The sequence below is a fragment of the Candidatus Cybelea sp. genome (assembly GCA_036489315.1).
Lineage (GTDB): Bacteria > Vulcanimicrobiota > Vulcanimicrobiia > Vulcanimicrobiales > Vulcanimicrobiaceae > Cybelea.
This window is the reverse complement of sequence record DASXFZ010000010.1, coordinates 1-57054: the sequence shown is the minus strand read 5'-3', so window position 1 is coordinate 57054 and position 57054 is coordinate 1. Positions and strand designations below refer to the sequence as shown.

General features: G+C 64.9%; 60 protein-coding genes. 36 read left to right on the top strand and 24 right to left on the bottom strand.

What is annotated here, in order from left to right; translation table 11 throughout:
* The first annotated feature begins 79 nt into the window (after positions 1-79).
* Positions 80-517 carry a hypothetical protein gene (locus tag VGG51_01940; protein HEY1881787.1) on the top strand — a complete coding sequence of 146 codons (438 nt, stop codon included), beginning with the start codon at positions 80-82 and terminating at the stop codon, positions 515-517.
* Between the two features lie 52 nt (positions 518-569).
* Here the strand turns inward: VGG51_01940 and VGG51_01935 are convergent, their stop codons facing one another.
* Both VGG51_01935 and VGG51_01930 read right to left on the bottom strand, forming a co-directional pair.
* Positions 570-974: a hypothetical protein gene (locus VGG51_01935; GenBank protein ID HEY1881786.1), complete on the bottom strand. Its 405-nt coding sequence runs from the start codon at positions 972-974 to the stop codon at positions 570-572.
* Between the two features lie 56 nt (positions 975-1030).
* Positions 1031-1519, bottom strand: a complete 489-nt coding sequence (locus VGG51_01930) for an OsmC family protein (protein ID HEY1881785.1) — start codon at positions 1517-1519, stop codon at positions 1031-1033.
* 41 nt (positions 1520-1560) lie between these two features.
* On the opposite strand from VGG51_01930, the gene VGG51_01925 reads away from it, so the two are divergent.
* Positions 1561-2343: an exodeoxyribonuclease III gene (locus VGG51_01925; protein ID HEY1881784.1), complete on the top strand. Its 783-nt coding sequence runs from the start codon at positions 1561-1563 to the stop codon at positions 2341-2343.
* A gap of 3 nt (positions 2344-2346) precedes the next feature.
* Here the strand turns inward: VGG51_01925 and VGG51_01920 are convergent, their stop codons facing one another.
* Complete coding sequence (locus VGG51_01920; protein HEY1881783.1) at positions 2347-2838, bottom strand: histidine phosphatase family protein; 492 nt, start codon at positions 2836-2838, stop codon at positions 2347-2349.
* Positions 2835-4274: an alkaline phosphatase family protein gene (locus VGG51_01915; GenBank protein ID HEY1881782.1), complete on the bottom strand. Its 1440-nt coding sequence runs from the start codon at positions 4272-4274 to the stop codon at positions 2835-2837. Before VGG51_01915 ends, VGG51_01920 begins: the two co-directional genes overlap by 4 nt.
* Before the next feature lie 78 nt (positions 4275-4352).
* Here VGG51_01915 and VGG51_01910 point away from each other — a divergent pair, with 78 nt between their 5' ends.
* The 3 genes from VGG51_01910 to VGG51_01900 are packed head-to-tail and all read left to right on the top strand — an operon-like array spanning position 4353 to position 6741.
* Positions 4353-5513 carry a cystathionine beta-lyase gene (locus tag VGG51_01910; protein HEY1881781.1) on the top strand — a complete coding sequence of 387 codons (1161 nt, stop codon included), beginning with the start codon at positions 4353-4355 and terminating at the stop codon, positions 5511-5513.
* Between the two features lie 34 nt (positions 5514-5547).
* Complete coding sequence (locus tag VGG51_01905; GenBank protein ID HEY1881780.1) at positions 5548-6060, top strand: RNA polymerase sigma factor; 513 nt, start codon at positions 5548-5550, stop codon at positions 6058-6060.
* Between the two features lie 15 nt (positions 6061-6075).
* Entirely contained in the window at positions 6076-6741 is a 666-nt protein-coding gene (locus VGG51_01900) for a hypothetical protein (protein ID HEY1881779.1), read from the top strand.
* A 14-nt stretch (positions 6742-6755) separates the two neighbouring features.
* Here the strand turns inward: VGG51_01900 and VGG51_01895 are convergent, their stop codons facing one another.
* Genes VGG51_01895 through VGG51_01885 form a run of 3 tightly spaced genes read right to left on the bottom strand, consistent with a single transcriptional unit; the run spans position 6756 to position 8932 of the window.
* The gene (locus tag VGG51_01895) at positions 6756-7424 is read right to left on the bottom strand and encodes a metallophosphoesterase (protein ID HEY1881778.1); all 669 of its coding nucleotides are present in this window, start codon (positions 7422-7424) and stop codon (positions 6756-6758) included.
* Positions 7425-7556: a hypothetical protein gene (locus VGG51_01890; protein HEY1881777.1), complete on the bottom strand. Its 132-nt coding sequence runs from the start codon at positions 7554-7556 to the stop codon at positions 7425-7427.
* A gap of 23 nt (positions 7557-7579) precedes the next feature.
* Complete coding sequence (locus VGG51_01885) at positions 7580-8932, bottom strand: MFS transporter (GenBank protein ID HEY1881776.1); 1353 nt, start codon at positions 8930-8932, stop codon at positions 7580-7582.
* 73 nt (positions 8933-9005) lie between these two features.
* Here VGG51_01885 and VGG51_01880 point away from each other — a divergent pair, with 73 nt between their 5' ends.
* A complete protein-coding gene (locus tag VGG51_01880) occupies positions 9006-9941 on the top strand; it encodes a proline dehydrogenase family protein (protein ID HEY1881775.1) in 936 nt (311 codons plus the stop codon).
* Positions 9938-10810 (top strand): dihydrodipicolinate synthase family protein, encoded by an 873-nt coding sequence (locus VGG51_01875; GenBank protein HEY1881774.1) that lies wholly within the window; start codon positions 9938-9940, stop codon positions 10808-10810. The genes VGG51_01880 and VGG51_01875 overlap by 4 nt, the downstream gene beginning before the upstream one ends.
* 3 nt (positions 10811-10813) lie before the next feature.
* On the opposite strand, the gene VGG51_01870 is transcribed toward VGG51_01875, so the two are convergent.
* Positions 10814-12232 carry a PQQ-binding-like beta-propeller repeat protein gene (locus VGG51_01870; GenBank protein ID HEY1881773.1) on the bottom strand — a complete coding sequence of 473 codons (1419 nt, stop codon included), beginning with the start codon at positions 12230-12232 and terminating at the stop codon, positions 10814-10816.
* A 59-nt stretch (positions 12233-12291) separates the two neighbouring features.
* On the opposite strand from VGG51_01870, the gene VGG51_01865 reads away from it, so the two are divergent.
* Entirely contained in the window at positions 12292-13113 is an 822-nt protein-coding gene (locus tag VGG51_01865; GenBank protein HEY1881772.1) for a VIT1/CCC1 transporter family protein, read from the top strand.
* A gap of 13 nt (positions 13114-13126) precedes the next feature.
* On the top strand, positions 13127-14221 hold the full coding sequence (locus tag VGG51_01860; GenBank protein ID HEY1881771.1) for a permease: 1095 nt from the start codon (positions 13127-13129) through the stop codon (positions 14219-14221).
* A 33-nt stretch (positions 14222-14254) separates the two neighbouring features.
* Here the strand turns inward: VGG51_01860 and VGG51_01855 are convergent, their stop codons facing one another.
* Positions 14255-15352, bottom strand: coding sequence for a S8 family serine peptidase (locus VGG51_01855; protein HEY1881770.1), 1098 nt, complete (start codon positions 15350-15352; stop codon positions 14255-14257).
* Between the two features lie 18 nt (positions 15353-15370).
* Positions 15371-16321 (bottom strand): hypothetical protein, encoded by a 951-nt coding sequence (locus tag VGG51_01850; protein ID HEY1881769.1) that lies wholly within the window; start codon positions 16319-16321, stop codon positions 15371-15373.
* 132 nt (positions 16322-16453) lie between these two features.
* Between VGG51_01850 and VGG51_01845 the strand changes: the two genes are divergently transcribed.
* Genes VGG51_01845 through VGG51_01835 form a run of 3 tightly spaced genes read left to right on the top strand, consistent with a single transcriptional unit; the run spans position 16454 to position 19222 of the window.
* Positions 16454-17797 carry an alkaline phosphatase family protein gene (locus tag VGG51_01845; protein HEY1881768.1) on the top strand — a complete coding sequence of 448 codons (1344 nt, stop codon included), beginning with the start codon at positions 16454-16456 and terminating at the stop codon, positions 17795-17797.
* Positions 17754-18728, top strand: a complete 975-nt coding sequence (locus tag VGG51_01840; protein ID HEY1881767.1) for a hypothetical protein — start codon at positions 17754-17756, stop codon at positions 18726-18728. The genes VGG51_01845 and VGG51_01840 overlap by 44 nt, the downstream gene beginning before the upstream one ends.
* Complete coding sequence (locus VGG51_01835) at positions 18725-19222, top strand: VOC family protein (protein ID HEY1881766.1); 498 nt, start codon at positions 18725-18727, stop codon at positions 19220-19222. Before VGG51_01840 ends, VGG51_01835 begins: the two co-directional genes overlap by 4 nt.
* Positions 19223-19233: 11 nt before the next feature.
* Here VGG51_01835 and VGG51_01830 read toward each other — a convergent pair whose 3' ends face one another.
* From VGG51_01830 to VGG51_01815, 4 genes are read right to left on the bottom strand one after another with little or no spacing between them, the layout of a single operon-like run.
* A complete protein-coding gene (locus tag VGG51_01830; protein HEY1881765.1) occupies positions 19234-20826 on the bottom strand; it encodes an NAD(P)/FAD-dependent oxidoreductase in 1593 nt (530 codons plus the stop codon).
* Positions 20823-24518: a TonB-dependent receptor gene (locus tag VGG51_01825; protein ID HEY1881764.1), complete on the bottom strand. Its 3696-nt coding sequence runs from the start codon at positions 24516-24518 to the stop codon at positions 20823-20825. Before VGG51_01825 ends, VGG51_01830 begins: the two co-directional genes overlap by 4 nt.
* Positions 24506-27415 carry a hypothetical protein gene (locus VGG51_01820; GenBank protein HEY1881763.1) on the bottom strand — a complete coding sequence of 970 codons (2910 nt, stop codon included), beginning with the start codon at positions 27413-27415 and terminating at the stop codon, positions 24506-24508. The genes VGG51_01825 and VGG51_01820 overlap by 13 nt, the downstream gene beginning before the upstream one ends.
* Positions 27416-27452: 37 nt before the next feature.
* Positions 27453-28568 (bottom strand): aromatic ring-hydroxylating dioxygenase subunit alpha, encoded by a 1116-nt coding sequence (locus VGG51_01815; protein HEY1881762.1) that lies wholly within the window; start codon positions 28566-28568, stop codon positions 27453-27455.
* A gap of 61 nt (positions 28569-28629) precedes the next feature.
* On the opposite strand from VGG51_01815, the gene VGG51_01810 reads away from it, so the two are divergent.
* Both VGG51_01810 and solA read left to right on the top strand, forming a co-directional pair.
* The gene (locus VGG51_01810; protein HEY1881761.1) at positions 28630-29718 is read left to right on the top strand and encodes an aromatic ring-hydroxylating dioxygenase subunit alpha; all 1089 of its coding nucleotides are present in this window, start codon (positions 28630-28632) and stop codon (positions 29716-29718) included.
* 18 nt (positions 29719-29736) lie between these two features.
* Positions 29737-30897, top strand: coding sequence for an N-methyl-L-tryptophan oxidase (solA, locus tag VGG51_01805; GenBank protein ID HEY1881760.1), 1161 nt, complete (start codon positions 29737-29739; stop codon positions 30895-30897).
* 40 nt (positions 30898-30937) lie between these two features.
* Here solA and VGG51_01800 read toward each other — a convergent pair whose 3' ends face one another.
* Positions 30938-31324, bottom strand: a complete 387-nt coding sequence (locus VGG51_01800) for a DUF1648 domain-containing protein (GenBank protein ID HEY1881759.1) — start codon at positions 31322-31324, stop codon at positions 30938-30940.
* An 81-nt stretch (positions 31325-31405) separates the two neighbouring features.
* Between VGG51_01800 and VGG51_01795 the strand changes: the two genes are divergently transcribed.
* Complete coding sequence (locus tag VGG51_01795; GenBank protein ID HEY1881758.1) at positions 31406-31909, top strand: hypothetical protein; 504 nt, start codon at positions 31406-31408, stop codon at positions 31907-31909.
* A 1-nt stretch (position 31910) separates the two neighbouring features.
* Complete coding sequence (locus tag VGG51_01790; GenBank protein HEY1881757.1) at positions 31911-32915, top strand: NHL repeat-containing protein; 1005 nt, start codon at positions 31911-31913, stop codon at positions 32913-32915.
* Here the strand turns inward: VGG51_01790 and VGG51_01785 are convergent.
* A complete protein-coding gene (locus tag VGG51_01785; GenBank protein ID HEY1881756.1) occupies positions 32912-33400 on the bottom strand; it encodes a hypothetical protein in 489 nt (162 codons plus the stop codon). The genes VGG51_01790 and VGG51_01785 overlap by 4 nt on opposite strands.
* 167 nt (positions 33401-33567) lie before the next feature.
* Here VGG51_01785 and VGG51_01780 point away from each other — a divergent pair, with 167 nt between their 5' ends.
* The gene (locus tag VGG51_01780; protein ID HEY1881755.1) at positions 33568-33828 is read left to right on the top strand and encodes a hypothetical protein; all 261 of its coding nucleotides are present in this window, start codon (positions 33568-33570) and stop codon (positions 33826-33828) included.
* 392 nt (positions 33829-34220) lie between these two features.
* Here the strand turns inward: VGG51_01780 and VGG51_01775 are convergent, their stop codons facing one another.
* The 5 genes from VGG51_01775 to VGG51_01755 form a co-directional block, all read right to left on the bottom strand.
* Entirely contained in the window at positions 34221-34856 is a 636-nt protein-coding gene (locus VGG51_01775) for a TMEM175 family protein (protein HEY1881754.1), read from the bottom strand.
* A gap of 33 nt (positions 34857-34889) precedes the next feature.
* Positions 34890-36266, bottom strand: coding sequence for an APC family permease (locus tag VGG51_01770; GenBank protein HEY1881753.1), 1377 nt, complete (start codon positions 36264-36266; stop codon positions 34890-34892).
* Between the two features lie 113 nt (positions 36267-36379).
* Positions 36380-36709: a hypothetical protein gene (locus tag VGG51_01765; protein HEY1881752.1), complete on the bottom strand. Its 330-nt coding sequence runs from the start codon at positions 36707-36709 to the stop codon at positions 36380-36382.
* A 54-nt stretch (positions 36710-36763) separates the two neighbouring features.
* Positions 36764-37177 (bottom strand): CHAD domain-containing protein, encoded by a 414-nt coding sequence (locus VGG51_01760; GenBank protein HEY1881751.1) that lies wholly within the window; start codon positions 37175-37177, stop codon positions 36764-36766.
* Positions 37178-37181: 4 nt separating this feature from the next.
* A complete protein-coding gene (locus tag VGG51_01755; protein HEY1881750.1) occupies positions 37182-37550 on the bottom strand; it encodes a CHAD domain-containing protein in 369 nt (122 codons plus the stop codon).
* Between the two features lie 59 nt (positions 37551-37609).
* On the opposite strand from VGG51_01755, the gene VGG51_01750 reads away from it, so the two are divergent.
* Genes VGG51_01750 through murI form a run of 3 tightly spaced genes read left to right on the top strand, consistent with a single transcriptional unit; the run spans position 37610 to position 40761 of the window.
* The gene (locus VGG51_01750; protein HEY1881749.1) at positions 37610-38131 is read left to right on the top strand and encodes a GerMN domain-containing protein; all 522 of its coding nucleotides are present in this window, start codon (positions 37610-37612) and stop codon (positions 38129-38131) included.
* Entirely contained in the window at positions 38094-40013 is a 1920-nt protein-coding gene (locus tag VGG51_01745; GenBank protein HEY1881748.1) for an N-acetylmuramoyl-L-alanine amidase, read from the top strand. Before VGG51_01750 ends, VGG51_01745 begins: the two co-directional genes overlap by 38 nt.
* 10 nt (positions 40014-40023) lie before the next feature.
* Positions 40024-40761 carry a glutamate racemase gene (gene murI / locus VGG51_01740; protein HEY1881747.1) on the top strand — a complete coding sequence of 246 codons (738 nt, stop codon included), beginning with the start codon at positions 40024-40026 and terminating at the stop codon, positions 40759-40761.
* A 9-nt stretch (positions 40762-40770) separates the two neighbouring features.
* Here murI and VGG51_01735 read toward each other — a convergent pair whose 3' ends face one another.
* Entirely contained in the window at positions 40771-41433 is a 663-nt protein-coding gene (locus tag VGG51_01735) for a phosphatase PAP2 family protein (GenBank protein HEY1881746.1), read from the bottom strand.
* 204 nt (positions 41434-41637) lie between these two features.
* Between VGG51_01735 and secG the strand changes: the two genes are divergently transcribed.
* The 3 genes from secG to VGG51_01720 are packed head-to-tail and all read left to right on the top strand — an operon-like array spanning position 41638 to position 43950.
* Complete coding sequence (secG, locus tag VGG51_01730; protein HEY1881745.1) at positions 41638-41901, top strand: preprotein translocase subunit SecG; 264 nt, start codon at positions 41638-41640, stop codon at positions 41899-41901.
* A gap of 16 nt (positions 41902-41917) precedes the next feature.
* On the top strand, positions 41918-42937 hold the full coding sequence (locus tag VGG51_01725) for an ABC transporter ATP-binding protein (protein ID HEY1881744.1): 1020 nt from the start codon (positions 41918-41920) through the stop codon (positions 42935-42937).
* Entirely contained in the window at positions 42934-43950 is a 1017-nt protein-coding gene (locus VGG51_01720) for a dipeptide ABC transporter ATP-binding protein (GenBank protein HEY1881743.1), read from the top strand. Before VGG51_01725 ends, VGG51_01720 begins: the two co-directional genes overlap by 4 nt.
* Before the next feature lie 71 nt (positions 43951-44021).
* On the opposite strand, the gene VGG51_01715 is transcribed toward VGG51_01720, so the two are convergent.
* Positions 44022-44507, bottom strand: a complete 486-nt coding sequence (locus VGG51_01715; GenBank protein HEY1881742.1) for a hypothetical protein — start codon at positions 44505-44507, stop codon at positions 44022-44024.
* Between the two features lie 194 nt (positions 44508-44701).
* Between VGG51_01715 and topA the strand changes: the two genes are divergently transcribed.
* Genes topA through VGG51_01650 form a run of 13 tightly spaced genes read left to right on the top strand, consistent with a single transcriptional unit; the run spans position 44702 to position 56850 of the window.
* Complete coding sequence (gene topA / locus VGG51_01710) at positions 44702-46789, top strand: type I DNA topoisomerase (GenBank protein ID HEY1881741.1); 2088 nt, start codon at positions 44702-44704, stop codon at positions 46787-46789.
* A gap of 39 nt (positions 46790-46828) precedes the next feature.
* Positions 46829-48166 (top strand): methylenetetrahydrofolate--tRNA-(uracil(54)-C(5))-methyltransferase (FADH(2)-oxidizing) TrmFO, encoded by a 1338-nt coding sequence (trmFO, locus tag VGG51_01705; protein ID HEY1881740.1) that lies wholly within the window; start codon positions 46829-46831, stop codon positions 48164-48166.
* A 9-nt stretch (positions 48167-48175) separates the two neighbouring features.
* Positions 48176-48703 (top strand): ATP-dependent protease subunit HslV, encoded by a 528-nt coding sequence (gene hslV, locus VGG51_01700; GenBank protein HEY1881739.1) that lies wholly within the window; start codon positions 48176-48178, stop codon positions 48701-48703.
* A complete protein-coding gene (gene hslU / locus VGG51_01695) occupies positions 48700-50139 on the top strand; it encodes an ATP-dependent protease ATPase subunit HslU (GenBank protein ID HEY1881738.1) in 1440 nt (479 codons plus the stop codon). Before hslV ends, hslU begins: the two co-directional genes overlap by 4 nt.
* Before the next feature lie 56 nt (positions 50140-50195).
* A complete protein-coding gene (locus tag VGG51_01690; GenBank protein HEY1881737.1) occupies positions 50196-50687 on the top strand; it encodes a hypothetical protein in 492 nt (163 codons plus the stop codon).
* A 60-nt stretch (positions 50688-50747) separates the two neighbouring features.
* Entirely contained in the window at positions 50748-51254 is a 507-nt protein-coding gene (gene def, locus VGG51_01685; protein ID HEY1881736.1) for a peptide deformylase, read from the top strand.
* Positions 51251-52084, top strand: coding sequence for a methionyl-tRNA formyltransferase (gene fmt / locus VGG51_01680; protein HEY1881735.1), 834 nt, complete (start codon positions 51251-51253; stop codon positions 52082-52084). The genes def and fmt overlap by 4 nt, the downstream gene beginning before the upstream one ends.
* A 7-nt stretch (positions 52085-52091) precedes the next feature.
* Entirely contained in the window at positions 52092-53378 is a 1287-nt protein-coding gene (locus tag VGG51_01675) for a transcription antitermination factor NusB (protein ID HEY1881734.1), read from the top strand.
* Positions 53375-54040, top strand: a complete 666-nt coding sequence (locus VGG51_01670; protein HEY1881733.1) for an FhaA domain-containing protein — start codon at positions 53375-53377, stop codon at positions 54038-54040. Before VGG51_01675 ends, VGG51_01670 begins: the two co-directional genes overlap by 4 nt.
* A complete protein-coding gene (locus VGG51_01665; GenBank protein ID HEY1881732.1) occupies positions 54037-54444 on the top strand; it encodes an FHA domain-containing protein in 408 nt (135 codons plus the stop codon). The genes VGG51_01670 and VGG51_01665 overlap by 4 nt, the downstream gene beginning before the upstream one ends.
* Positions 54441-55175 (top strand): hypothetical protein, encoded by a 735-nt coding sequence (locus VGG51_01660; protein ID HEY1881731.1) that lies wholly within the window; start codon positions 54441-54443, stop codon positions 55173-55175. The genes VGG51_01665 and VGG51_01660 overlap by 4 nt, the downstream gene beginning before the upstream one ends.
* Positions 55176-55204: 29 nt before the next feature.
* Positions 55205-56410, top strand: coding sequence for an FtsW/RodA/SpoVE family cell cycle protein (locus tag VGG51_01655; protein ID HEY1881730.1), 1206 nt, complete (start codon positions 55205-55207; stop codon positions 56408-56410).
* Positions 56407-56850: a cytochrome c gene (locus tag VGG51_01650; protein ID HEY1881729.1), complete on the top strand. Its 444-nt coding sequence runs from the start codon at positions 56407-56409 to the stop codon at positions 56848-56850. The genes VGG51_01655 and VGG51_01650 overlap by 4 nt, the downstream gene beginning before the upstream one ends.
* 15 nt (positions 56851-56865) lie before the next feature.
* Here VGG51_01650 and VGG51_01645 read toward each other — a convergent pair.
* A partial coding sequence (locus VGG51_01645) for a hypothetical protein (GenBank protein ID HEY1881728.1) occupies positions 56866-57054 on the bottom strand: 189 nt, incomplete at its 5' end.

Genomic DNA, 57054 nt, shown 5'->3' with positions numbered 1-57054 from the left:
TTGTCTATCCGAAATGCGAAAGCCCCTTTGCCATTCCGGGATAACGTCCGGGACGGAGCTCTGGTAGGATTATGGCGTTATGCCCGTGCGGTACTCCGCTCGCATTGGGGCCACGGCGATCGCCGCCGACGTTCCTTACGAGGAGCTGGCCGGCCGGGTCCTGGAGTTCGTACTTCAGGGCGCGATTGCCGTGGCTGCCGATCAGTTTGAGTGGGAGCACGAGGAGCTTCGGCGCGACGGCCTGACCGCGATCGAGTTCTTTCGCGAGGGAAAAGCGCTCTGGTGGGATCGAGAGTGCTTCGAGGCAGAGCAGGCCGATCCCGAGCGCAACGAACTGGATTCGGCGTTCTTCGATAGGCTCGATCGCGATCTGCGAACCCGGCTCAAGCGAGCCGGCTACGAAGTTCCGTCGCTGATCGCGTGCGCGAAGCCGCTTTACGCCGAGATCGCGGCAGACGTCGCCGATCGTTGCGCCGGCGCGCGTGAGAGCCTGCTCGTCGAGATTCTCGCCAGCTAACGAGCAGCGGCGCCGCTTCGGCGCCGCTGCAGTCGATCGTGCTCTCCTTACGCTAGTGCGAAGAGGGCGCGATCCAGAGCGTCGAATCTTTCCACTTCACCTTGACGGGGACGCACTTCGTGACCTGCTTTCCAGAATACGTCACGTCGTTGTAGAGCGGAAAGTGGTGCTGGATCTCCACACCGGGTGCGAAGTTGCCGTAGTCGGTTACGGTGCGCAAGAAGTTCTGCGCCGAGTTGCGATAACCGACGGCAAAGGTGATCTGTTCGGCGTTTTTCTTGCCGTAGATGATGTAGTCGATCTGCGTTCCCCCCGCCTTATGGCTGAGCGGCTTGGGGGAAACGATGAAGCAATTCTTGACGAGAACGGGTGCAGCCGCGAGCGCCGGCGCCATCGCCACGCCGGCGATCGCCGCACTCAGAGCGATGACGGTACCAATACGGCCGAGGGTCTTCATTGCGGTTTTCGGTCTCCTTTCAGGGAAAGCTCCGCGAGGACACTTTGCTCGTGAGGTTAGGTCTCCAATTCGGGTATCCTGCAACCGAGCGTAATCTCGCCTTTGATCTCGACCGGAAAATTGACGGAGCGGGCGATGAAGCAGAGGCGATGCGCGTCCTCGTGCAGGGCGAGCGCCCGTGCTGCGTCCCCTTCGGGCGCGATCGTTACCGCGGGGCGCAGCTCGACGCGTTCAAACTCGCCGGAACCGTCGGAGTTTTCGCGCATCGTGCCGACAGCGTCGTCCCGATAGGCGAGGACGACGATGCGGTTGGCGGAGCAGAGATGCAGGTATGAAAGCATGTGGCACGATGCGAGGCTGGCGACGAGCAGGTCTTCGGGATTGTAGCGGCTCGGATCACCGCGAAACGCGGGATCGCTGGAACCGGCGATCGCGGCTTTGCCCGGAGAAGCGATCGTGAAGTCGCGCCGATAGCTGCGGTAGTTCGTCGTGCCTTCGCCCTGCGGGGTCCATTGCAGGCACGTAGCGTACGAATGAGTCTTCACGGCGTCATCATAGCACGAGAGAGGCCGGCCACTTCGGAGATTTGAAGAGTTGGCCGATGCGCGTGATCACGTTAAACGCCAACGGAATCCGCTCCGCGGCGCGACGCGGCTTCTTCGCGTGGGCCGCGAGGCGCGATGCCGATGTCATCTGCCTGCAAGAGACGCGCGCGCAAGAGCATCAACTGCCGGCCGAGGCGTCGGCGCTTGCCGGATATACGGGTTACTTCGTCGACGCGCGCCGCCGAGGATACAGCGGGGTCGCGATATATTCGCGTCTCGAACCCGTCGCGCTGCGGCGCACGCTCGGATGGGAGGACATGGACGCCGAGGGGCGCTTCATCCAAGCCGATTTTGGATCGGTCAGCGTCTCTTCGCTGTACGTCCCGTCGGGAATCAGCGGGCCGGCGCGCCAGGCGTTCAAAATGGATTTCCTCGAACGGTTACTCGCCGTGCTGGCGAGCCTCCGTCACTCCGGCCGCAGTCAGATCGTCTGCGGCGATTTCAACATCGCGCACAAGATTGCGGACACCTACAATCCCGCGCGCAACGCTCTGATTACCGGCTTCCTCCCCGAAGAGCGCGCGTGGCTCGACACGCTCGTCGAAAAGGTCGGATGGGTCGATGCGTTTCGGGTCGTCAATCGCGAAGCCAAACAGTACACCTGGTGGTCGAACTGGCCCGCGGCCTGGGAACGCAACCTCGGCTGGCGCATCGACTATCAGCTGATCACGCCCAACTTAGCCGAACTCGTCACGCAGGCTTCCATCTACAAAGACGAACGCTTCAGCGACCATGCGCCTTTGACCGTGGACTACGATCTTTGACGATCATGCCTTGCCGAGGGCGGCCAGCACCTTCGGCGGGATTAGGCAGAAGAGCGTGCCTCGCGTCGACGAGGGGCCGGAGAGTTCGATGCCGGCGAGCGCACCTTTTTTGATTTCGAGGCTGGCCTCACCCGCGAGACGGCCTGCCGTTACGCTAAAGGAGGGCTCGTGCCCGACGAGCATCAGCGCGCGAGCATCTGCGTGATCGGCCACGATCGCCGTGCAGCTGTTGACGTCGAAACCGCCGGCGAGGCGATCGTCGAGAAGGAGCGCCTCACGCAGCTTGAGGCGGCTCGCGACGATCTCGGCGGTTTGGCGCGCGCGCGCAAGCGGACTCGTGACGATCGCGTCGAGGTCGAGCGAAAGCTCGGCGATCGCGCGCGCCTCACGCTCCATTCGTATGATGCCTTCGCGGGTTAGCGGCCGTTCGAAATCGCGGCCGATCCACTCGCTGGGTTCGACCGCAACGCCGTGGCGCAGAAAGTAGAGCCTCATTCGGTGTCGGGAGGCTCACCCGAGTCCCGCTGGTGCAGGAAGAACGAGCGCGAGTACTTCGCGGGAATCTCTTTGTAGGGACGCGGCTTCATGTTCAAGTCGAACGCGTTGACGATGCTGGCCGAATGCGCGTCGTTACGCCCGAGCGTGCCGAGATTCCAGTTGTCTTCGATGAAGCGCAGGATGCTGCCGAACTCGTAGACCGTATGAACGACGTGCGGCTTCACGTACGGCGAGACGATGAGCATCGGAACGCGAAAGCCGGGACCGCCCTGCCAATCGCGCGGCGTCGGCGGCTTGACGTGATCGTAGAATCCGCCCCAATCGTCCCAGAGAACGATGACGGCCGTGGAGTTCCAGTAGGAGCTGTTGCCGATGGCGTTGACGATCGAGGCGACCCACGAGGGGCCCGTGTCCTTGCCGGTCTGCGGATGATCCGAGTTGTCGCCGGTCGGAGTTACCCACGCGATGGCCGGAAGCTGCTTCTTGTTGATGTCACCGAAGATCGCGTTTGGAGTGTGGGAGACGTTCGTGTTCCACTCGGGACTGTTGCGAACCGCTTTGATGGCGTCGAAGGCGCTCCAGATGCCGGCTCCTTGGCACTTCGGGCAGTTCTTATACGAATAGACCCGAACGGCGTAGTACTTCCAGGAAACCTGCGCAGCGTCGAGCAGATCGCGCAGCGTAGTGTAGCTCAGACACGGGAAAGGGCCGCCGTACTCGTAGACTTTTCCTCCGCGCTTGATTACCGCCGTCACGAGCTTTGGTCCACCGTCGCAGCCCCAGGGAAAGTAGGAAGGCGTGTCGATCAGCGCCTCTTCGCTCGAAAGTCCCGTGCCGGCGGCGATCAGGTCCTGGTGGGCGGTGAAACTGCCGCTGGCTTGCGTCTGAAACATGTGATCGGAGAGTACGTACTGCTGCGCCATGTCCCAATACGGCTGGATGTATTTAGGATTGACGTACTGGTAGGGATACGTGCACGCCGGACCGCCGCTGCCGCGCGCCCCGTAACCCTCATTATCGAAGCCGTCCATCTTCTGCTTGTCGAAGTCGATCTGGAAGGTATCGTAGATGTGCCCGAGATCGGCGTTGGTCTGATAACCGTAGGACGACGGGAAGCCGCGGCCCTGAAGGTCGACCTCGGTTAGCGGAATCGTCGTCGGTTGGGTGATCGGCTTCGGGCAGCTCTCGGCGATCGGAGTCGGCATCGGCGCCGCTTTCCCGACCTTCGTCCCGTCGGCTCCGGGGAAGGTCGCAAAAAAGTTATCAAAACTTCGGTTTTCTTGGATCACGATCACGACGTGCTTGATTGGGCTGCTGCCGGCGGCGCGTTGCTGTGGAAACAGGCCGCCGGGAAGTGACGGGGTGCCGGCACCCGCACAGGAGACGCCGCCGGCGAGCAGCGCAAGCAGAATCAAAATGTTAGCAGAACGCATACGCTCGCGTTTCGACGCGAGCGCATGCGCCGCCCTCGGCAGGATGACAACGAACTCCGGTGCGATAATGCGTCGCCCATGACGACTTGGCAAACGCGCTTGCTCCACTCGCGGCCATCCCTTCCCGACGGCTATCGTTCGCTTGCTACGGCGGTCCATCGCGGGTCGACGACGCTCTTCGCCAATGCGGCGAGCGTCACCGACGAGTGGGATCAGCAGCGCGCCGGCTACACGTATGGCCTGTATGGCACGCCGACGTCCCTGGAACTGGCGGCGCGCATCTGCGAGATCGAAGCGGGGTGCAATACGTTGCTCGCGCCGGGCGGTCAAGCGGCGATCTCGCTGATCGATTTCGCGCTGCTCGAGGCGGGCGCTCACGTGCTGGTTCCGCGCAGCGTCTACCGCCCGAACAGACAACTGACGAGTACGCTGCTCGCGCGCTTCGGCGTCAGCGCGACTTTTTACGACCCCGGAATCGGTGCGGAGATCGGAGGGCTCTTTACCGAGCGTACGCGTTTGGTTTGGACGGAGAGCCCGGGATCGGTAACGATGGAGGTGCAGGACGTTCCGGCGATTGCTGCAGCGGCCCACGAACGCGGCGCGCTCGTCGTGCTCGACAACACGTGGGCGGCCGGCGTGCTCTTCGATGCGTTCGCCCACGGAGTCGACGTTACGATGCAGGCGCTCACGAAGTATGCGGGCGGCCACAGCGACGTTTTGCTCGGCTCGATCACGGTGCGCGACGAACGGCTCTACCGCCTCCTTGGTGAGGCGCGCCAAGTGCTGGGCTGTGCCGTCTCGCCGGACGATTGCAGTCTCGTATTGCGCGGTCTGCAGACGCTCGGCGTACGCCTCGAAGCGATCGAACGCTCTGCGCTGACGATTGCCAACTGGCTGGCGGAGCGGCCCGAGGTCGAACGCGTCTTGCATCCGGCGCTGGCGTCGTGTCCGGGGCACGAGTTCTGGGAGCGCGATTTCCTCGGATCCTCAGGGGTCTTCTCCTTCGTCCTGCACCGCGGCCCGAGCGAGCACCAAGTGCAGGCGTTCGTCGACGCACTGAAGCTCTTCGACATCGGTTACAGCTGGGGCGGGACGCACAGCCTTGCGGTGGCGTATCGTGTGGGGGGCTCCGGACGTCCCGCCTACGATCATCGCCTGGTTCGCTTGAGCATCGGGCTGGAGACGACGATGGATCTCATCGCCGACCTCGAGGGGGCCTTCAAAGCGCTGCGGGTGTGATTTTTTGGCCGCCCGGCGCGAAGAACGGGATGAGATGAGCGCGCGCAATGCCCAGCAGACGTTCGTAGAGCGGTTGGATCGTCACCCCGCGATCTTACACAAGATCTCCAGCGCGTATTGCGGCGAGCCGGCCGGCCGCGAGGACCTGCGCCAAGAGATCGTCGTGCAGCTTTGGCGCAGCTACCCTCGCTTCGACGAACGGATGGCGTTCTCGACGTGGATGTACCGGGTCGCGCTCAACGTCGCGATCTCCTACGCCCGGCGGCAACGCCGCACCAACGCCCGGGTCGAGCTTGCAGAACCCGCGATCATCGAAACGCTTTCCGCTTCGCCGGCGGCACCGCAGGACGAGCGGATCGAGCGCGTGTTAGCGTTCGTCAACGAACTCGACGAACTCAACCGTGCCTTGATGCTGCTCTACCTCGACGACTATCCGCATGCCGAGATCGCGACGATCCTCGGGATATCGCAGAGTAACGTCGCGACCAAGATTTCCCGTATCAAAGAGCGGCTCAAACGCGACGTCGCCGCGCGCCCAACTACGTAACGAATGGAGAACGACATGGAACTCGACGAACTCAAGGCCATCTGGACGCGCGATAACCAGCGCCTCGAGCGCAGTCTGCACCTCAACGCCGAGCTGCTGCAGCAGTTGAGCGTGCGCCAAAGCGGCCGGTCACTGCGTCCGCTTTTCGGCGGAACGATCCTCGAACTCGTACTGGATTTCGCCGGCATCCTGCTGATCGGTTCGTTCGCAGCCGATCACTACCGGGAGCCGGCGTTCTTCGTCCCGGCGCTCCTTTTGGGAGCCTATGCAGTTGCCATTTTTGCCGCGGTCTTGAGTCAAGCCGTCGCTTTGGGAACGATCCGTTACGACGAGCCGGTCGTCGCGATCCAGGCTCGTTTAGAGGCGCTGCGCTTGCAACGCATACGGACGACGCAGGGGACGCTGCTCTTTGCGCCGCTGATGTGGCTGCCGCTGACGGTCGTCGCGTTGAAGGGCCTCTTCGGCGTGAACGTCGCGCTAAGCGACCCGTTGTGGCTGGGGGCCAACGCGCTCTTCGGCATCACCGTAATCCTCGCGGCGGTCTTCGTTGCGCGACGCTTCGGCCGGCATCTACGGGAATCGAGCCTCGGTCGCGCCCTCGCGGACGAGATCGCCGGGCGCAGTTTGGCGGCTGCGCTCGACGATCTCGCCGCGATCGGGCGGTTTGCCGCAGACGGCTAGTCGCTTTTTTCGATTCAGGCGCTCAACGTGCGCAGCGGTACCGTTGCGGGCTCTTGCTCGACGCGCATCAGCGTCGTGGTAAGGCCCTGGGCGAAATCGTAGGTATGGAGGAGAAAACCACCCGGTTCCCACGCCAGCCCCGAACGATGCGGAAGGAGGGTGAGCGCCGGCGCGGTACTCGGGGCGCTGACGCCGAGCGTCCCGTACCAGCGCCGCGCGAGGGGCTGGTGAACGTGGCCGCAGATGATGCGTGAGATCTGCGGGTGTACGCGCACGATCTCGGCCAGCTCGTCGCGTCCTTGGAAACGTTGGCGATCGAAGCGGCGCACGCCGGTCGGAAAAGGCGGGTGGTGCATCGCCAGGATCGTCGATGTCAGCGGGCGTTCCCGCAAGCGCCGCTCGAGCCACTGCAGGCCGGCGGAGTCCAAAAATCCATTGCTCTCGGGCTCGTCGCTGGAATCGAGCGCGATGACGCGCAAACGCTCCATCTCGATCGTGAAGAAGACGCCGTGCGGAGACTGCGAGAGGTATCCATGATCCGGAAACGAGCGGCGCAAGGCGTCGCGCCGGTCGTGATTGCCGGGTATCAGGTAGACGGGCAACGCGCAATCGGCGATCAGTTCGCGCAAGCGCGCGTACTCGCCCGGCGTCCCGGACTCGGTCAGGTCACCGGTTGCGACGATTCAGTGCGGCGCCGGGCGCAGATTGGCGATTGCCGCGAGAGTACGCCGAAGGGGCCGCGCGACGTGCGGCATGTGATGCAGCACGTGGCCCCGCCGCTTGACGTGCATGTCGCTGATCTGCGCGACGATCACGGCCCAAGCGTAGCAGCCCCAGATTATCGGCGCGTTAAGGAGAGCGGTTCGAATCCTTTGAACGCAATGCCGGCGGAGAGGAAAGCGAGCAGTGCAGAGGCGATCATCGCTCCGCGAAAACCTTGGAGATAGGACGGCGACGCGGTGACGACGACGCCGAGCACCGCGATGCCGATCAAGCCGGCGGTGCGGGCGACGGCGTTGTTAACGCCCGACGCGACGCCGGCGTGTTGGACCGGAACCGAGTCCATCACGGTCGTCGTCAACGGCGCGACGAAAAGCGCGCCGCCGCAACCCAAGACGACGGCTGCCGGAAAGAAGGTCGTCCAATAGCTTCCGCCGCTGCCGGGCAGCGCGTAGGCGAGGAAGCCGAGTCCGGCGACGATTCCCCCGAGCAGTAACGGCGTGCGCGAACCAATCCTTGCGACGAGGCCGCCCGACCAGCGCGACGCCGCGACCATGATAACGACGAACGGCAGCAACGCGGCGCCCGCGGCCGTCGGCGTGTAATGGTGGAGGTTGATCAGAACGAACGGAACGAAATAGAGGCTGCCGCCGAGCGCCCCGTAGAGGAAGAACGTATAGATGTTGGCCGCGCTGAAATCGCGCGAGGCAAAGAGTTCGCAGCGAACCATTGGGTCGGTCTCGCGACGTTCGACGAAAACGAAGAGCGCCAGCACCGCGCACCCGGCGCAGACGACGATCAGTTCGAACGCCGAAATATGGCCGGCGTTCATCCCGATCAGTCCGTAGACGAGCAGCGCGAGTCCGAGCGTTGCCAGGACCGCTCCGCTGACGTCGATGCGGCGGACCGCCGACTCGTCGCGGCTCTCGCGAACGCCGGCAAAGACGATCAGCAGCACCGCGACCGCAATGGGGATGTTGATCAGGAATACATATCGCCAGGAATAGTGCTGCGTAAGCCAGCCGCCGACGAGGGGGCCGGCCGCCGACGTCAACGCGGAGAAGCCCGACCACAGTCCGATCGCGCGGCCGCGATCCGCCACGCCGTACGCCGCGCTGATCATCGCCAAGCTCCCGGGGGTCAGGAGCGCCCCACCGATCCCTTGGACGCAGCGCGCGGCGATCAGCGTCTCCGGCGTGCCGGCGACGGCGCAAGCGAGCGACGCGAGGGCGAAAATCGCCACGCCGGCTGCAAAGATCAGACGGCGGCCGTAGAGGTCGCCTAGCGAGCCGCCAAGCAGGATGAGCGCCGAGAGAAAGAGCGAGTATCCTTCGATGACCCACTGCGTCTGGGCCGTCGTCGCGTGCAGTTCGCGCTGAAGGACCGGAAGCGAGACGTTGACGGCCGTGCTGTCGATGAAGCTCATCGCCGAGCCGAGGATCGCGGCGATCAAAACCCACTGGACCTTCACCCGGCGGCCTTTCTCCGCCACGCACGCGGCACCCGTAGCGGAGTCGAAGTGCGAGTGCACAAATCTTTGCGCGGTGAGCTCGCTGCTCGATCGGCCGTTACGAACCGCAATCCTTGCCGCGGCGAACAGTTCCCTCGTGCGCAGCGGCGTCTCCCGCTACGGAATGCGCTTGGGTGCGGGGCGTTTTGTCGCGGGCGAGAGCTTCGAGGAGTTCATGCCGGTCGCGCGCGAGACGCAGCGGCGTGGGTTCGCGGTGGCGGCGACGCTCTTGGGAGAGAGCGTCAACGACGTCGCGCAGACGCGCGCCGTCGCTGCGGAGTACTGCAGGCTGCTCGAAGCCTTCGCGCGCGAGAGCCTCGACGCCAACGTCGCCTTTAAGCTGACACACGTCGGCCTCGACATCGATCCGCAGCTCGCGCTGGAAAACGCCGCGACGATCGCCGCCGTCGCGCGCGAGACGGGGAATACGTTTCGCATGGACATGGAACAGTCGCGCTACGTCGACGCGACGCTCGCGATCTACCGTGAGCTGCAGCAGCGGCACGGCTGCGCCGGTTTCGTGCTGCAGTCGTACCTGCATCGCAGCCAAGCAGATCTCCGCGCGATGCTTGCGGCGGCGCCGAACGTGCGCATCGTCAAGGGCGCCTATCTCGAGCCGAACACCGTCGCCTTCGAGCACAAACGCGAGGTCGACGAGAATTATCTCAGGCTTGCCGAGATCGCGTTGAGCGCCGGCGGTTACACCGCGATTGCGACGCACGATCCGGCGATCGTCGCGCACGTCATCAACCTCGTCGCGTCGCGGGGGCTGCCAAAACGCGGACGCTTTGAGTTTCAAATGCTCTACGGAATCGCCGAGCCCCTCGCGGTTTCGCTCGTCGAGCGCGGCTATCGCGTGCGCCTTTCGGTACCATATGGAGATTTTTGGTTTCCGTACTTGATGCGGCGGCTTGCCGAGCGGCCGGCGAATCTCGGTTTCTTCCTCCGCCACGCCTTGAGGCTCCGATGAGGCGGCTGCAAGGAATATGGGCGGCGGTGCTGACGCCGATTGCCGAAGGACTCGAGCCCGATGCGGGGCGCGCGGCGCCGTACTATCACGAGCTGCTGCGCGGGGGCTGCGATGGAATCAACGTGTTGGGCACGACCGGCGAAGCGATGTCCTTCAGCACGGGCCAGCGCATCCGCTACATGGAGGCGCTGGCCTCGGACGGACTGCCGATGGACCGGGCGATGGCGGGAACCGGGGCGTCGTCGCTCGACGATGCCGTGCGGCTGACGCGGGCTGCGCTCGACTGCGGCTTCACGGCTGCGCTCGTGATGCCGCCGTTCTTTCACCGCGACGCGAGCGACGAGGGAGTCGTTGCCTTTTTCGACGCGCTGCTCGCAAGGGTGAACCCCCCGCCGCGCAGCGTGCTGCTCTACAATTTTCCGCGCATGAGCGGCATCACGTTTTCGGCCGAGCTGGTCGACCGGCTCGTCGCTTCGAGCGAAGACCGGATCTTCGGCATGAAGGACAGCTCCAACGACGCACGGCTGCAGAAGGAGATCGCGCTGCGTCATCCCGGGTTCTGCATTTTCCCGGGATCGGAGAGCGATCTGCTCGGCGCGAAGTCGCGCGGCGCAGCCGGGTGCATCTCCGGCAGCGTCGCGCTTTGGGCGCGCTTCGCGAAGAACGTCTTCGAATCCGAGGATGCGGAAAAGGGGCGCGTGCTCGACGGCCTCCGCGCGGCGCTCGACGGCGTGCCGTTCGTCCCGGCGGTGCGCCACCTGACCGCGGCACAGCGCAGCGATCCGCAGTGGGAGCGCGTCATGCCGCCGCAACGGGCGCTCTCGCCGGGAGAGCGGGGCCGGGTCGATGCTCTTTCGAGCCCGGACTAGACGCTACTTCAGCGAGAAGGCCGTCAGGTTTCCGTTTTGGTCCGAGCAATAGACCCAGCCGTTAACGACGATTGGGCTCTGCCAGTGAATGCCGCCGATATTCCGTCCGCCGCCCCGCGCGCTGCTCCAGAGCTGCGCGCCGGTTGCGGCGTTGAGCGCAACGAGCTCGTTGTTGAAGGCGACGAAGAGTATGCCGTTGGCGACCACCGGCGACGAGCCCTCACCGGTGCTGCTTCCGGGGGTCGCCTGCCAGATGCTGTGCAGCATGCTCGCTCCCGAAGAAGTGGACTGCAAGCGATAGGCGGTCACCGAACTGCTGAAGCCGAGAAAGATCCATGGGTTGCTCGAGCCCTTGGCCCAGATTGCCGGCGCAGAAAAGAGTCCGTCGGGAAGATCGACCTCTTGCAGTTCGCCGCCGACGCCGGGAAGCGCAGCGCGGTTGAGCAGCTTGAGGATTGCGTCCTTGCCGCCCTCGACGAGCATGTACGGCGTTTGGCTGGAAGCCTGCGCCGGAAGTATCCCCGGCGAGGAACTTCCTAGATCGGTATCCCCGTTTTCGAGCTGCTGGTAGTTCTTCGGCGTATAGGTCCCGAGCAGATCCGCGAGATCGGCGCTCAGCGCGAGCAGCGTGTCACCGTAGTTCTTGCCCCCCGAGTTGGCGTCGAACTGCCCGTTACCGGTCGCGGCATAGACGCGGCCATTCATCGTCGGATCCGGGTCGACGACGGCCCCCCCGCGTCCCCAAATACCGGAGCGCTGCTGGGAACACGAACTCGCCGTCGGCAGCTTTCGGTCGTTGCTGCAGAGCGAGTTGAAAACGGTTTTCTTCCCGTCGCTGAGCCGCACGGCGACGACGTGCCCGTCGTAGGGCGGAGCATCGCCGAGGTAACCAGAGGTAACGGCGTAGACGTAGCCGTTGGCGAGGTTGAGCGGTGACGCGTCTTTTTCGGTCTGCGGCAGACGCGTGATGCGCGCCGGGAAACCCGGGGCGCGCAGCTCGCGTCCGCGCGCCGCGGAGAGCTTGTGAATCATCCCGTCTACCCCTGGCACGTAGATCGATTTGCCTGACGGATCGGCGGCCGGCGTCGAATCGGTGATCTGCGAACCGTGCGTCGCGAATCGCCACATGATCTTGCCGGTCATCGCGTCGATCCCGAGGGTGACGCCGCTCCTGGTCGTTTGATAGAGCATCGGTAGCGTTGCGCGGCCGACGCGCACGTGCTCGAGCAGAATCGGCGTCGAATCCGCGACCTCCCCGAGCGACGTTTGCCAGCGCTCGTGAAGATGCCTGACGTTGTGCCGGTTTAGCGTGCGTTCCGCCGAGTTGAAACTGCTTCGCGCGGAATCGAATCCGAAGAGCGGCCAATCCGTGGCCGGCGCTGGAAGAAGCGTCGCGAAGAATAGGCCGGCGACAGCGGCCAACGTAACGCTCGGTCTTGCCATGGCGAGGACTTCGGCGAGGGCACCTTCAAGGTCTGCCTATGCCCGATTTGAGTAAGGCGTCCAGTCTGACGCCGCCGGTTCAGAAGGTCATCGTCGACGTCCCCGGCTGGCAGCAAGTCACGCCGCGAATTCCCGATACGCAGCAGCGGCGGACGCTCGAGCGCCGGCGCAGCATCCGCGAGATCGTCTTCGGGGCACAAGACGGCATCCTTACGACGTTGGGTATCATTACCGGCGTGGGCGTCGCCGAGGGCGAACGCGCGGCAGTCTTCATCAGCGGCTTTCTCGCGCTGCTGGCCGGCGCGCTCTCGATGGGCGTCGGCGAGTACCTCGGGCGAAAGGCAGAGCGCGAGGTCGTGCAGGCGACGATCGACATGGAGAAGCGCGAGATGGCGGCCGACCCGCAGGGCGAGTTCACCGAGCAGGTTGCGTACTACAAACTCAAAGGGTTCAGCGCCGAGGAGGCCGAGATGATCGTGCGACGCCTGGCGCAGCATCCGGACATTTATCTTTACGAAATGGTGCGCGACGAGTTCGGGATCGACCCGCGCGAGGCCGAGAGCGCCGGGCTGCGGGCGCCGATGGCGATCGGGTTCTCCTTTGCGGCCGGATCGCTCGTACCGATCGTCGCGTTCGCACTGCCGCTTACCATTGCATCGGCGACCATCGCGGCGTTGGCCTTCGCGCTTGTCGGGCTCTTCGCGGTCGGCTACTACGCCGGAACGCTCAGCGAGCGCAACGCGCTGCGCAAGGGGTTCGAAGTCGCCGCGTATGGCTGCGGCGTCTTCGGGATCTCGTATCTGGCGGGGCATTTCATTCCGCCGCTCTTTGGACACGCGCCCATAGCGGTAGGCGGGTAAGGCGCGGCAGGGGTTGTTTTCGGCGGCGGGCCACGCGCTGGTGGCCGGCATTTCGCAAGCGGCGACGTTCTTTTGGGACAGCCTTTTCGGGCTGATCTTCGGTTTTCTGATCTCGGCGGTCGTTCAAGTGATGCTGACGCCCGCGACGATGGAGCGCTACCTCGGGCCCGGAATGCGCGGGCTGCTCAATGGTGCCGGATTCGGGATCATTTCATCCTCGTGTTCGTACGGCGCCTCGGCCGCAGCGCGGGGATTCTATCGCAGCGGCGCGGATATCCGCTCCGTTCTTTCATTTCTGATCTCGTCGACGAACATGAACGTCGCGATCCTAATCCTCTTCTGGTCGTTGCTGGGGTGGCGCTTCGCCTTTGCGGAGTTCTTCGGCGGGGTCATCATCATCGCGGTCGTGACCATCGGGCTCTCCCTGTTGTTCGGCAGCGGAGAACTCGCGCGGCTGCAGCGCGAGTACAACTCGGCCAACGAAGCGGAGGACGAGGGCTGCGAGCACCACCACGCGGGCGCCGAGCCGGCGGCGCGCAGCTGGAGTACGGTGGCGTCTACCGCAATGGCCGACGTGCGGATGCTGCGCACCGAGCTTATCCTGGGCTATCTGATCGCGGGATTCGCCGCGGCGCTGATTCCGACCGGCCTTCTCGCCGCCGCTCTGCGGGCGGTCGGCTCGGTGCCGTTCATCGGCTACGTGCTGCTGCTGGCGGTCGGACTGCTGATCGCGGTCGCGACCTTCATCTGCTCGATGGGGAACGTGCCTGTCGCGCGTTATCTTGCCAACGCGGGCATACCGCTTGGAGCCAACACCAGCTTCATCTATGGCGATCTGCTGATACTTCCGCTGATCGCGATCTACCGCAAGTCGTTTCCGGCGAAGATCGCGTGGGCGTTCGTCATATTGTTCGCCATCGGCGCGATGCTCGCCGGCGCGATCATGGAGCGGCTGATCGGCAACACGGTCGCCGGGATGTCGGAGGCGGCCATGACGATCAACGATCGCTTTACGCTGATCTCCAACATCGTAGGATTGGCGGCGGTCGTGGCGCTCGCGATTGCCGCGGCGGTTACGCGCGAGCGCAGGGCGAACGCCCGCGAGTAGTCGCCGGCAGCGCGCTGACGGGCGGAGCCGGCGCTAAAACGCCGCGACGCCGTGCGGGGTTCCCCATCCCACGCACGTGTTGTAGCGGCCCATCGCGTATGCGCACGAGCTGCCGCCGTGTTCGACCGGATAGAGATGCTTGTGGTGTGCGGTTTCCCAGAACGTGCGGCCGCCTTTTTGTGCTGCGGCATTTCCTGCCAAGCCAAAAACGCCGGCTAAAAACGGAGCCGCGCCGGCGGTGCCTTCCACGGTGATCCATCCGTTCTGGTCGTAGCTGTCATACTCGGAAAGGTTGGTCGCAACCGACGCGACGTCGTTGGTGAGGCGCCCGCGGCAGTAGGGATCGTGCTGCCAGCTCGGTTTGCGCTCGCTGGTGCAGCCGCCGCTTTCACCTGGCCAGACGCTCTCGCTCCAGCCGCGCTTTCCGCCGCCGCCTTTCGAGAGCACGGTGCCGCCGATTGCGACGACGCTGTCGAAAGCGGACGGATAGCCGGCGCCGAGGCCGCCGTCGCCGGCGCTCGCGAGATATTCGACGCCCTTGGCTCGAAAATATGACTTGTCGACGCAGTCGGAGCCCTCGCAGCCCCAGCTCACCGAAACGACGTGCGCACCGAGTTTGACGGCCTGGGTGAGTGCCGCTTCCAAGTCTTTTGTGCCGTTGGAGTTCGCTTCGACGAGATCGATCGTGCAGTTGGGACAACTCGCTGACAGCATCTCTACGTCGAGATCGATCTCGACGCCCCAGTCGCCGTTGCCCTCGGGGTAGTCACCGGTCTGTCCGTCCTGATTGTATTTCGTAAAGTTTGCCGGAGGCAGCCCGAACGTCGAGCGATAGCTCGCAAGATCCGTCGAGACGTTGGGATTGTCGTACGCATCGACGACGGCGACGATCTGGCCGGTGCCCTTCGACGCCGACGGCAGGTCGTAGGCAGCCTCGAGATTTTCGGGCGACCAGCCCGCCGGCGCATCCGGGGAGAGGCCGCGGCTGCGGACCACGACGTTGGTGTGAATGGTGCCGGATCGTGACCCTGCGTTCGGCGCGGCGGGTGCCGCGGGCGTCGCGGTCGAGCTGCATCCCGCCAAAGCGGCCGCGGGAACGAAGAGAATCGCTAAAAGAAGAATCCGTGGCATGGGGATGCCTCCCTGATATTAGGAGCCGGACACGCTCAATGTAACTCCAAGCAGCGCGCCCGATTTGCTGCCGAAATTCTTCGACATCTTCTTCACCGGCGGGCCGCCGGCGGGGTATTTCCAGTATCCGAGCGACGAAGTCTTCGAGCTGTCGCCGATCTGATAGGGGACGATGATCTGCGAGGTCACGGTGTGAAGCCATGATAGTGCGGGATAGATCGATGCGAGCGAGAGCGTTACCGTACCCGCAAGTTGTGCTTTAAATGTCTTGGGGACGGTCAGCCGAAAGATCTTCAAGGCGTTCGTTTTGCCCACGCCGCTTTCGATCGTGATATAGGTGCCGTCCCACTGGACCTGCCCGGCCGTAGCGTTCATACCGGCTGGGAGCGTCACTTGGTAGAAGTTGCGCTCGGCGTGCGGCTGAACGGCGAACGAGAAGACGTTCGGGTAGGCGTAACCGTCGACGTACAAATCGCCCGTGTTGTCGTACCCGCACTCGCTTGCGGAGAATCCGGAGGAGTACATGACCGCGGGATTCTGTTCCTCATGAAAGACGGCGACATATCCGCCGCTGGTCGCCGCGAGCGTCTGCGTTGTCGGGTCGAAGGAACAGCCGTTGGTCGTGTAGGGGAGCACCAAGTGCGCAATCGGCGTCGTGCCGCCGTGCTTGAACTCGTCCAGACCGTGGTCGCCGGCGATAAAGACGTTGCCCTTCTTATCGGAACAGGCGGCATACCCGTTCTCTTGGATCGTCGACCGCAACTGCCCCGACGGAAAGTCGAGAACGTAGACGCCCTTCTGCCCCACTACGTAAAGCAAGGGACCGATCTTCCCCACGGCACGCTGCGCCGGCGGGACCGCGCTCGCGGGGACGAACGGTACGGATGACGGCGAGCCGCCGCAACCGCAGAGCAGCGCGAAACCCGTGCACGATCCGACAAAAGCACGGACCAGGAATTGGAACCTCAACGGTACCTCCGAAAGGAGCGGACAGACGCTCCCGCTACTAGTACGCGAAGCGGGGACTCGAGCCATGCTTGCGGAAAGCCTGAGCTTCGTTTTTCTTCCTTGAAGGGGAGCCCCCAAGTGCGCTTTCAACCATTGCTATTTGTTCTGGTTTCGTCAGGCCTCGTGCTGACGAGCGCGTGTTCGTCAAGCAACGGCTCGCCGAGCCTCGCGCAGCAGGTTCTTCCAGTTACCGCAGGCCACCACAGTTCCGGTTCGGCCGGCCTCTACATCAAGCACGTCGTCGTCATCATTCAAGAGAACCGGACGTTTGAGAATTTCTTCGCCGGATACCCCGGCGCAAACGCGCCGATGTACGGCTACGGCAAGGACGCGTCGGGGAAGCGCATCAAGATTCCGCTCCGCGCGGTAACGATGGAGAACTCGCCGAACCTGCCGCACTCGTTTGTCGCGGGGCTTCGGATGTGGGACAAGGGCCAGATGGACGGCTTCAGCAAATACGGACGCGCAGGGTACTCGTACGTACAGCGTGGCGAGATCGCACCGTACTGGCAGATGGCGAAGCAGTACGTTCTGGCCGACGACATGTTTCCGACCGAGATCGGACCGAGCTACACCGCGCACCTCACGCTGATCGCCGGGACCGACAACCTCAGTCCGACGAAAGCCGAAGTGGACTTCCCCAGCGCCGCGCCGCAAGATTGCGATTCGAAATCGGGGACGACCAGCTCGTTCGTCGATGAGTATCGGATCGTGCACTGGCGGCTTGGGCCGTTCCCGTGCTTCACGCAGTTCAAGACGATGGCCGATACACTCGATGCGGCCAGCGTCTCGTGGAAGTATTACGTCACCAAACTGATGAACGCCGGAATCTGGGCGCCGTTCGAAGCGATCTACGACGTACGCTACGGCCCGGATTGGACCAAGGATATCGGCGCACCGCCGTACACCGTCCTGGACGACATCAAGAACGGCGACTTGGCGAACGTCGTCTGGGTTACACCGACCAAGATCGACTCGGATCATCCGGGAAGCGCCGGCGACCGAGGGCCGTCGTGGGTCGGTGCGATCGTCAACGCGATCGGGGAGAGCAAGTATTGGAATTCGACGGCGATCGTCGTCGTTTGGGACGACTGGGGCGGCTTGTACGATAACGCGCCGCCGCCGCAGCTGGATTTCCGCGGCTTGGGCATCCGCATTCCCTGTCTCATCGTCTCGCCGTATGCAAAGCAGGGTTACGTTTCGCACACGCAATACGAGTTCGGGAGCATCCTTAAGTTCATCGAGCAGGCCTTCAGCCTGCCGCCGCTTGGGGCGACATCCGACGGCTACACGGACGTGCGCGCCAACAGCATCCTCGACAGCTTCGACTTCCACGCGCCGCCGCGCGCGTTCACTCATATTCCCACGAAATATCACATCAAGGACTATTTGCATGAACCCAAATCCTGGGTCGACGAACCGGTCGACGACGAGTAAGCTCGCCCTCGCGGCGGCGCTCGCGCTCTCCGCCGCTCCAGCGGCCGCTCCGGCGGCCGTCTCCGGACTCGCATGGGATTCCGTGACGAAGATGTCGATAGGCGCGGACCCGTCGTCGCTGCAGCCGGGATCTTTCGACGCGGACTATGCCGCGGCGGCCTCCGGGTCGCCGTCGTCCGGCGGGGGCGGCCTCTTCGGGCACATGGTCCCCGGGGGCATCATGGCGCTGATGCAAAACGGCATGGCCGAGCGGCACTATATCGCCGGCAGCAAGGAACGAACCGACCAGCCGGCGATGGGGACCGCAACGATCCTCGACTGCGGCTCGCGGACGCTCACGACCCTCGATCTCAAGAAGAAGACGTATCGCGTCGTTTCGCTCGACCAGCCGAACTCTTCGCCGGCTCCATCGAAGGGCGGCAACGGCGACGGATCGTTCAAGGGCGACGACACGAAGATCGCGATCGTCATCACGAACCAGTCGCTCGGCTCGCGGGAGATCGACGACCAGCCGACCAACGGCTACCGCTCGCAGATGCAGTTTACGATGACGAAGTCTTCGGGTGAGTCGGAGACACACGACGGAAACCTCATCGCGTACTACGCGGGCTTCGGGATGCCGGCCGTGCAGTGCTCGCCCGGCATGCCGAGCAATTTGGGTAGGATGAACCCCGGCCAGCGGTTCGGCATGATCCCCGGCGTCGCGTCGCAGGTGATGCGGGTGCTGGCCACTGCCGGCCTCGACAAGCGATTCAGCGTGCAGCAGAGCGGCCCGAGCCTGCCGCTGGGCAACTTCGCGATGTACCAGGCGATCTCGTTCGACCAACGCGGGCGCTCGATGACGCTGATTACCGAGCGCGGCAACTCTCGGCCGATCGACGCCGCCGATTCGATTTTCACCATTCCGAGCGATTTCACGAAAGAACAATGAGCAACGACATCACGCCCCTGCTTTGGTTCAACGGAAAAGCCGAAGAAGCGGTAGACTTCTACGTGGCGAGCTTTTCCGACTCGAAGCTCAGCAACGTCAGCCGTTACGGCGCCGAGGGGCCGGGCGACGAGGGCGAGGTCATGATGATCGAGTTTTCGCTCGAGGGTCGGGATTATTTGGCGCTCAACGGCGGGGACGGCGACGAACAGGATAGCGGCTCGGATATCCCGCAGGGCGGCATCGCGCTCTTCGTAACCTGCCAAACGCAGGCGGAGGTCGATCGGCTCTGGGAACGGCTCGGCGAGGGCGGAGAGTATCTGCCTTGCGGCTGGCTGCGCGATAAGTTCGGCTTCGCTTGGAACATCGTGCCAAGCGGGCTGGGAGAGCTGCTCGGTAACCCCGACCGCGAGAAGGCCGGGCGTGCGATGAAGGCGATGATGGAGATGGGCAAGCTCGACATCAACGAGCTGCGGCGCGCCGCCGAGGAAGGGTAGTCGACGAGCGGCTAGCGCCGTCCCTGCGCCAGCATTACGCGAGCCGCGTTCCAGCCGGCCGCGCCCATGACGCCGCCGCCGGGGTGCGCCGCCGCTCCGCAGAGATAAAGCCCGCGGATGGGCGTTGCGTAGCCGGCGAAGCCCGGCACCGGGCGAAACGCGAAGAGCTGATGCAGCGGCATCGCCCCTTGGAAGATGCTTCCGCCGGTTAGGCCGAAGGTCGCTTCAAGATCGACCGGCGTGAGAATCTGACGGTCGATCACCGAGTCTTTGAAGCCGGGTGCGTACCGTTCGACCACGTCGAAGCAGCGGTCGGCGTACTCGTTGCGCAGCGCGTCGGTCCAGGGGCCTTGCGCGAGCTCGTAGGGCGCGTACTGCGTGAACATCGACATCAAGTGTTTGCCCGGCGGCGCGACGGTCGAATCGAGCGAGGACGGCAGCGTGCATTCGACGACCGGCTCCTTCGAGAAGCTGCCGTACTTGGCGTCGTCGTAGGCGCGTTCGATGAAGTCCTGATCGGGGCAGAGATGCACGGTGCCAAAGTGCTGCGGGCCAGGCTCGTGGCCGGGCAGAGCGCTGAAGCTCGGCAGACGCTCGAGCGCGACGTTGATCTTGCACGACGCGCTGCTATACGAGATGCGCGCGACCGCATCGCGAAACTCGTGTGGAAGCTCCGCCGGTTCGAGCAGCTTTTCGAACGTGACGTGGCAATCGACGCCGCTGGCGACGTGCTTGGCGGCGAACTCGTCGCCGCCGGCCAGCGCGACTCCGGTCACGCGGCCGTCCCGCGCGAGAATTCGCGTGACTTCGGCCTCGGTCTTGATCTCGACGCCGAGCGCGAGCGCCGCCGCGGCGAGGGCCTGCGTCAGACCGCCCATGCCGCCGCGCACGTAGCTCCAGACGCCGCGCTTGCCGTTGGTCTCGCCCATCACGTGGTGGAAGAGCACGTAGGCGGTGCCCGGCATCGAGGGCGCCATGAAGGCGCCGATGATCGCATCGGTTGCGATCGTGCCTTTGAGCTCTTCGGATTCGAACCAGCGGTCGAGAAGAGGGCGTGCGGCGCCGGTGAGTACTTCGATCGCTTCGCCCATCGAGGGGCCGAGACGCTGCAGCGCGCGCCCCATCTTTCCGGCTTCGAGCAGCTGCGTCAGCGTCGGACGAATCAGATTGGGCGGAACCCGCGTGAGCGTCGGTTCGACGACCGATGCGACCCGCTCGAGCATCGCTTCGTAGCGCGGATAGCTTGCGGCGTCGTGCGCGCTGAACTTCGCGATCTCTTCAATATCTTTGGCCATGCCCGCACCGAGCATCAGATAACGCCCGTCGAGGAACGGCGAGAACGACGCCGGGTTGCGTTCGATCGCCTCGAAGCCGTACTCGGCCAGCTGCAGATCGCGGATGATCTCAGGGCGGAACAGACTGTTGACGTAGGCTGCCGTCGAGACCTTGAAGCCGGGGAAAACCTCCTCGGTAACGCACGCACCGCCGACGACGTAGCGGCGCTCGAGCACCAGCACCTTCCAGCCCGCCTTTGCCAGATAGCACGCGGTCACGAGCCCGTTGTGGCCGCCGCCGACGACGATCGCGTCGTACTGAGACCTCAAATTTTCACCCTCACGCTGAAGTAGGCGTTGAACGGCGCCATCAACGAGCTGGTCTGATCGTTGTAGGTTCCGAAGTACGGTTCGTAGGGATAGCGCAAAAACGTCTGCACGTTGTCTCCGGGATTGTACGCATTGCCGACCGGCGGCGAACTCGGACCGCCCACGAGATTCGTATACGAACAGACCTGGCTGTTCCAGAGGTACGTGAACCCCGTACGTTGGCCGCCGAAGCAGGTCTGGAGCAGGTTTGCCAGCGTGAGCGAGAGATTGACGCGCGGCGAGACGTCGTAGGCGATCTGCAGGTGGCCCAACAACTGCGCCGGCTCGCGGAAAGCGCCGATGCCGTCGAACTGCCCGGTGTAGGGATCGGGGATTGAAAGCGTCGCCGCGCAGCCGCCTCCATCGGCGTTGTACGGATGGCCGCCGGCGGCGCCGTACGGATAGCGGGGATCGCCGGCGATGCCGGTGGCCAGCGGCTTTCCACACCCCGAGGCCGGATCGATGCCGGGCGTCGTAAGCGGCGCGCCGTAACGATTGCCTGCGACAAACTGGAACGACGGCGTAATCGTAAACTTATCGTGCTTGTAGTTGAGCAGCAGCGTCGCGACGTAGGGATAGTTGAAGGCGTTGACTCCCGAGCCGATCGGACCGGGGAAGATCGAGTACGGCAGATACGACGCGCTCGGATCCAACAGCGAGTACGCGGGTGAGAGCCAGTAGGGATTCGCGACGGCGTTCTGGCCGCCGCAGTTCTGATCGGGGCTGCCGTTGGCATGATAGCAGGGGGCAGCGTACGCACCGCCGGGGGCGTAACTGCAAAGCGCCTGACCGAATTGTTTCTTGCCGTAGGCGCTGCCGCCGGGCGCGCAGGCCTTCGTGTAGGCGTTGTATTGCGCGATGCTCGAGTTGATTGGCGAAAGGACGTTGCTGCCGTTGGGCAGCGTGCTAAAACGCACGGTCGCGTAGGTGTACGCAAAGGAGAGCTGGCCGGCGAAGCCGTTGCGGCTGAAGTCGCCCTTATCGAACTGCAGCTCGAAGCCCGACGACGTCTGGTAGCCGGCGTTGAGCCCCGAGGTAATGCCGGCGGTGTAGTTGATATAGAAGTTTTCGACCTGGTCCTGCGTCTCGCGTAAGAACGGGGTCAGCTTGAACGACATGTCGGTGCCGTGGATATGGTGCTCTAGCGAAAGGTCGCTATTGTACGAAACCGAGGGCGCGACTTGGTGGCCTGGGCCGTTGAAGCCGAGCGAGTAGAACTGCGCGAGCGTATCGGGCAGATTCTGTTCGAGCGAGTTGTACTGTTCGTAGGCGGCGCTGGGCTGTTCGTTATAGCGCCCGTAGCTCGCACGCAGCACGGTGTCGGGGTTGACGGTAAACGTCACGCCGAGCCGCGGCTGCGGAATATTGTAGTCGAAGGCGCCGGGCGTGTTCTGCAGGTACGCGTTGACGTACTGGCTGCCGAATGCCGAGCACGGTTTCTGCGCGTTCGTGCTCCAGTTGTTCTTGCCGAGCAGCGCGCTGCGATCGATCAGGGTAAGCGTCGCGGTATCGTAGCACGTGTCCTGATTGAATGCGTTGAACCAGAAGTTTCGCGCGGGGCCGAAGTTGGTGTTCGCTCCGACGAACGAATAGTTGTCGACGCGCACGCCGAAGTTGACGAAGAGCCGGTCGTTGGGGCGCCACTGATCGTTGAGCGAGTAGCCGGCGAAGTCGGGCGTCACCGTGTTGTTCAGGCCGTATGCCCCGTTCTCGACGACGTAGTAGGCGCACGGGCCGCCGCCGCAGGTCGCGCCGTTAAGATTGCTGCCGGAGCCCGGGTTGCTGAGCTTCAAGAAGCTCGGCAAGAGACCGTAGCTCACGCCGCCGGCTTGTCCGTCGGAGCAGGTCGTCGCGACCGTCTGCGGTGTCTTGTTGGCAGAGAAGCGGTAGCACGTACCGTCGAACGGATCGTTTTGGTTGACGAGCACGGCGAACGCGTTGCCGTAGGAGTGGCCGTACTGGAACATCTGCTCGTTGTAGATGCGCGCGCCGCGAGAGGTCGTGTAGCTGCCCTCGAGCTCGAGCAGATTCTGGGGGTTGAGCTGATCGGTGAAGGAGAGGCTCACGCCGCGGGTGTGGTTGTTGATCTCGTAGTCGCCGGAGTCGTAGTACGCGTAGGGCTGGAGCGACATCATCGGGCCGTTCTCGATCCAGTCCGAGTAGTACGAGTAGCCGTAGACGCGCAGGAAGGCATTGGAGCTGAAGTTCTTCTGGTACTGCAGCTTGACGATGGCCTGCCCGTTGTAGCCGCGGTCGCGCTGATTGTCCGGATCGGGAATCGAGCCGAAGAGTGGGTGCGGCGGCGACGACGGATAGAGATAGGGAACCACCTGCGAGCGATAGTTCGAGGGCAGAAAGGCGCCGGTGGCGCCGCGGTACTGGAACGCGTCGAGGTAGTACGGCGGGAAGACGCCGACCGTATTGATCCAGTTGTTGTAGCCTTCGTCGTTCACCGAACTCAAGAAGGTCGTGAAGATCTCGTCGTTGTCGTAGAGCAGCTGCACGTCGTCGCGCAGCCCGTCGTTACGGTGCGGAATGCCGATGTGGAGGTTGACGACCGTGCTGCGCGTCGCGACGTTGGCAGCGTTGATCGAGCCGAAGCCGATCGGCCCGAGGATCCAGCCCGGCGTTCCGTTCTGCCCGACGTTGGGCGCGCCGTTGGTGAAGCACGAGGGCAGATAGGTCTTGGCAAGCGCGGCCGGGCTGGGGCACGAGCCGAGCTGCTGGCCGAGCTCGTTGGCGTAGGACGCGCCGCCGAACTGGTCGACGTACCGATAATCCTGATTGAATCCGCCGATGCCGACGTAGTAGGAGAACATTCGGTCGGGCGTCGAGCCGCCGAACTCAATGTTGGCGCTGTGATAGAAGGTCGGCGTGCCGGCGCTCAAGTTTGCGGTCGCGTAGCCGGGATAGGTTCCGGTTTTGATGACCTGATTGACGAAGCCGGCGAGACCTTGCGCTTCGGCGTTGGAGGGCGTTGCGCCGGTATAGACCTGCAGCTCAAGCTGACCGAGTGAGGAGAGCGAGCCGGAGGGATAGTTATCGAAGGCGCGGTTGACGGGAATTCCATCGAACTCATAGCCGACCTCTGAGGCGTCGCCGCCGCGCACGTGGACGGCCTGGAGGTAACCGTTTTGGTTTGCCGGCACGTAGGCGCCCGGAACCGAGGCGATCGCCGAATAGGCGCTGTTGAGCGCGCCGCCGCCGCCGAGCACGGCAGTTCGGGACTGCTGCGCGGCGTTGATCGAGTAGACGTCGGCAGTCGTACCGGCGCGCACGAGGCCCGACGAGCTGCGCGCGGTGACGCGGGCAATCGTTTGGATCGCCGCAGACATCTTCAGCGAGAGCGTGCGGTGGGCGTCGGCGAAAACGGCGATGCCGGTGTAGTTGATCGGTTCGTACGCCGCTTTAGTGAGCGATACGGTGTACTCGTCGGGAGCGAGCGAGACGAAGGTGAAGCGCCCTTGGGCGTCGGTCGTCGTGGAAGACGTCTGTGACGGACTCGTCACCGTCACCGCGACGCCGGCGAGCGGGGCCGACGTCTTTTCGTCGACGACGACGCCGCTGATGCCGCCGGTCGTTCCGGCGCGCGCGCAGAGCACGGCGCTCGAGCCGACGAGCAGGGCGAGCGCGAAGGCCGCTATCGTTCGCATGACGCCTCCCCGGGATCGGGCGAGAGGTGACGTGCGGCGAGGAAGGCGCGATACGACTTCATAGCAACCTCGAATTGCGCGCACATGGCGGCGGCTTCCCGCTGCTGCGCTTGCGTTGGCGGACCTTGTGAGAGCGCGATCACGCCCTGCAGAATCGTCAGGCGCTCGCGCAAACGGTCGGGCTCGAGCAGGTCGTCCTCGGAGTTGACCGCGCCTGAGGTGAACAGCCTGCGAACGGCGACGACGCCCGCGAAGCGGTTGAGCGCGCGATCGATCGCGGAGAGCATGTCGTTGAGCGAGCGAACGAAGCGATAGCGCGCGAGGTAGTCGGCGGGCGTCCATGGTGCGCGCGGGTCGGCTTCGACGTCCAGCGACGTTTCGACTGAGCGCGAGCCGGCGTGCAGCACAATCGCGTAACGGCCGGGGAGAACGGCCGCGCCCGAGCCGCCGCGATTCCAGTCGCGCGCGGCGTTCCACGGCACCGGCGCCTCCTCGGTGAGATCCCACGTTGCGCGGTCGACGCCGGCGTCACCGGGGGCGTCGAGCGAGCGAATGCGCCAGCCGCCGGAGTCGAGAACGTCGATCGAGGCTCGCTCCGCCGACGGCAGATAGTAGGTAATCGTTGCGCCGTCCGGCGGATCTTGGCCGGTGTAGGCGCCGGTAATCAAACAACATTCATCCGGATGCGTTCCGTAGTAGCTGGTCCACCAGCGATACCACCTGTAGGCGATCCGCGGCGTAAAGAGGCGCGGCGTGCTGCCGGCGACGGCGGCTTGCAGGCCGGCGATCGCCGTGGCGTCGTCGAGGATCCAGAAGCCGCGACCGTGCGTGGCGACCAGCAGATCGTGGCGCTCCGGCTGCACGCGGATGTCGTGAATCGCTACCGACGGCATGTTCAGCCGCAGGCTCTCCCAGTGCGCGCCGCGATCGAGCGAGACCCAGACGCCTCGCTTGAGCCCGGCGTAGAGCACCTCGGGATTTTGCGGGTCTTCGCGCACGACGTGAACGTATTGATCGGCCGGAAGCCCGGCGACGATGCTCCGCCAACTCGCGCCGGAGTCGTTGGTGACGAGCACGTAGGGGCGCGGATCGCCCATCACGTGCCGGTCGATCGCGACGTAGGCGCGTTGTGCGGATACGTGCGAGGCCTCGACGGTGTCGACGCGTCCCCACGGCGCGACGCCGGGTGGGGTGACGTTGCTCCAGTGCGCGCCGCCGTCGATAGTCAGTTGAACGAGGCCGTCGTCGGTGCCGACCCAGATGCGTCCTAGCTCCAGCGGCGAGGGCGCGATATCGAAGATCGTGTCGTAGAACTCCGCGCCGGAGACGTCGGTGTTGATCGGTCCGCCGGCAACTTGCTGCTTGCTCGGATCGTTTCGCGTGAGATCGCCGCTGATCGGCTTCCAGTCACGCCCGCGATTTTGCGTTTCGAACAGCACGTTGGCTCCGTAAAAAGCGCGATGGTCGATCGGGGAAAAGGCGATCGGTGCCTCCCAGTTCGACCGGTACGGTAACCCTTCCAACGCGCGGCCGTTCGTATCGGTGACGTCCGGCGTAATGTCGTAGTTCTGGCGCGAGCGCAAATCGAAGATGCCCAGCTGGCCGTTGAGCTCGTTGATACCGACGTTCCAGATCGAGCTCGGGTCACCGGGCTGCGGCCAGACCCACGAACCGTCGCCGTCGTTGCCGACCGCGCGCCAGTCGGAGTTCTCGATGCCGAGCGGGCTGAGCGAATCCGACGGGCCGCAGTAGGAGTCGTTGTCTTGTATTCCGCCGCAGACGTGGTAGGGGTTCTCGTCGTCGTAGCCGATGCGGTAGACCTGCGCGAGCACGACGTTGAAGCGCCAGTCCCACGTCTTCCCGCCGTCGATCGAGATCGGCGCCCCGCCGTCGTTGGCCTCGATGATGCGTTTGCCGTTGCCCGAGATCCACAGCCCGTGGTGATCCTGATGAACGGCGCTGCGCACGTCGGCGTAGGTGAGGCCGCCATCATCGGTCTCGATCAGATCCTCGGAGGAGAAGAAGACGTGATTCGGATTCGAAGGATCGATCTCCAGGCGGCTCATGTAAAAGGGACGCTGGTTGACGAGTGTATCGGCCGTCATCAGGCGCCAGTGCGAACCGCCGTCGTCGGAGCGCCAGAGCACGCCGTGCTTCGACTGAATCAGGGCATAGACGCGCCGGCCGGAGACGGCGACGCCGATGCGCCCCATCTCGCCCCCGGGTAAGCCGCTGCCCCGCAAACGGCGCCAGGTCTTGCCGCCGTCGGTCGACTTGAAGAGGCCGTCGAGCCGGCCGCCGCTGCTAAAACTCCAGGGAACGCGGCGGAACTGCCAGATGCCCGCGAAGACGACGCTGGGATTGGAGGGATCGAGCGCGATGTCCGAAGCGCCGCTCGACGGGCCGAGATAGAGCGTCCGCTGCCAGGTGCGGCCGCCGTCAACGGTGCGGTAGACGCCGCGCGCGGTGTCGTCGCGATAGGGATTTCCGACGGCCGCGACCAGCACGTGCCGCGGGTTGCGCGGATCGACCGCGATGCGCGAGATCGCCCACGTGCGGCGCAATCCGACGTTGCGCCAGTGCGCGCCGCCGTCGCGGGTGAGCCAAACGCCGTCGCCGTAGGTGATGTCGTTGCGCAGATTCGGTTCGCCGGTGCCGGCCCATACCGTGCGTTCGTCGTGCGTATCGATGGCCAGCGCGCCGACCGCGCCGGGGGCATCTTGCGGCCACGCGGCACTCCAAGTCAAACCGCCGTTGACCGTCTTCCAGACGCCGCCGTCGGCGCCGCCAAAATAATAGAGGTAGGGGTTACGATCGCTGCCGGCGACGCCCGAGGTACGGCCGCCCGCGACCGCCGGCCCGACGTTGCGCCACGCAAGGCCCGGCAGCGGGGGCAAGGCAACGCCGGCCGCGAGCAGCAGGCCGAGCGTTTCGCTACGCTCCCATTACTTCGAGATAGTAACGGTCGAAAGCACGAAGCAGGCCCTCCGCGTTGGAGTACGGCCCCGGCGAATAGGCACTGGAGCTCAGGCCGAGCTGCGTGAGCTCGTTGACGTGCCAGTCTTGACGGTTCGTCAGATCCCAGAAATCGACGACATCGCTCGGATCGAAACCGGGCTGCGCGATCACCGCCGGATCGAAGAGCCACTCGCAGATGATCTCCGTGCGGTTGGGCGCGAGCGGATTGCAGTAGTGCGCCATCACGTAATCGGGATGGAGGCTCAGCAGCATCGAAGGGAAGATCGTGTAGTAATAGGTGCGATTGAGCTCTTCGCCCGATACGCTTCCCAGGGGCGGGCGCGAGCTGTAACCGCTCATCGTCAGGCTCGTGCCGGGCTTACGCAGCTCCGAATACCCGCCGAGGAACGGTCCTTCGAAGAGGTCGTTCCGGCCGCTGTCCGAGGGCGAGAGCTTATCGAGCTGGGGATGCACGAGCGGGCAGTGGTAGCACTCCGAGTAATTCAGGAAGACCAGTTTCCAGTTGCAGGCGACGTCGTACGTGATGCGATGGGCCGGGTGCAGCCGGCCGATGTCCCAGCTCGAGAAGCGCCCGATCATCGATGCGAATGTCTCTTCGAAGCGGCGGATGCCCGGCGCGATGCCGACGAAGATGAAGCCTTCCCAGAGCGCGACCGGCGCCTCTTTGAGCGGGTAGTCGGCGCGATCGAAGCCGGAAACTTCAGCCATGTTGCGGGCGGCTTTCAGCGCGCCGTCGAGGCCGTACGTCCAGGCGTGGTACGGGCACTGAATCGAGCCTGCAAAATGGCCGGTGGCCGCTTCGCAGAGGCGCGTGCCGCGATGCCGGCAGACGTTAAAGAACGCGTGGACGCGGCCCGCGGTATCGCGCGTGACGATCAGGCTCTCGCCGGCGCGTTCGGCCGTAAAGAAATCGCCGGCGCGCGCGAGCGAGTCCTTGCGCCCGACGCAGAGCCATTCGTGCGCGAAGACCCGTTCGCGTTCGGTCGCAAAGACCTCGGGCGAGGTATACCAGGAGGCCGGCAACGTCTTTGCGCCGGCGCCGACGTGCGGTCGTACGAACGTATCCGTCATGTCCGACACTTTCTTAAGCGCTCTGACGGAATCCGCCCGCACCTATTGAAAGCACGACGTCATGGAGCGGTCGCTGCCGCGCGAGGCATACTGGGACGAGGCTTTTTTCGCCCGCGAACAACGGGCGATTTTTTGGGATCAGTGGGTTTATGCCGGACGCGCCGAAAAGATCGCCCAGCCCGGCGCGTACCGCGTCGTCGATATCGCGGGTGAAAGCATCGTCATCGTCCGTGCCGAGGACGGTCTATTCGCCCATCTCAATTTTTGCCGCCATCGAGGCAGCCGGCTGCTCTGCGGTGAGGGCAACGTGCGCGGCGCAATCCGCTGCCCGTACCACGCGTGGGCGTACGCGCTCGACGGCCGTCTGCTCGCCTCTCCCTTCGTTTCGCAAGACGAGGTGCCGCCCGACGCCCGGCGGCTGCACCGCGTCGCGATCGCGCAGTGGGGGGGCTTCCTCTTCGTGCACCTCGCACCCGAACGTGCGGGTGAGCTGCTCGATCAGCTGGGCAGGATTCCCGAGCGGCTGACGCGGTACCCGCTGCGCGAACTACGCGTCGCGCGTTCGCTGCGCTACGAAGTCGACGCCAACTGGAAGGTCATGCTCGAAAACTACAACGAGTGCTATCACTGTGCCGGCGTCCACCCGGAGTTGTGCCGAGTCGTGCCCGCATTCAAACAAGGCGGCGGCACCGGGCTCGACTGGGATCGCGGCATACCGCACCGCGAAGGTGCGTGGACCTTTACGGCAACCGGCACGACCGAGCGCGCGCCGTTCGCGGCGCTGGACGACGACGAGCGCACGCGGCACAAGGGGGAGCTGATCTACCCCAACTTCATGCTCAGCCTCTCCGCCGATCACGTCGCCGCGTTCGCGCTCTTTCCGAGCGGACCGGCGAAGACGACGATCGTCTGCGACTTCCTCTTCGATCCGGCCGAGATGGCGAAGCCGGGGTTCGATCCAAACGATGCGGTCGACTTCTGGGATCTCGTCAACCAGCAGGATTGGCGGATCTGCGAGAGCGTTCAGGCGGGAATGAGGTCGCGGGCCTTTCGCTACGGATACTACGCGCCGATGGAAGACGCGAGCCTCGACATACGCCGCTACATTGCGTCCTTCGACGTCCTTCGTCCTTCGACAGGCTCAGGATGACACGGGGGGCGACGCGGCATGACTGAATACGACGTCATCGTTTTGGGGCTTGGCGGCATCGGCAGCGCGGCCGCGTATTGGGCGGCGAAGGGTGGCGAGCGCGTGCTGGGCCTCGAGCAGTTTGAGCTCGGGCACGTGCGCGGCGCGTCGCACGATCACTCGCGCATCATCCGGTACTCGTATTTTTCTCCCGCATACGTGCAGCTCGCGAAAGCGGCCTATGCCGCCTGGGAGCAGCTGGAGAGGGACTGCGGGCAGCAAGTCGTCTTCCGAACCGGGGGACTGGACATCCGCCCGCGCGACGGCGCGATTCCGCTCGAGCCGTACGCGGAATCGATGCGCATCTGCGGCGTACCGTTCGAGTGGCTCGACGCACAACAGATCCGCAAACGCTGGCCGGTCTGGCAGATCGACGACTCGGTGCATGGGCTCTTTCAAGCCGACGGCGGCCTCGTCGCCGCGCAGCGTGCGACGGCCGCGCATCAGACGATGGCGCGCGAGTTTGGCGCAACGCTGCGCGATCGCGTCGAGGTAAGCGCCCTGCGCGCCGGAGACGACGGCGTCGACGTCGAGGCCGGCGGCGAGCGTTACCGCGCATCGCGCCTGATCGTTACGGCCGGCGCGTGGAGCGCGCGGGCGCTCGCGCACTTGGGCGCGCGGGTACCGCTCGAAGTGACCAAGGAGCAGGTCATCTACTTCGAATCGCGCGACCTGCCGAGCTTCGAGTTCAATAAATTCCCGATCTGGATCTGGATGGACGACCCGGCGTTTTACGGTTTCCCGGTTTTCGGGGAGGCCGGCTGCGTCAAGATCACTCAAGATGCCGGCGGCAAGCCGGTCGATGCCGAGACACGCGGCTACGAGGAGGACACCGAGATTACGGCGCGCGTCAGCGGATTTCTCGAGCGGTACCTCCCGGGCGCGCTCGGGCCGGTGCGGCTGGTGAAGACGTGCCTCTACACGCTGCCGCCGGATCGTGACTTCGTCATCGACACGCTGCCGGACCATCGCAACGTCAGCGTGGCGATCGGTGCCGGCCACGCCTTCAAGTTCGCCGGCGCGATCGGCCGCATCTTGAGCCGGCTCTCGGTCGAGGGCGCGAGCGCCGATCTCTCGCCGTTCGCAATCACGCGTCCGATATTGCAAATGGAGAATCCACCCAAGACCTACATGGTATAAGGAGCTCCGCCTGTGGCTTCGACGGGCAAACCGACGCCGTTCATCTTCGGCCTACGGCGATAACGCAGCCGGCGATCATCGCCGCTAAGAATATCCAAAAGCCGAGCATGTTCGCGCGGGTTTTGCCGCTGCGCGCGGTGTTGAGGATCAAAAGCTGCGCGGCCAAACAGATGCCGAGGATCGCGTCGCCCGCGGCAACGACTCCGGCATGGCGTGCCATGGCCGACAGCAGGAGGAATTGGACGGCGACCCCGAGCTGCACGAAAACCAGCAGCCACGCCAGGAAGCGCGGCCCGTAGCCGTCGACGTCGCCCATGAGGCCGAAATGGATCGGGATGCGATCCGGCAGTTGCGCGTACCGCCGCGACGTCAGCACGACGGTTACGGCGACGATCGTGCCGCCGAGGAAGAACCAGAAGAGAGCCACTGCGGAGCGATACCGATGCGGCGCAGGCGAGTTTCACCGCCGGAAAGGGCGTGCCACGGCGCCGTCGGGAAGTAGGCGCGCATGCGCATTCCGCTGGCGAGCCTGCTGTTCGCTGCCTCGACCGCGGCGGCGGCCGCTGCGACGAGCCCGCCGGGCTACGCGTCGTCCGACGAAGCGCAGCAGGCAAAGCTGCGCGGTCACGTCGGAACCTGGCAGTGCACGTTCACGCCGGCGACGGCGGGCAAGCCGTTTGCATTTACGGAAGAGCAACGGGGAAACTGGTTCGTCGCGAAGCTGGGCGGAGAGCAGCCTGCAACGGTGTACGAGCGCTGGAGCCACGCCCTGCACGCCTACGTCTCGATCACGATCTTCGATTCCGGAGCGATGAACGTCGCGCAGAGCGCCTCGCTCGATCCCGATAACGGGACTTGGAGCCAGGTCTGGCCCTCGACCGATAACTCGGGGCGCAAGCGCTTCGACGTGCACTATTCGCGAACCGGCGACACGATCACATCGAACAATCAGTTCTTCAACGACAAGGGCGGGATCGGGGCTTTCAGCGCGACCTGCACGAGACAGCCTTAGAGTGCTTTTTCGAGCATTCAAAGCAACTCGCGCCGCGGCCGCCGCGCTTCTTTTTGCCTTCGCGCTTTCGGGCTGCCATACGGCTGCGTCATCGAATCCCTTCGGCCCGTCGCCCTCGCCCGGGACGCCCGTTATTTATATCGCCCAGGGCGGGAGTCCCGGAAGCGTGACCGCTTACGATCCGGAGGGGAACTTACAGACCTTGGGCGGCGCGTGGACGAAGCTTGCGAATCCTCGCGCGATCGCTTACGACGGCGGCAATGGTTTGCTGTACGTTGCCAATCTTACCGGCAACGCGGTGACGGCCTACGATACGACCGGCAATCAGCAGGTGCTAACCGGCACCTTTGCACGCGCCGACGTTCCCAGCGGGATCGCCTACGATTCGAGCAACGGATGGCTCTACGTCGTGAACCAAGGCTCCAACAACGTTACGGCCTACGACGAAAACGGGAGCCTGCAGCGTCTGTCGGGCTCGTGGTCCGGCCTCACCAATCCGATCGGCGTGGCCTTCGACCCCGGCAACGGACTGCTCTACGTGACGAGCGGCGCTCCCAACTATAACGTCGGCGCGTACGACCAGCAGGGCAACAAACAGACGCTTGCGGGCTCGTGGACCGGCCTGTCGTTTCCGACCGGCATTGCCTACGTCTCAAAAAATGGCCGGCTTTACGTCACGAACTCCAACAACACGACGGTGACGGCCTACGACCGCAACGGCAATCAGCAGGCGCTCTCGGGATCGTTCGCCGGCCTGAACGGGCCGTACGGGATCACGTACGACCCGGGAGCGGGGCTGATCTACGTAACGAACATCAAGGGCGGCACTCCGACCGCCTACGATACGAACGGAAACGAAATCTTGCTTTCGGCATCCTGGTCCGCAATCGCCGGAACGCCCTATGGGGTTACCGTCGTGCGGCCCGGTACGGCGGCGGCGTTGGATCGGCGAGGAGGCCGGCGAACCGGCCTCCTCGTGGGCTCCAGCGACGGTGCAATGCGCTAGAGCGCGTTGACGACACGGAGGTTTCCGTTTTCACCGCGATTTCCGTCGCGATTGCGGCGGTTGTCATCGGTGAAGTTCGCGGTGCACGAACCGGATGCGGTTCCGGCCGTTACCGTATAGACGCGGTTGGAATCGCGGGTGAGCGTTGCGATGTGGCGGGATGCGCAGTCATCACTCTCTCTGATCTGCTGCCCCGGCCCGCGACCGCGACCACGATCCCGATCGTTGCCGCCGCCGTTTTCGACGAAGACATCCATCGGGTCCGAGTGATTTGCGTCGAAGCGAATCCGGCACGGGTCCACGTGTAGGTCTCCGTCGTTCCGGCAACCGCCGCCGTTGCGATCCAACGGCTGCGCGAAGACGGCGTGCATTGGGCTCGAAGCAACGGGCATTGTGCCCATGGACGATTGTCCGCCGCCGCAGGCTCCCAGAGCCAGCGACGCTGCGAACGATGCCGCCGCGGCGAGTTTCGAAGTCAAGGTCATTGTGTTCGGGTGCTCCTTTCTCGACGTCCGAGTGCAATGAGGATTACACCAAGTTGTGAAGCAACAATAAACTCGGCAAAGTTTTACTTTCATGAACATAAACGCAGTACGTAACGTACGCGTTGAAGCTCGAACGATGATCGATCAGCCGCGACGCGCCGAGTTCGATGCAGAATCCCGTCGCGATCTTCAACGCCCTCGTCGTCGTATCGTTTCCGGTTCTGTGCATTATCTCGATTGCGGCGGTGTGGGCGCTGTGGTCCGTGCATCGGCGCGCACCGCGGCGCGTGCCGTACGCAAAAATCGCGGCGGCGTCCTTACCGTTGCTGCCGGTTGGTTACATCGTCGCCGCGACGATCGTCGAAACGGCGGGCGTGATCTTTAGCGGGCAGCCGCTGGGACTCCACAGCACGATCATCAAGCACTAGCCGCGCCTTTGCTTACCCAGCGCGTTTAACCAAACGCTAATTTTCGCGCGTGATTCACCGCTCGGTACGGGCACCAAATTAAGCATGTTCATTGTAAAAAGAAAGTGGCTTGCAGGCCTCACCCTCTCATTTGCAGCGATTGCGCTGCTCGGTGCCGCGCCGCCCGGGCACGCGATGCGTTCCGCCGCGGCGCCGGCCAGGCCGATGCCTCCGCCGGTAAGACCGGCTATTCCGATACCTCCGCCGGCAAGACCGGCTATCCCCGTGACGCCTCCGCGCATCACCGCACCGCCCCGCGCAGCGGTGCCGCACGTGCCGGTGGTACAGCCGCCGGTACCGATCAAACCGGTGCCGGTTACGTCGCCGGCTCCGCACTGAGAAAAACTAAAATACTACGACGCGCGCGCGCCGCTTCGGTCTCTTAAAACCAGAGCGGCCCCCGCGCGTCCCAATACGAGGCCAACGACCAGCGAGATCGCGACGACGCTCGACATCAGGTCCGCTGCGCCGTGGGCGCCGATGAAGATTCCCACAACCAGCGCCGGAATCGTCGCCGCGATACGATAGATTCGCGCGACGGCGCGATGCGCGATCTCCGGGGCCAGGAACGCGCGCCGATCTCGCAGGCCGACGAGCAGCAGCAACGCCGTCGCCGCCCAGATTGCCGCGAGGCAGCCCCAATAGAGTTCGTTTGCAACGATGACATCGCGCGCGGTCCCCGTCTCGTAGGACCGCATCAGCACCTGCACCATGAAGACCAGCAGAACCGTTAGCGCCAGCTTCGCGTAGTTCACCACCAGGCAGAACGGCGTCGGAACGAAGACGTAGCGAAAGGTCCAGTAGTGGGAGGCCCACATGATGCAGACCAGCGCGAACGTCCAGACGTAGGCGATAAGCCACGTCTGATGCTCGAGGAGCGCTGCTGCGTGGTCGGGCACGACGAGCGTTAAGCCAAGCAGTGCAAGGCTGAAGCCCATCACGATGTCGCCGAAGGCTTCGAGGCGGCGAACGAAGACTTCGTCGCGCATCTGCAGAGCTTCGATTCGCCCGCCCGGAGGTCCTCAGGCTTGCGCTTTGAGTTGTGCCTTGCGACGGCCGGTTAAGTAAATCGTGACCCCGGCGAGCAGCATTGCGCCCGTCAAGCCGATGACTTTGACGACGGCGAGCGCCTTGTTTGGATCGTCGTCGGCCGGGAAGCCGGCAAAGACCATGGCCGCCAGCGTCGTCGTGAGGCCGACGAGCGCGGCGATGCAGACGGTAACCGGGCCGCCCGGAATGCGAATGTCGACCGGCGTCTTCGCGAGCGCGTGAAACTTCAGCGCCGATGCAAAGAGGAGCACGAACGGGATCATCGTGGTGATGACCGTCGCACTGACCAGCACGTCGTACGCGCCCTTTACGCTCGTGCCTCCCTGACCCAAGAAGATGAAGAGCGAGGCGATTACGGCCATGGTAATCAGCGCCGCGACGGGCGATCCCCAGCGCGGGTGCATGCGCGCAAAGACGGGCGGAAGATAGTGGTCGATCCCTGCAACGTAGGGAATGCGCGCGGTGGTTCCGATCCAGGCACCGGTGCTGCCGAGGCAGCTGACGGCCACGAGCAGAGCGGCGACCGGCGTCAAGATCGCCCAGCCGAAGCGCGAAGCGGTGCGCGAGATGCCGTCCATCACGCCGACCGACGAATTGATGTCGTGCGGGACTGCGGCGACGAGCAGGCTGAGCGTTCCCACGATGTAGATGACGGCGATGGCCGGCGCCGCGATCGCCAGACCGATGGGCACGGATCGGCGCGGATTTTCGATCTCTCCCCCCATGAACGAGGCGGCCTCCGGCCCGGTCCACGCAAAGGCGATCACCGACCAGAAGATCAGATCCTTGAGGCCGAAGCCCAGGCGCAAGCTTTCGGCGGTCAGCGGGGTTGCCGAACCGAAGTGCCACCAGGCCAGCGCACCGAGTCCGATCAGCAGCAGCGTCGCGATCCAGCGCGTAAAGCCGCCGACGTTGGTCAGCCATTTTCCGATACTCAAGCCGTAGAGATTGACGATCGTGGCGAGCGCCAACCCGGCCAAGGCAAACGCGATGAAGTATGGCGGCGACGTGGAGAGCGCGGCACCGCGCGCACCGGCCATGAAGAGTGCATTGCCGGCGGCAAAGTAGAGCAGGGCCGGGAAGTACGGAATGTTGCTCGCCCAGTAGGTCCACCCGGTCATGAACCCGGCGAACGGCCCGAAGGCGCGTTTGCTCCAGACGTACATCCCGCCTTCTTCGGGATAGTGCGAGGCGAGAAAGACGACCGAGATTGCGATCGGCGCGAACATCGTCAGCCCCGCGATCAGCCAAACGACAAGCGAGCTCGCACCGGCGGCCGCGGCCGAGGCGATCCACTGCAAATTCGAACCCGCGACGACGAAAAAAAGTACGACGTCGAAAAGGCGCATAGAGCGCCGGAGCTGCATGGGACTCCGACGTTCAACGCCGGCAACGGCATCGCCCACCGGTGGAAGCAAGCCGGTGGGCGAGAGAGCGTCAGTGAGTTCGTGGGTTTGTGTGTTTAGTAGGGGCGGCCCCAGCGACCGGCGTGCCAGTACCATCCACCCCGTGCGTGTGCCCAGCGTCCGCCGTACCAGACCGCACCGCCGTACGGCCGTGCCGCATAGTACCCGCGGCGCCAGACGTAGCGGTTGCCGCTCCACGTCCAGTATCCGCCGACCCAGTAGTAATTGGGGCCCGGCGAGACGGGAACGGTCTCATAGATCGGTGCCGGAGGTCCGGTCTGTACGTAGACACCACCGTAGACTTGAGCGGCGGCGGGCAACGCGGCCGCGGCGAGAGCTCCCGCGCTCAGCGCGCAGGCGAGTAATACGTTGCGAAGTTTCTTCATGCTTCATCTGTACCACGTGATACGCTTGCGTTCTAACGGAGAATGATTAGAGGCTTATTCGAAAAACATGAGAGCGCAGGCGCGGGCCAGCTCCTGTACCTCTCGCCAGAGCACGCCGGCCCGTTCGACGTAAAGGTCGCGTTCGTTGCGAAGGCTCCGCTCCGTCTGCGGCATCGTCGGCGGAAGCACCGAGAGCAGCACGTCGCGGTCGTGCGCTTCCCCGAGCGCGTCTTGCAAGAGCGTGAGGCGTTCCGCGGTTGCCAGCAGCGGCGACTCGCGATCCGCGAACCGCTCGAGCGCGTAACGCAGACGCTTGCACGCGATCCGAAAGTCGTGCAGGCCCTGCTTGTCGCGGTGCTCGAGACCAGCGGCGAGCCGCTGAACTTCACGCCCGCGCGTCTTGAGGACTCGGCGCGCAAGCGCGCTGACTTCGCCGACGCCGCGCAAGTCGATGTGCTCGGGCTTCACCAGGCTATCGCACGAATCGCGCGTGCCGCAAGAGCCGCCGCGCGCGCTGCGTCGCTTCGGCCTCGCGCTCCCGAAGCTGCGCGAAGAGCCACGCCGCGTTCTGCCGCTCGCCCTCGTCGATGGCGGCGTCGAGCAGGCGAAGCGCGATCGAGGCGTCGCGGGCGGCATCGGTTGCTGCGCCGGCGCGTTTGACCCGCGCGAGCAGCTTGCGCGCGGGTACGAGATCGGCGACGTCCTCGAGCAAGGAGCGGAAGCGGCGCCCCGTCGTGCGTACGTCGTGCAGCCGCTTCTCCGTCGGCTCGCGGATGAACCTTCGGCGCGCACGCTCGAGCGCGTCACGCTCGCGGCGGATGGCTTTTTGCAGCCACTTCATGATGCGAGCGCGTTCGACGGGAGTATTTCGGCCGCCCTTCGAGAAGTAAGCCGTCCGACGTGAGATTGCCGCGCCTAGTCGTTCTCGTCGTGCTTTTGGTCGTCGTTGCCGCCGGCACGTGGTACGTGCTCTCCAATCGGGCGGCGCACACCGCCGAAACGCTCGGCATCTACTATACCAAACTCGACGGAAACTCGCTGGCGCAGATGCGCGTCACGATGCGTCCGCCGGAGCCCGGCGAAAGCGCCGCCGAACATCTGCACAACACGCTCCGATACGCGGCCGTGCAAGCCGTCGCCGGGCCGCCCAACGAAATACAAGCGATTCGTTTTCCGCCGGGAACGCAGGTGCTGGGCGCGAGCCTCGACGGCTCGACCGCGACGATCGATCTTTCGAAACAGGTCGAACAGCAAGCCGGCGGCACGTTCGGCGAAAACGGCGAGTTCAAGGCGCTCGTCTACACGATGACCGCCATCCGCGGCATCAACGCCGTGCAGATCCTCGTTGAGGGAAGCCGCCTCGAGACGCTGCCTGGAGGTCACATTGAGCTGGATCAGCCGCTTCACCGCTCGGATTTCTAAGCCGGTTCCGCTGCTGCTGCTCGCGGTTGCGGCAGCCGCGCTGCCGCTGCCGGCACGCGCGGATTCCAGTATTGCGGCGCTCTACGGCGGACGCACGCTGCGCTTTACGCACGTCTCCACGCAGTCGGGCGCGCCGGCAATCGGAGTCAACGACCCCGGCCTGGCGACGCTGCTGCGCGCGACCGGCGCGGTTCTGACCTGGCGACCCGGTGAGCGCTACGTGCTCGTAACCAACTCGGTTCCGGTCGTCATGAGCTTTGCGATCGGCGATCGCCGGTACGACGTCGGGCCGATCGCGCTGCAGGCGAATACCGCGCCGTTTCTGATCGGGGACGAAGCCTATCTGCCGATGCGCGAGCTGCTGCGCTCGCTCGACCTCGCCATGCGTCAGGACGGTCCCGTGGCCGTGCTGCAGCCGCAGCTCTCTAGCCTCGACGTGCGGCAGCAAGGTGAGCGCGTCACGCTGCTCGCCCATGGCGGTGCGGTGCTGCACGCGCGGATCGTGCAGCAGACGCCGGCGACGATTACCTACGCCTTCGACGGCGTCGGCACGACCCTGACGGGCAGCCGGCCGCCGGGCGGCGCGGTGCGCAGCATTGCGATTGCAAACTCCGGCACGGTGCGCGCGCCCGTTACGACGGTAACGATTTCGCTCTCGCCGGGCGCGATCGCGCAAGCTCCTCAGAATCCGAGCGGCCACGACGTGCTGCTTACGATCGACGGACCGGTCGCGGCAAACGCGGCCCCGGCGCCGCCGTCGTATGCGGCCGGCGCGTCACCGACATCCGAACCGGAGCCCGGCGCACCGACCGGCGGCGGCCCCGCTGTGGTGACGGCAGTAACCGTACAGCAAAGCGGCGACGACATCGACGTTGCGATCGCCGTCAGCGGCGACGCCAGCTACGAATGGCACCGTCTGCGCGAGCCCGACAACCGCTTCTGGGTCGATATCAAAAACTCGCAGATGCAAGGCGCGCCGATCGAGCAGAGCGAGGCGGATCCGCTGCTTTCGCTGCGCGTGCGGCAGGTCGACCCGACGACGGTGCGGGTCGCGCTCTCCCTCGCCGGTCCCAAAGATATGACCCTAGCCCCGTCGGCGACGGGGCTTGCGATTACGATCGGAGCGCAGGACGTCTCCGACGAACCGCGCTCCGGAACCGGGACGGTCGGCAGCGTCGTTGCAGCGGCCGCGACCGGCCCAGCGGTAACGCCCGCGCCGTTGGACGAGACGGCCTCGAGCGGCACCGACAGCGATTCGAGCGGCTGGAAATTCGGCCCGCGGAGCAACTACCTTGCGAATAATCCGCGGCTGATCGTCATCGATCCCGGGCACGGCGGCAGTGACGTCGGCACGGTGCACAGCGGTGTCTCGGAGGCGCAGCTCACGCTCGACATGGCGAAACGCTTACGCGATTTGCTGGTCGCGCAGGGCTGGCAGGTGAAGATGACGCGCGAAACCGACGTCGACGTTTACCAGCCGAACGACAGCGCGCGCGACGAGCTGCAAGCGAGAGTCGACGTCGCCAATAAAGCCGGCGCGCGGATGTTCGTCAGCATCCACGTCAACGGCTTTATCAACTCCGGGCCGTACGGCACGACGACGTATATTTCGAAGCCGGACGACGTTGCGCTGGCGCGTGCGATCGAGCGCCATCTCGCCGCCGACGGTACGAAAGACGACGGCATCGTCAAGAGCCATCTCTACGTAACGCTGCATACGAAGATGCCGGCGGCGCTCGTCGAGACGGCGTTTCTCAGCAATCCCAGCGACTACGCGCTGCTGACGTCGGCGGCTTGGCGGCAGAAGGTTGCGCAAGAGATCGCCGACGGGATCGGGCAGTACGCTCGCGAGTATCCCGTCACGGGCCAGCCCTCGCAGTAAAACTCTGGGCGTGATCGGACTCTTCGATTCGGGCCTCGGCGGGCTCACGGTTCTCGCACGCATTCGCGAGCGGATGCCTTCGGCCGACGTCCTCTTTTTCGCGGACCAGGCGAACGTTCCGTACGGCGATCGCACGCACGCGGAACTGCTCGAACTCGTCGCGGCCAACCTCGAACGGCTCGACGCGCGAGGCGTCGACGCCATCGTCACGGCTTGCAATACCTCGTGCGCGGTAGCGGAGCGCTACGGCTGGCCGGGCAGCCGCGCGCCGGTCCTCGACCTGATCGAATCGGCGGCGATCGCGGTGCAGCGCGGCGGCTTCCGGCGCGCGGGCGTCGTCGCGACGGCGGCGACGGTCGGCGCCGGATCCTACGGACGCACGATTCGTGCGAAGGTCGGAGGGATCGATGTCGTCGAGGTGCCGGCGCCGGCGCTCGTTCCGCTCGTCGAAGCGGGCAGCGTCGAGGGAGACGAGGCGCGAGCGGCGGTCGCCGAGGTCTGCGCGCACCTGCCGCACGACCTCGATGCGCTCGTCTTCGGCTGCACGCACTACCCGGTGCTCGAGCAGCACTTTCGCGCCGTTCTCGGCGATAGCGTGACGCTCGTCGATCCGGCAATCGTGCAGGCCGAGCGCGCGGCGGCGCTCCTTGGCGAACGCGCCCAGGGGCGAGGGACGACCGAGTACCTCACCAGCGGCGACAAAGCGGCGTTTCTGCGCAACGTCGCGCGGTTTACGGCGAAGCGCTAAGGGGCGCGGCTACTTTACGGAGAGCAAGCCGACGTGGAACATCGAGAAGAAGAAGGCGGTCGTGCAGATCGCGAGCGCCGCGCCGGCCAGAACCTGCATGATCGTGTGTGCTTTGAGATAGACGCGCGCCCAGCAGACCATGGGGATCAGCACCATGAACGGGAGCGGCTGTCTGGCGTAGATCAGCGTCAGCGCCGCGAGCGGCGCCGTGATGCCGATCGCGTGCGTGCTGATCTTCCAATAGCGCGTGATGTACTGCACGATCAGGGTCGAAACGAGGTAGCCGAGCGTCGCCGCGATCATCAGCCGCGGCGCGTGCACGATCCAAAGCGCGATCGCGCCAAGCACGTCGAAGATGACGAAGGCGCTGAAGACCAACTCCCGTTCGGCTCGCACCGACATGTCGAGATCGGAGATGCGGTCGGTCGCGTAGAGCCAGAAGACGTAGAGCATCGGCCCGATCGAGACGAAGAAGGTCGAAACGAAGAGCAGGCGCCAGAAGTCCAGCGTATCCTTGGCCCCTATGTGGGCGAGGATCACGAAGAGCGCCAGGGCCGTCAGAAACGGGTTGAAGATCGTCGACAAAATCCGCGCCAAATCGCGCCAAACGCGCCGGTTCCTGATCGGAACGACGGCTGAGACGTGATCGGCGCGGCTCTCGGATTCCGGCACTCCCCCTTGCCTACTCGTGCAGGCGGCTCGAGGCCTGCGGTCGTAGTGAAGATGCCGCAATCCCGATATTAAGGAAGAGAAAGTCCGTTGAATCTAGTTTTCTTAGCCGCTACCGCGGCTGCCAGGGCCGTACCATCGGCCGCGGCTACGACCTTGCCCCGGGGGGCAGTTCCGCTGAACGCGCCGATCGCGCCGCCCCAACCAATGCAGCAGACACCGATTGCGCTGCACGCGCCGTGGCTGACGCACACGCTTGCCGGGATCTTCATCGTCGCCGCGGTCGCCATGATCGCGCTGCTGGCGGTTCAGACGACCAAGCAAGAGGGTCTGACGGGAACGATCGGCGGACGCGTCGAGACGGCCTATCGCGGGCGGCTCGGCGCCGACGAGCAGCTCAAACGGTGGACCGGCATCGCCGCCGTGACGTTCGTGGTCGTCGCCTTCTTTCTCTCGCTGACCGGTATTTGAGGCCCTAAGCGACTCCGTGCAGCTGCTCGAAGTCCGCAACCTTCGGACGACGTTTCGCACCGAAGACGGCCCCGTAACTGCGGTCAACGGTCTCTCGTTTTCGCTGGAAGCCGGCGAAACGCTCGGTATCGTTGGAGAGTCCGGCTCTGGAAAATCCGTAACCGCGCTCTCGATCATGCGGCTGTTGCCGCGGACCGCGACCGTTACGGCCGAACGCATCGCCCTGCACGGCGAAAGCCTGCCGGATAAGAGCGAAGCGGAGATGCGCGCGATTCGCGGCCGGCGGATCGCGATGATTTTCCAAGATCCCATGACCTCGCTCAATCCGGTGCTCACGATCGGCGAGCAGATCGCCGAAGCGGTGCGCCTCCACTTCGGCGTCGACCAGCGGGAAGCGCGCGAGCGCGCCATCGACATGCTGCGCAAGGTTCGCATTCCGCTGGCCGAAAAGCGGCTCGGCGACTATCCGCATCAGTTCTCGGGCGGAATGCGTCAGCGGGTGATGATCGCTATGGCGCTTTCGTGCAATCCGGAGCTGCTCATCGCCGACGAGCCGACGACCGCGCTCGACGTTACGATCCAGGCCCAAGTGCTCGAGCTGATGGACGAGCTGCAGCGCGAGACCGGCGCGGCCATCATTCTGATCACGCACGACCTTGGGGTCGTCGCCGAGTTCTGCCGGAACGTGCTCGTGATGTACGGCGGCAACATGGTTGAGTACGGGACCGCCGAGCAGATCTTTGCCGAGCCGCGCATGCCCTACACGCAGGGGCTGCTGTCGTCGCTGCCGAGGCTCGATCAGAACAAACGTCTGGTTCCGATCGCCGGACAGCCGCCGAATCTCTTACGGCTGCCGCCGGGCTGCGCTTTCGCGCCGCGCTGCGCCTACACGATGCCGATCTGCGCCGAGCCGGTTCCGCTCTACGACTTCGGCGGCGGGCACGTGGCGCGCTGCTTCCTCTACGACGAGCGTGCGCGCGACCAGCGCCCCGAAAGCCAGCGCGGCCTTCCCATTATTCCGGCCGGCAGCGCGTGAACAACGGCTCTCTCATCGAGGTCAAGGATCTCTTCAAGTACTTCCCAATCCATGCTGGATTGATGTCGCGCCACGTCGCCGATGTCCGCGCGGTCGACGGTGTGAGCTTTCGGATCGAAGAGGGCGAAACGCTGGGGTTGGTCGGCGAATCCGGCTCCGGCAAGACCACGATCGGGCGGCTGCTCTTGCGCCTCCTGCCGGCGACCAAGGGCGAGATCATCTTCGAAAGTCGCGACGTCCTGGCGATGAACCGGAACGAGATACGCCGCCTGCGACGCTCGATTCAGATCATCTTCCAGGACCCTTTCGCTTCGCTCAATCCGCGGATGTCGATCGGCGAGATCATTGCCGAGCCGCTGCGAATTCACGGCATCGCGTCGGGTAAGGCCGTAGACGAGCGCGTTCAAGAACTCCTCTCACTCGTCGGGCTTCAGCCATACCACGCGAACCGTTATCCGCACGAGTTCTCCGGCGGGCAGCGCCAGCGCGTCGGGGTCGCGCGCGCGCTCGCCGTCGATCCGCGGTTCATCGTCTGCGACGAACCGGTCTCGGCGCTCGACGTCTCGATTCAGGCGCAGGTCATCAACCTGCTCGAGGATCTCCAGAAGAAATTCAAGCTGACCTACCTGTTCATCGCTCACGACCTTTCGGTCGTGCGGCACATCTCGACGCGGGTCGCCGTGATGTACGTCGGCAAGATCGTCGAGCTGGCCGACCGCGACGCCCTCTACGAGCGGCCGATGCATCCGTACACCCAGGCGCTGCTCTCGGCGATTCCGATTCCCGACCCGGTGCTCGAAAAACGGCGCAAACGCATCGTGCTCACTGGAGACATCCCGTCGCCGGTCAACCCGCCGCCGGGATGCCGCTTTCACACGCGCTGTCCGGTTGCGTTCGAGCGCTGCAAGATCGAGGAGCCGCCGCTGCGCGAGTACGCGCCGGGGCATTTCGCCGCGTGCCACTGGGTCGAGGAGCACGGCGGCAAAGCGCCCGAGCTGGTCTCCGTTCCTTAGGAGCCTCTTCTAGCAAAGAAAAACGGGCGACCGCATCGCGATCGCCCATCATTCTCTCTTAACCGCTCAGGCTAAGCTTTTTTCTTGCGTCCGCCCTTGCGCGCTGCCTTGCGGACCGCTTTCCGCACGCCCTTACGGCGTACGGTCTTGCGGGCCTTACGCACGCCTTTGCGCGTGGTCTTGCGCGCCTTACGCGCGCCCTTGCGCACGGCCTTACGGACCTTGCGCGCGCCCTTACGGACCTTGCGCGCGCCCTTGCGGGCCTTGCGCACGCCCTTGCGCGCGCCTTTACGGGCTTTACGCGCGCCCTTGCGCACGGCCTTACGGACCTTGCGCGCGCCCTTGCGAACCGCTTTGCGGACGGCCTTGCGGACGGCCTTGCGGACCGCTTTGCGGACGGCCTTGCGGGCAACTTTCTTGCGGGCCGCTTTTTTACGGCCGTTCGTCGCCTTCTTCGCAAGTGCGACGGCGGCAACGGCCTTACGGCGACGTGCTTTACGACGCGGCTTGGGAGCTTCGGGCGTCGCGCCGCCGTTCATCGGGGTATCTGAGTCCATTCATTCCTCCTCGTCCCCCCGGGACGATAAGCGTTAGTGGACAGCGCTTTTTTTCCAGCGCTTTGCACGCATCATAGAGGATTTTTACGAATCATGCAAATTCGCGTGCGCGCGTGTGCAACGATGCGCGAGAACCGGCGACGAAAAACGGCTAAAATTTGCGAGGCCTTGACCCCGGCGGTATACTAAGGCCCGTGAAAAAGCCCCTGATCATCGTCGAGTCGCCGACAAAGGCTCGGACGATCAAGAAGTTTCTCCCGCGTTATGCGGTGAAGGCCTCGGTGGGGCACGTGCGCGATCTTCCGAAGAGTACGCTGGGCGTCGACGTCGAGAACGGTTTCGCGCCGCGCTACCTCACGATCAAGGGTAAGGGCGACGTCATCAAAGAGTTGCGGGGCGCGGTCAAAAGCGCGAGCGACGTTTTCCTCGCAACCGACCCCGACCGCGAGGGCGAGGCGATCGCCTGGCATCTCGCGGAATTGCTCAAACTTGCCGATCCCAAGCGGATCGAGCTCCACGAGATCACCAAAGAGGCAGCGATGGCGGCGCTCAAAGAGCCGCATCACATCGACCTCAACCGCGTCAACGCTCAACAGGCACGGCGCATTCTCGACCGGCTCGTCGGCTACAAAATCTCGCCGCTGCTGTGGGCGAAGGTGCGCGGCGGCCTCTCGGCCGGCCGCGTGCAATCGGTCGCCGTGAAGCTGATCGTCGATCGCGAGCGCGAGATCGCGGCCTTCGTACCTAAAGAGTACTGGAGCCTCACGGCGCTGCTGGCCGGCGAGAGCGATCCCGAAATGCCGTTTTCCGCCGACCTCGTTTCGCACCACGGCGAAAAGCTCGAGCTCCATACGCAGGCCGAGACCGAGAGCGTCCTGCAAGCGCTCGACGGCGCCGCCTATCGCATCGCCGGCATCAAGAAGCGCGAAGTGCGCCGGCAGGCTCCGGCGCCGTTTACGACCTCAACGCTCCAGCAAGAGGCATCGCGCAAGCTGCGGATGCGGGTACGGCGCGCGATGCAAGTGGCGCAGAGTCTCTACGAGGGGCTCGATCTCGGCGGCAGCGACGGCACCGTCGGCTTGATCACCTACATGCGTACCGACTCGACGCGGATCAGCGATCTGGCGCGCGATTCGGCGCGCGAGTTCATCGTATCGGAGTACGGTGAGGCATTCCACGGCGGCCGCGTCCACCGGGTCCGCGAGGGCGCCCAAGATGCGCACGAAGCGATTCGGCCAACCTCGATCCACCGGACGCCGGCGAGCTTGGCGCAGGTACTCAAACGCGACGAGCTGCGGCTTTATACGATGATCTGGGAGCGTTTCGTCGCCTCGCAGATGTCGGCGGCGGTATTCGACCAAACGGTCGTCGACGTCAGCGCTCACGAATACGGCTTTCGCGCCACCGGAACGGTGATGCGGTTTGCCGGCTTCACCCGCGTTTATGAGGAAGGCAAAGACGACGAAGGCAGCGCCAAGGGACGCGTCCGGCTACCCGAGCTGCACGAAGGCGAGACGCTCGATTGCCGCAAGCTGGAACCGAAGCAGCACTTCACCGAGCCGCCGCCGCGCTACAGCGAGGCCGCGCTCGTCAAGGCGCTCGAAGACAACGGCATCGGCCGGCCGTCGACCTACTCGACGATCGTCGAGACGATCCAAGCCCGCGGGTATGTGACGCAGCAAGAGCGGCGCTTTATGCCGACCGAGATCGGCACCGCGGTCAACGACCTGCTCGTCGATCATTTCCCGAAGATCCTCAACCTCAAGTTCACCGCGCAGATGGAGGGCGATCTCGACAAGGTCGCCGACGGGCTCGAGGACTGGGTCGCGCTCTTACGCCGCTTCTACGCTCCCTTCGAGACCGAGCTGGAAGAGGCCGAGAAACGGCTGCCGCGCCTTGAGCTGCGCGACGAACCGACCGACGAGATCTGCCCGAACTGCGGCCGGCCGATGGTCATCAAGACCGGGCGTTTCGGGCGCTTCATCTCGTGCACCGGATATCCCGAATGTAAGACGGCAAAGCCGATCGTCAAAGAGACCGGCGTCGCTTGTCCGAAGTGCGGCGGCGCGATCGTCGAGCGGCGCTCGAAAAAAGGGCGCACGTTTTACGGGTGCGCGACCTATCCGAAGTGTGATTTCATTTCGTGGGACGCCGTCGTATCGCAGCGCTGCCCGGTCTGCAACTCCCACGTCGTGTCGAAGACGCGGCGCGGCGGGGTTACGCAGCTCGAATGCGCGGCCGATCGTCAGCACGAGGTCAAGGAAGAGCCCGCGCTGGTCTAGTGTAGACACTACAGCAGCTTCGCGGGGGGCAGAATTCGCTTGAGCTTGGAACGGTTGACGGTTATTGGGGGCGGCCTCGCCGGGTGTGAGGCGGCGTGGCAGGCCGCACGGCTCGGCGTCGAGGTCGACCTCTACGAGATGCGGCCGCAACGCAGCGGCCCGGCGCACACGACCGGTGCGCTCGCGGAACTCGTCTGCAGCAATTCGTTTCGCGGCGCCGCGTTGGAGAACGCCGTCGGCTTGCTTAAGGAAGAGCTGGCACGCATGGGCTCGCTGATAGTAATCGCGGCGCGTGAGAACGCCGTGCCGGCGGGCGGCGCGCTCGCCGTCGACCGCGCGCGCTTTGCCGCAGCGGTGCAGGCGCGTATCGACGGCGAGTCGCGCATCGCGCTGCGGCGGGAAGAGTTCGGCGCGATTCCGCTCGATCGACCGGCGATCGTCGCCTGCGGACCGCTGCCGAGCGAAGAATTCTTGGCGAGCTTGGATGCGCTGCTCGGCGGCGGAAGGCTCTATTACTACGATGCGGCTTCGCCGATCGTTGCCGCCGATTCGCTCGACGAAACCGCGATGTTCCGGCAGTCGCGCTACGACAAAGGCGCCGGCGATGACTACCTCAACATTCCGCTGGATCGCGCGGAGTACGCGCAGCTGCTCGCCGATTTACGCACGCTCGAGCGGCACGCGGCGAAGAGTTTTGAGGAGACGCGTTATTTCGAGGGCTGCCTGCCGGTCGAAGAGATGGCCGACCGCGGCGACGACGTGCTTCGCTTCGGCCCGCTCAAACCCGTCGGCCTGCGCGATCCGCGCACCGGCCGGGCGCCCTTTGCGGTCGTGCAGCTGCGCAAAGAGAATGCGGAAGGGACGGCCTACAACCTCGTCGGCTTTCAGACGCGGCTCGCGTGGCCCGCGCAGCGCGAGGCCTTCGGAAGGCTCCCCGGTTTGGCAAACGCAGAGTGGCTGCGGCTCGGCGTGATGCACCGCAACACGTTCATCGACTCGCCCCGGCTGCTCGACGAACGCCTGCGGCTGAACGGAACGCGGGCGCTCTATTTTGCCGGGCAGATCACCGGCGCCGAGGGATACGTCGAAGCGGCGGCCTGCGGCGCGATGACCGGCATCGCGGCCGCGCGCCAGATCCTCGGTCTGCCGCCGGTCGAGTTCCCGCGGGAAACGGCCTTCGGCGCCGTTGTCGCGCACTTACAGAACCGGCACACCCCCGATTTTCAGCCCTCGAACGTGACGTGGGGGGCTTTCCCTGCCGCTGAGACCGGGGGGAAGCTGGGCAAGCGGGAGCGGCGCCGGATCGCGGCCGAGCGCGCGCTCGAGGCGATCGAACGCTTCGCGGCTGAAACCGTCGCGGCGCCCGCGGGGTACTGAAAAAAGCGAATGTTACGTTCAACGACCATTTTAGCCGTACGGCGCGACGGGAAGCTCGCGATCGCCGGTGACGGCCAAGTCACGCTCGACAAGACGATCGTCAAGCACGGTGCGCGCAAGGTGCGCAAGGTCAGCGGCGGCAAGGTCCTCGCCGGCTTCGCCGGCTCGGCCGCCGACGGCATCACGCTGCTCGAAAAGTTCGAAGGGAAGTTTGCCGAGTTCAAAGACATCACGCGAGCGGCGGTCGAGCTCGCCAAAGACTGGCGCCAGGACCGGGCGCTGCGGCGCCTCGAGGCGCTGATGATCGTCGGAAACCCCGAGCACCTATTTTTGCTCTCGGGTACCGGCGACGTCATCGAGCCCGATGAGGGCATTGCCGCGATCGGCAGCGGCGGCCCCTACGCGCAGGCCGCCGGGTCGGCGCTGCTGCGCAACACCGAACTCTCTGCCGCCGAGATCGCGCGCAAAGGGCTCGAGATCGCCTCGGAGATCTGCATTTACACCAACTCCGACATCACCGTGGAGACGCTGCCATGACCGGGATGCTCGCGACGACGCTCGATCCCACAACGCTGACGCCTCGCCAGATCGTCGCCGAGCTCGATAAGTACATCGTCGGCCAAGGGAAGGCGAAGCGCGCCGTGGCAATCGCGCTGCGAAATCGGTATCGCCGGGCGCGCGCTCGCGAAGACCTGCGCGAAGAGATCACTCCGAAGAACATCTTGATGATCGGGCCAACCGGCGTCGGCAAAACCGAGATCGCGCGGCGGCTCGCCGCGCTCGTCGGCGCGCCGTTCATCAAGGTCGAGGCAACGAAGTATACCGAGGTCGGCTACGTCGGGCGCGACGTGGAATCGATGGTACGCGATTTGGTGGAAGCGGCGATTCGCACGGTTACCGACGAACGGCGCGACGAGGTTCGCGATATGGCGGCACATCACGCCGTCGAACGCGTGATCGACGTGCTGCACCCCGAGACGCGACCCCCGGGAAGCGCGGCGGGCGGCGGCCCCCTCGGCGCAGCCCTTGGTTCGATCTTCGGCAGCAACTATGCGCAGCAGCAGCCGCCCGGCGCGGGGGCTGCGCTGTCCCCGGACGCGCAGCGCGTGCGCGATCAGACGCGCGGCGAGATCGAGCGCGGCTTCTACAACGTGCGGCTTATCGAGATCGAAGTCGAAGAGACGCCGAGCCTGCCGATCGGCGTCATCGGCGGCGGGATGGACCAGGGCGGCGACCTCGGCGAGATGCTCGGCGGCATCCTTCCTAAGCGTCGCACGAAGAAGCGAGTGACCGTGGCGGAAGCGCTGCGCATCTTCGAGCAGGAAGAGGCCGCAAAGCTGATCGACAGCGACGCCGTCAAACGCGAAGCGCTGCGCCGCGCCGCCGAGGACGGCATCATCTTCATCGATGAGATCGATAAGGTTGCCGCCGGCTCGCAGCAGCGCGGCGGCCCCGACGTTTCACGCGAGGGCGTCCAGCGCGATATCCTGCCGATCGTCGAAGGCTCGACGGTCAACACGAAGCACGGCCCGATCAAAACCGATCACGTGCTCTTCATCGCGGCGGGCGCGTTCCACATGAGCAAGCCGTCGGACCTCATTCCGGAACTGCAAGGGCGTCTGCCGATTCGGGTCGAGCTCGATTCCCTTACCGCGGCCGACTTCAAGACGATTTTGACGCAGCCAAAAAATGCGCTCGTGGAACAATACAAGGCGTTGCTCGCTACCGACGGCGTCTCGCTGGATTTCCGCGACGACGCGATCGAGCAGCTCGCCAACTTTGCGATGCGGGTTAACGAGCAGACCGAGAACATCGGCGCCAGGCGTCTGCATACGGTGCTCGAGCGGATGCTCGAGGACGTCAGCTTCGAGGCGCCCGAAGAGGGCGGCACCGTAGTCGTCGATAGCGAGTACGTGCGTAAGCGCCTGGCCGACGTTGTAGAGAACGCCGACCTTTCGGGGTACATTCTCTAAGACAATTCCCATTAGCCCAGGGAGGGTCCGCGCGTCGCGAAGCGGATTCTGCATCTATGAAACAGTCGCTGACTGCTGCCGTCGTTCTCACTATTGCCGCCGTCCTGACCGCGTGCAATGGCGGAAACAGCATCAATACTCCGCCTCCGGGAACCGGATCGAACTGCGGTGGTCCTCCCACCTCGAGCCACCTCGAAGTGCTCTATCCCATCCCGAACTCGAAGAACGCTCCGAAGGCGCTCGGGAATATCTACGTCTCCACGAAAGGTCAGCTTCCGCCCAGCAACTCGTTCAATTTCCTGCTGGCGCAAGCGAACGGGGGCCAGACCTTTACCGGCCCGTTCACCGGAATAAGCGAGTCGAAGATCCCACCACAGCATGCGAAACCGTCCTACCCTAATCCGGTCTACTACGCATCGGTGATAGCGGGTCCGTACGGATCGACCTATATCATCGGTCCCAGTCAAGCCGTCAGCCTCTTCTGGAACGACGGCGGGACCGGATGTACTCCGCACTTTCTCGTTAGCTCCTTCCGGACGGGGAAATAGGGCGCGCGTTCGTAGACGCGCCGGAGTAGCGGGCGGCTTTATCGCGAATAGCCGCCCGCGATGCCCTATGTCCGCGAAATCCTAACCGACGGCCATCCGACGCTGCGCAAAGTCGCCAAGCGAGTCTCGCCCAAAGAGCTCGGCGACCCGCTCTTTCAGCAGCTCATCGACGATATGTTCGAAACGATGTACGCCGCGCCGGGCGTCGGTCTGGCTGCACCGCAAGTCAACGTTTCCAAGCGCCTCTTCGTGATGGACGTGCACGACGACGAGCACGAACCGGTGGTCATCATCAATCCGAAGATCGAGGCGCTGCACGAAGAGGTCGAGCTGCGCGAAGGCTGCCTATCGGTGCCGGGGATGGTCGGTGAGATCGTGCGTTTCAAGCACGCCGCGGTCAGCGGTTTGGATCGCAACGGAGAGAAGATCCGAGTCGAGGGCGACGGCTTACTCGCGCAGTGCATTCAGCACGAAGTCGATCATCTCAACGGCGCGCTCTACATCGATCGGGCGCGCGACCTGCGCGAGGCCGTCAGCGAAGAGGAGAAAGAAGCCGCAGAGGCTTGAAGACGCTCTTCTTCGGCACCAGCGCCTTCGCGGTGCCGACCCTGCGCATCGTCGCGCAGCAGACGCAGTGCGCCGGCGTCGTGACCGCGCCGGACCGGCCGGCCGGCCGAGGCCAGCGCTTGCAGCCGAGTCCGGTCAAACGCGCGGCGCGCGAGTTGGGTTTGCGCGTCTACGAACCGGTGCGGCTGCGCGCGTTTGCGGCGGAGCTAGCGGGCGAAGACTTCGATCTGTTCGTCTTGGCCTCGTACGGGCGCATTCTGCCGCCGGCGCTGCTCGAGCTGCCGCGCTTGGGCGCGCTCAACGTGCACCCGTCGCTGCTGCCGAAATACCGTGGCGCGACGCCGATTCAGAGTGCGATCCTGCACGGAGAACGCACGACCGGCGTTTCGATCATGCTGATGGATGCGGGCCTAGACACCGGTGACGTCGTCGCCGCGCAGGCGGTCGACCTCGGGCCCGACGAGACCTATGGCGAGCTGCACGATCGTCTCGCGCAGACCGGTGCCGAGCTATTGCGCGAGGCGCTGCGGGCGGCGGAGCGCGGCGAGTTGCGCGCCGCGCCGCAGCGCGGCGAGCCGACGCTCACCCGGCTCATCGAACGCGACGATCTGCTCGTCGACTGGAACTGGCCGGCGGAGCGAATCGCCCGCACCGTGCGCGCCTATTCGCCGCAGCCGGCCGCCCGAGCGGAGATCGACGGCGAAAGCGTCAAGCTTTTGCGGGCGCACGTCGACGAGACGGGCCGGCTCGTCATCGACGAGCTGATCGCACCGAATCGTGGAAAAATGAGCGGCGAAGCTTTCACGCGGGGGCGCAGTGGGCGCGCGTGAAGTAGCGTTGCGTGTCGTACGCGACGTCTTTGAGGATTGCGGACCGGCTCGCACCGCCCACGCCGCCTTCGATTATCGCGTGCGCCGCGGCAGCTTGAGCGAACGCGACGTTGCCTTCGCCGCGGAACTGGCCTACGGCGCGATCAAGATGCGGCGCGCGCTGGACTTTTATCTCGCCGGCCGGGTCAAGACGATACCCGCGGTCATCCACGAGATACTGCGCCTGGCGATCTACGAACTCGTCTATACGCGGGCCGACGAGTACGCGACGGTCTTCGAGTTCGTCAATCTGGCGAAACGCTTCGGGCATCGGGGGCTGGCCAATCTCGTCAACGCGGTGCTCCGGGGCTTCTTACGCGACCGTCCCGCGGCGCCCCAGCGCGGCGCGTTTGCAAACGAAGACGAATACCTCGCGACCCTCTACTCGCTGCCGACCTGGCTCGTGCGTCAGTGGCGCACCCTCTTTGGCGCGCGGCTCGAAGAGATCTGCGCGGCCGTCGACGAGCCCGCGAAGAGCGCGATCGTCGTGAACGCGTTACGCGGCGATGCAGAGGCGGGTGCCGCCGCGCTCCGGACCGCCGGCGTCGAGACCTTCCCGTCGCCAATCGTTGCCGAGGCGCTGCTGGTCGAGCGAGGACGCCTGGCTGAGCTGCGTGACGACGGCCGCTGGTGGCAACAATCGGAGAGCTCCGCGATGCCGGTCGATATTCTGAATCCGCAGCCGGGCGAGGCGATCCTCGACGTCTGCAGCGGGCGCGGCAACAAGGCCCTGCAGATCGGCGGGCGTCTGCTGCGGGAGGGCACGCTTTGCTGCATCGAGCGCGACGAACGCAAAGCCGAGCTGCTGGAGGAGCGGCTCGCGCGGGCGGACGTCATCGCGGCGATCGTCACCGGCGATGCGACGCAAGCGCTGCTCCCGCCCGACCGCTTCTTCGATCGGGCGCTGATCGACGCGCCGTGCTCGGGCACGGGCATCGTGGGACGGCAGCCCGAGGCCCGCTGGAAGAAGCAGGTCACCGACGGCGAACGGCTTGCATCCACGCAGCGGGCGCTGCTGCAACAGATCGCGCGTCACGTTTATCCCGGCGGAGCGTTAGTCTATGCGGTCTGTTCGGTCGACCCGCGCGAGACGACGGAAGTGATTGATTGGTTTTTGGCGCGAGAGAACTTCGAGCGCGGCCTGATCCCCGCGGCCTACAAGGGGCTGCTGACGGAGGCTGGAGACGTTCTCGTGCCCCCCGGCCTTAACGGGCGCGACGGCTTTTACATCGCCCGCTTGGAGCGCCGGCCGTGAGCTTCTTCGAGCGCATCGAACAGGCGTGTGCGCAGTTTATCGAGCGAACGTTCGCCAAGAGCTTCCCGAGCGACGTCGAGCCCGCGCAGATCGCGCGCAAGCTCGTCGCCACGATGGAGGCGCAGACGCGCGGCGAAGAGGGCCGGCCCAGCGCGCCCTCCGCCTACGCGGTCTACGTGAGCCCCGCAGACTTCGAACGTCTGGAGCAACACCGCGAGTACCTGGAAGAGGCTTGGATCGACCTCCTGCGGGATCTCGCGGCGAAGGTGGGCGTCGCGTTCGTTGACGGCGAGCCGCGCGTGACGATGTCGGCGCGCCCGAGCGTGCCGCTCGGCGCGATCGCAATCGAGGTGGGCGACGCCGCCAGAGCAAGCGCCCAGTTTGCGCTCCGAATGATCAAAGGGCTGCCCGTCGATGGGGTATACTCTATTACGGGGACGACCCGTGTCGGACGCGGCGACGACAGCGAGATCGTACTGCTCGACCCGAGCGTTTCTCGAGCGCACGCCATCGTTGAGTTCGATGCGGGCGAGCCGGTCGTGCGCGATCTCGATTCGACGAATGGAACCTACGTCAACGGACGGCGGGTCCGGGTCGAATCGCTGCAGGATGGAGACGAGCTGCGATTTGGAAATACCCGAATGAGATTTGAAGACGCGTGAATCTGCGGATCGGGTCGCTCGAGATAACGGCGGCGCTGGCAGTCGTGGCGGTGCTGGCGGCACGGCCGCGTCTGCGCGTAGCGATCGAGATCGGCAGCATCTCGCCGATGCAGCTCGGCGTCGAGATCATCGAGCGGCGCGCCCGGCGGCCCGTGCAAGGCCGGCCGCCCTTCTACATCGGGCGGGCGAAAGACGCGGCGATCGCGCTGCAGGATCCGGAGGTCAGCCGGCGGCACGCGCGTTTTTCCAGTCATGACGGGGCGATCTACGTCGAGGACTGCAAGAGCCGCAACGGGACCTTCCTCAACGGACGCCGGATCGGTGAGGCCATCGAGGTGCGCGAGGGCGACGAGATCGACGTCGGAACGACCCGTATGGTCGTGACCTCGGTACGGCCGGCATGACGCTGGCGATACGCGGCGACCGGACCTCCTGCCTGAGCCTGCAGCTCGGGCCGGGAACGTGGCTGCTCGCGGTCGCCCGCGGCTTCGGACAGATCGGCGGCATGCCGACCGAGACGGCACTCCTCTCGCGCCTGCGCCTGGAGTGCCAGCGCCGGATGCGCAGCCCCCGCTTTCGCCGCGCGATCGATCGCCCGCAGGCGGCGGCGACGGCGATGCTGGCGATCATGGGCCGCGTAAATGGCGCGCTCTACGCGTGCACCGCGAGCCATGACGACTACGTAACGGCCGCCGCCTCGGTGACCGCCGTCGTCGTCGTGCAGCGCTACGCCTACGTGATCCACGCCGGAGCGACGGCGGCCTATCTCGCACGCGATGGGGAAATCATTCCGCTCTGCGCCGACGACGGGCTCGACGACCCGCAGATTCCGGTGCTGGCGCGCGCCTTTGCGACCGCGCCGGCGCTCGACGTCAGCGTCTCGAACGCGCGCCTCGTCCCGGGCGACGCGATCGTCCTGATCGGCCGCCGAGTGGCGAGCGAATTGCAGCTCCGCGAGTTGTTGGCGCGCTTGGATGAAAGCGAACCCGCCGAACAGATTCTCGTTGCGCGCTTCGAAGAGGACGCGGCATCGGCGGAGCCGCGCGCGAGCGCCCGCCGGCGCTCGCGATTCGCGCCGCTGCTGCGGGTGTTGGCGCTCATCGGGTTTCTCGTAGCCGCGGTCCTCGCGCACTGATCGCCGCAAACGTCCGCCGGTTCGCGCCGATGACCGGCGCGCTGGCCGTTGCCGCGCTCATTCTTTCCTACGCTCCGCCCCACACGATCGGGCCCCCGTGGATGCTCGCGCTTCTCGGCGCGTTCGCGCTGGCGTGGGTGCTGTGGCAGCCCTCGTCAAGTTGGCGCGACGACGTTATGCCTGCGCTGGCCGTCGTGCTCTCGGCGCTGGGCCTCGCGATGGTCGCGCGGCTCTCGCCGGATCTCGCCGCGCGCCAGCAGCTCTGGGTGCTCGTCTCGGTGGGGCTCGCGATGATCGCGGGCCCCGCGTTCACGCACTTCCGCCGCTTCGCCGCGTTCAAATATCTCTGGGTCGTTGCCTCGCTCGTGCTCTTCCTGCTCTTGATTCTGTTCGGACAGGAGATCAACGGCGCGCGTCTATGGATCAAGGTGGGTCCAGTCCAGTACGAGCCGATCGAGCTGATCAAGCTTTTCATCGTCCTCTTTCTTGCGGCGTATCTCGCCGAAACCGCGGACGTGATCGCCAAGGCGAGGCTGTGGTCGCTGCGCGCAAACCTCAAGTATTTGGGACCGCTCTTCATCGGCTGGGGAGCGTCGATGGCGATTTTGGTCGTGCAGCGCGATCTGGGAATGGCGACGCTGCTGCTGGCGACGTTTGCGACGATGCTCTACGTCGCGACGCGCCGCTGGGACATCGTGCTCTTCGGCGCGCTGCTCTTCGCACTGGGTGCGTTCTGGGCCGTGCATCACTATCCGTACGTCAATTCCCGGATTGCCGTCTGGTTCAATCCGTTCTCCGATCCGCACGGCGCAGGCTATCAGTCGTCGCAGGCCTACTATTCGCTTGCGGCGGGCGGCCTGCTCGGCACCGGATACCGGCTCGGGCACCCGAACTTCATTCCGGACGTCGCGACCGACTACGTGTACGCCGCGTTCGCCGAAGAGTTCGGCGCGGTCGGCGCAATCGTCGTGCTGGCGATCTTCCTCGATTTGGTGCGCCGCATCTTCGCTGCGGGGCTCGAACAGCCGGATCTGTACTCGAAGCTGCTGGCCACGGGGCTTGGCGCGACGCTGGGCTTTCAAGTGGTGATCATCGTCGGCGGCGTGATCGGACTGCTGCCGCTTACCGGCATCACGCTGCCCTTCGTCTCGTATGGCGGAAGCTCGCTCTTGGCGAACTTCTTGCTTGTGGCACTCGTCTGGGCGATCAGCGCCCGTCCTCGGAGGACGCAATGAGATTCTTGGTCGCCGCTGCGCTCGTGATGACGCTTGCGGCCTGCGCCAAAGGTTCGAATAACGCGAGCACGCAGGCTGCGGCCTCAGCGTCGGCCGCTGCCGACGCGCAGAATCCCGCCTCGGCGAGCGACGGCGCAACCGTCTACCTCGAAAACTGCTCGAGCTGCCACCAAACCAGCGGAGAGGGCGTCTCGGGCGCCTTTCCGCCGTTGGCGGCCAATCCCGTCGTAACCGGCAATCCGGTCACCGTCATCGCGATCGTCAAAAATGGACTCGAAGGAAAGATCGTCGTGCACGGCAACGCCTATAGCGGCATCATGCCGGCGTGGAAGAAACAGATCTCCGACCAGCAGATCGCCGAAGTGATCTCCTACATTCGCAGCGCCTGGAACAACAACGCCGGAGCCGTCAGCCTCTCGCAGGTACAAAGCGTCCACTAGGAGCCTGTCGGGCTCCTAAATCGAGACGACGTCTCCGAGGTTTGGGCGTTCGCCGAATTCGATTTCGAAGAGCATCTCGACGTAGTCGTGCATGCCGGGATCGATGTGCCGCAGCCGCGCGCGGGTGGCGCGCGGCCACGGCGACGCGCTGTCGTTTGCTTCGACGTACGCACGCAGCGACTCGGCGAAGTACTCGTCGACGCC

Coding starts and splice junctions, on each gene's coding strand:
- VGG51_01690 (HEY1881737.1), top strand. CDS start 50,196: ATGAAACAGTCGCTGACTGCTGCCGTCGTTCTCACTATTGCCGCCGTC.
- VGG51_01825 (HEY1881764.1), bottom strand. CDS start 24,518: ATGCGAACGATAGCGGCCTTCGCGCTCGCCCTGCTCGTCGGCTCGAGC.
- VGG51_01915 (HEY1881782.1), bottom strand. CDS start 4,274: ATGCGTTCTGCTAACATTTTGATTCTGCTTGCGCTGCTCGCCGGCGGC.
- VGG51_01780 (HEY1881755.1), top strand. CDS start 33,568: ATGCAGAATCCCGTCGCGATCTTCAACGCCCTCGTCGTCGTATCGTTT.
- VGG51_01920 (HEY1881783.1), bottom strand. CDS start 2,838: ATGAGGCTCTACTTTCTGCGCCACGGCGTTGCGGTCGAACCCAGCGAG.
- VGG51_01655 (HEY1881730.1), top strand. CDS start 55,205: ATGACCGGCGCGCTGGCCGTTGCCGCGCTCATTCTTTCCTACGCTCCG.
- VGG51_01765 (HEY1881752.1), bottom strand. CDS start 36,709: ATGAAGAAACTTCGCAACGTATTACTCGCCTGCGCGCTGAGCGCGGGA.
- VGG51_01815 (HEY1881762.1), bottom strand. CDS start 28,568: ATGACGGATACGTTCGTACGACCGCACGTCGGCGCCGGCGCAAAGACG.
- VGG51_01775 (HEY1881754.1), bottom strand. CDS start 34,856: ATGCGCGACGAAGTCTTCGTTCGCCGCCTCGAAGCCTTCGGCGACATC.
- hslV (HEY1881739.1), top strand. CDS start 48,176: ATGTTACGTTCAACGACCATTTTAGCCGTACGGCGCGACGGGAAGCTC.
- VGG51_01875 (HEY1881774.1), top strand. CDS start 9,938: ATGAGGCGGCTGCAAGGAATATGGGCGGCGGTGCTGACGCCGATTGCC.
- VGG51_01935 (HEY1881786.1), bottom strand. CDS start 974: ATGAAGACCCTCGGCCGTATTGGTACCGTCATCGCTCTGAGTGCGGCG.
- VGG51_01660 (HEY1881731.1), top strand. CDS start 54,441: ATGACGCTGGCGATACGCGGCGACCGGACCTCCTGCCTGAGCCTGCAG.
- VGG51_01910 (HEY1881781.1), top strand. CDS start 4,353: ATGACGACTTGGCAAACGCGCTTGCTCCACTCGCGGCCATCCCTTCCC.
- VGG51_01785 (HEY1881756.1), bottom strand. CDS start 33,400: ATGACCTTGACTTCGAAACTCGCCGCGGCGGCATCGTTCGCAGCGTCG.
- VGG51_01840 (HEY1881767.1), top strand. CDS start 17,754: ATGAACCCAAATCCTGGGTCGACGAACCGGTCGACGACGAGTAAGCTC.
- VGG51_01755 (HEY1881750.1), bottom strand. CDS start 37,550: ATGAAGTGGCTGCAAAAAGCCATCCGCCGCGAGCGTGACGCGCTCGAG.
- VGG51_01855 (HEY1881770.1), bottom strand. CDS start 15,352: ATGCCACGGATTCTTCTTTTAGCGATTCTCTTCGTTCCCGCGGCCGCT.
- VGG51_01900 (HEY1881779.1), top strand. CDS start 6,076: ATGGAACTCGACGAACTCAAGGCCATCTGGACGCGCGATAACCAGCGC.
- VGG51_01940 (HEY1881787.1), top strand. CDS start 80: ATGCCCGTGCGGTACTCCGCTCGCATTGGGGCCACGGCGATCGCCGCC.
- VGG51_01715 (HEY1881742.1), bottom strand. CDS start 44,507: ATGGACTCAGATACCCCGATGAACGGCGGCGCGACGCCCGAAGCTCCC.
- VGG51_01835 (HEY1881766.1), top strand. CDS start 18,725: ATGAGCAACGACATCACGCCCCTGCTTTGGTTCAACGGAAAAGCCGAA.
- VGG51_01905 (HEY1881780.1), top strand. CDS start 5,548: ATGAGCGCGCGCAATGCCCAGCAGACGTTCGTAGAGCGGTTGGATCGT.
- VGG51_01795 (HEY1881758.1), top strand. CDS start 31,406: ATGCGCATTCCGCTGGCGAGCCTGCTGTTCGCTGCCTCGACCGCGGCG.
- VGG51_01865 (HEY1881772.1), top strand. CDS start 12,292: ATGCCCGATTTGAGTAAGGCGTCCAGTCTGACGCCGCCGGTTCAGAAG.
- solA (HEY1881760.1), top strand. CDS start 29,737: ATGACTGAATACGACGTCATCGTTTTGGGGCTTGGCGGCATCGGCAGC.
- VGG51_01810 (HEY1881761.1), top strand. CDS start 28,630: ATGGAGCGGTCGCTGCCGCGCGAGGCATACTGGGACGAGGCTTTTTTC.
- secG (HEY1881745.1), top strand. CDS start 41,638: ATGCAGCAGACACCGATTGCGCTGCACGCGCCGTGGCTGACGCACACG.
- hslU (HEY1881738.1), top strand. CDS start 48,700: ATGACCGGGATGCTCGCGACGACGCTCGATCCCACAACGCTGACGCCT.
- VGG51_01650 (HEY1881729.1), top strand. CDS start 56,407: ATGAGATTCTTGGTCGCCGCTGCGCTCGTGATGACGCTTGCGGCCTGC.
- def (HEY1881736.1), top strand. CDS start 50,748: ATGCCCTATGTCCGCGAAATCCTAACCGACGGCCATCCGACGCTGCGC.
- VGG51_01770 (HEY1881753.1), bottom strand. CDS start 36,266: ATGCGCCTTTTCGACGTCGTACTTTTTTTCGTCGTCGCGGGTTCGAAT.